General features: G+C 60.9%; 51 protein-coding genes, 1 tRNA gene and 3 pseudogenes. 21 read left to right on the top strand and 34 right to left on the bottom strand.

The genetic code is table 11. The features are described 5' to 3' along the window. Window positions 1–144 precede the first annotated feature (144 nt). Window positions 145–993: an ureidoglycolate lyase gene (locus tag GQ56_RS0119940; protein ID WP_031400295.1), complete on the top strand. Its 849-nt coding sequence runs from the start codon at window positions 145–147 to the stop codon at window positions 991–993. 132 nt (window positions 994–1,125) lie between these two features. Here the strand turns inward: GQ56_RS0119940 and GQ56_RS0119935 are convergent, their stop codons facing one another. Next, window positions 1,126–1,509: a VOC family protein gene (locus GQ56_RS0119935; protein WP_031400294.1), complete on the bottom strand. Its 384-nt coding sequence runs from the start codon at window positions 1,507–1,509 to the stop codon at window positions 1,126–1,128. 125 nt (window positions 1,510–1,634) lie between these two features. On the opposite strand from GQ56_RS0119935, the gene GQ56_RS0119930 reads away from it, so the two are divergent. Then, complete coding sequence (locus GQ56_RS0119930) at window positions 1,635–2,255, top strand: CGNR zinc finger domain-containing protein (protein ID WP_407638595.1); 621 nt, start codon at window positions 1,635–1,637, stop codon at window positions 2,253–2,255. Between the two features lie 46 nt (window positions 2,256–2,301). On the opposite strand, the gene prpR is transcribed toward GQ56_RS0119930, so the two are convergent. Then, window positions 2,302–4,284: a propionate catabolism operon regulatory protein PrpR gene (prpR, locus tag GQ56_RS0119925; RefSeq protein WP_031400292.1), complete on the bottom strand. Its 1,983-nt coding sequence runs from the start codon at window positions 4,282–4,284 to the stop codon at window positions 2,302–2,304. 170 nt (window positions 4,285–4,454) lie between these two features. On the opposite strand from prpR, the gene prpB reads away from it, so the two are divergent. The 5 genes from prpB (at window position 4,455) to GQ56_RS0119900 (ending at window position 11,905) form a co-directional block, all read left to right on the top strand. Continuing rightward, entirely contained in the window at window positions 4,455–5,348 is an 894-nt protein-coding gene (prpB, locus tag GQ56_RS0119920; RefSeq protein WP_031400291.1) for a methylisocitrate lyase, read from the top strand. 114 nt (window positions 5,349–5,462) lie between these two features. Then, window positions 5,463–6,635 carry a bifunctional 2-methylcitrate synthase/citrate synthase gene (gene prpC / locus GQ56_RS0119915; protein WP_031400290.1) on the top strand — a complete coding sequence of 391 codons (1,173 nt, stop codon included), beginning with the start codon at window positions 5,463–5,465 and terminating at the stop codon, window positions 6,633–6,635. Window positions 6,636–6,713: 78 nt separating this feature from the next. Continuing rightward, window positions 6,714–9,308, top strand: coding sequence for a Fe/S-dependent 2-methylisocitrate dehydratase AcnD (acnD, locus tag GQ56_RS0119910; protein WP_031400289.1), 2,595 nt, complete (start codon window positions 6,714–6,716; stop codon window positions 9,306–9,308). A 194-nt stretch (window positions 9,309–9,502) separates the two neighbouring features. Beyond that, window positions 9,503–10,693, top strand: coding sequence for a 2-methylaconitate cis-trans isomerase PrpF (prpF, locus tag GQ56_RS0119905; RefSeq protein ID WP_031400288.1), 1,191 nt, complete (start codon window positions 9,503–9,505; stop codon window positions 10,691–10,693). A 159-nt stretch (window positions 10,694–10,852) separates the two neighbouring features. Next, entirely contained in the window at window positions 10,853–11,905 is a 1,053-nt protein-coding gene (locus tag GQ56_RS0119900) for a CaiB/BaiF CoA transferase family protein (RefSeq protein WP_031400287.1), read from the top strand. A 184-nt stretch (window positions 11,906–12,089) separates the two neighbouring features. Here GQ56_RS0119900 and GQ56_RS0119895 read toward each other — a convergent pair whose 3' ends face one another. Continuing rightward, entirely contained in the window at window positions 12,090–12,533 is a 444-nt protein-coding gene (locus GQ56_RS0119895) for a PaaI family thioesterase (protein WP_031400286.1), read from the bottom strand. A 305-nt stretch (window positions 12,534–12,838) separates the two neighbouring features. On the opposite strand from GQ56_RS0119895, the gene GQ56_RS0119890 reads away from it, so the two are divergent. Then, window positions 12,839–14,392, top strand: a complete 1,554-nt coding sequence (locus GQ56_RS0119890; RefSeq protein ID WP_031400285.1) for a methyl-accepting chemotaxis protein — start codon at window positions 12,839–12,841, stop codon at window positions 14,390–14,392. Window positions 14,393–14,421: 29 nt separating this feature from the next. Here GQ56_RS0119890 and GQ56_RS0119885 read toward each other — a convergent pair whose 3' ends face one another. Further along, entirely contained in the window at window positions 14,422–15,531 is a 1,110-nt protein-coding gene (locus GQ56_RS0119885) for an AGE family epimerase/isomerase (protein ID WP_031400284.1), read from the bottom strand. A 114-nt stretch (window positions 15,532–15,645) separates the two neighbouring features. On the opposite strand from GQ56_RS0119885, the gene GQ56_RS0119880 reads away from it, so the two are divergent. The 8 genes from GQ56_RS0119880 to GQ56_RS39425 all read left to right on the top strand — a co-directional run bounded on the left by GQ56_RS0119880 (window position 15,646) and on the right by GQ56_RS39425 (window position 21,908). Continuing rightward, window positions 15,646–16,344: an MgtC/SapB family protein gene (locus GQ56_RS0119880; protein ID WP_031400283.1), complete on the top strand. Its 699-nt coding sequence runs from the start codon at window positions 15,646–15,648 to the stop codon at window positions 16,342–16,344. 406 nt (window positions 16,345–16,750) lie between these two features. Continuing rightward, window positions 16,751–17,662: a hypothetical protein gene (locus GQ56_RS0119875; RefSeq protein WP_152601797.1), complete on the top strand. Its 912-nt coding sequence runs from the start codon at window positions 16,751–16,753 to the stop codon at window positions 17,660–17,662. A gap of 223 nt (window positions 17,663–17,885) precedes the next feature. Beyond that, window positions 17,886–18,176: a helix-turn-helix transcriptional regulator gene (locus GQ56_RS0119870; RefSeq protein WP_235212720.1), complete on the top strand. Its 291-nt coding sequence runs from the start codon at window positions 17,886–17,888 to the stop codon at window positions 18,174–18,176. Between the two features lie 12 nt (window positions 18,177–18,188). Beyond that, on the top strand, window positions 18,189–18,323 hold the full coding sequence (locus GQ56_RS46930) for a hypothetical protein (RefSeq protein ID WP_265183116.1): 135 nt from the start codon (window positions 18,189–18,191) through the stop codon (window positions 18,321–18,323). A gap of 126 nt (window positions 18,324–18,449) precedes the next feature. Further along, window positions 18,450–18,809 carry a hypothetical protein gene (locus GQ56_RS0119860; RefSeq protein WP_031400280.1) on the top strand — a complete coding sequence of 120 codons (360 nt, stop codon included), beginning with the start codon at window positions 18,450–18,452 and terminating at the stop codon, window positions 18,807–18,809. Between the two features lie 10 nt (window positions 18,810–18,819). Beyond that, window positions 18,820–19,185, top strand: coding sequence for a hypothetical protein (locus tag GQ56_RS39430; RefSeq protein ID WP_043301507.1), 366 nt, complete (start codon window positions 18,820–18,822; stop codon window positions 19,183–19,185). Continuing rightward, window positions 19,185–20,570: a DUF3987 domain-containing protein gene (locus tag GQ56_RS0119850; RefSeq protein ID WP_043301506.1), complete on the top strand. Its 1,386-nt coding sequence runs from the start codon at window positions 19,185–19,187 to the stop codon at window positions 20,568–20,570. The genes GQ56_RS39430 and GQ56_RS0119850 overlap by 1 nt, the downstream gene beginning before the upstream one ends. A gap of 108 nt (window positions 20,571–20,678) precedes the next feature. After that, entirely contained in the window at window positions 20,679–21,908 is a 1,230-nt protein-coding gene (locus GQ56_RS39425; protein WP_235212719.1) for an inovirus Gp2 family protein, read from the top strand. A 325-nt stretch (window positions 21,909–22,233) separates the two neighbouring features. Here the strand turns inward: GQ56_RS39425 and GQ56_RS41535 are convergent, their stop codons facing one another. Continuing rightward, window positions 22,234–22,944, bottom strand: a complete 711-nt coding sequence (locus GQ56_RS41535) for a MobA/MobL family protein (protein ID WP_075122974.1) — start codon at window positions 22,942–22,944, stop codon at window positions 22,234–22,236. A gap of 347 nt (window positions 22,945–23,291) precedes the next feature. Between GQ56_RS41535 and GQ56_RS0119835 the strand changes: the two genes are divergently transcribed. Then, on the top strand, window positions 23,292–24,245 hold the full coding sequence (locus GQ56_RS0119835; protein ID WP_031400275.1) for a hypothetical protein: 954 nt from the start codon (window positions 23,292–23,294) through the stop codon (window positions 24,243–24,245). A gap of 245 nt (window positions 24,246–24,490) precedes the next feature. On the opposite strand, the gene GQ56_RS41530 is transcribed toward GQ56_RS0119835, so the two are convergent. The 13 genes from GQ56_RS41530 to GQ56_RS0119790 form a co-directional block, all read right to left on the bottom strand. Further along, complete coding sequence (locus tag GQ56_RS41530; protein WP_075122973.1) at window positions 24,491–24,994, bottom strand: DUF6933 domain-containing protein; 504 nt, start codon at window positions 24,992–24,994, stop codon at window positions 24,491–24,493. 28 nt (window positions 24,995–25,022) lie between these two features. After that, complete coding sequence (locus GQ56_RS0119830) at window positions 25,023–25,349, bottom strand: H-NS histone family protein (RefSeq protein ID WP_031400274.1); 327 nt, start codon at window positions 25,347–25,349, stop codon at window positions 25,023–25,025. Between the two features lie 75 nt (window positions 25,350–25,424). Further along, a tRNA-Ile gene (locus GQ56_RS0119825) sits at window positions 25,425–25,498 on the bottom strand. Window positions 25,499–25,711: 213 nt separating this feature from the next. Beyond that, window positions 25,712–27,121 (bottom strand): hypothetical protein, encoded by a 1,410-nt coding sequence (locus GQ56_RS44450; protein WP_152601795.1) that lies wholly within the window; start codon window positions 27,119–27,121, stop codon window positions 25,712–25,714. Then, a complete protein-coding gene (locus GQ56_RS41525; RefSeq protein WP_075122972.1) occupies window positions 27,118–28,281 on the bottom strand; it encodes a UvrD-helicase domain-containing protein in 1,164 nt (387 codons plus the stop codon). Before GQ56_RS41525 ends, GQ56_RS44450 begins: the two co-directional genes overlap by 4 nt. A gap of 15 nt (window positions 28,282–28,296) precedes the next feature. Beyond that, entirely contained in the window at window positions 28,297–29,715 is a 1,419-nt protein-coding gene (locus GQ56_RS0119820; RefSeq protein ID WP_031400273.1) for a protein kinase domain-containing protein, read from the bottom strand. A 567-nt stretch (window positions 29,716–30,282) separates the two neighbouring features. Further along, window positions 30,283–30,408: a hypothetical protein gene (locus GQ56_RS46925; RefSeq protein ID WP_265183115.1), complete on the bottom strand. Its 126-nt coding sequence runs from the start codon at window positions 30,406–30,408 to the stop codon at window positions 30,283–30,285. 2 nt (window positions 30,409–30,410) lie between these two features. Then, on the bottom strand, window positions 30,411–31,145 hold the full coding sequence (locus tag GQ56_RS0119810; RefSeq protein ID WP_152601794.1) for a hypothetical protein: 735 nt from the start codon (window positions 31,143–31,145) through the stop codon (window positions 30,411–30,413). 52 nt (window positions 31,146–31,197) lie between these two features. Further along, window positions 31,198–31,836 (bottom strand): SLATT domain-containing protein, encoded by a 639-nt coding sequence (locus GQ56_RS0119805; protein WP_152601793.1) that lies wholly within the window; start codon window positions 31,834–31,836, stop codon window positions 31,198–31,200. Window positions 31,837–32,043: 207 nt separating this feature from the next. Beyond that, entirely contained in the window at window positions 32,044–33,444 is a 1,401-nt protein-coding gene (locus GQ56_RS0119800; protein WP_081894929.1) for a reverse transcriptase domain-containing protein, read from the bottom strand. A 284-nt stretch (window positions 33,445–33,728) separates the two neighbouring features. Beyond that, window positions 33,729–34,289, bottom strand: a complete 561-nt coding sequence (locus GQ56_RS41520) for a YkgJ family cysteine cluster protein (protein ID WP_075122971.1) — start codon at window positions 34,287–34,289, stop codon at window positions 33,729–33,731. 86 nt (window positions 34,290–34,375) lie between these two features. Beyond that, window positions 34,376–34,846, bottom strand: a complete 471-nt coding sequence (locus GQ56_RS39420; RefSeq protein ID WP_152601792.1) for a hypothetical protein — start codon at window positions 34,844–34,846, stop codon at window positions 34,376–34,378. A 219-nt stretch (window positions 34,847–35,065) separates the two neighbouring features. Next, window positions 35,066–36,259 carry a toxin-antitoxin system YwqK family antitoxin gene (locus GQ56_RS0119790; protein WP_052007276.1) on the bottom strand — a complete coding sequence of 398 codons (1,194 nt, stop codon included), beginning with the start codon at window positions 36,257–36,259 and terminating at the stop codon, window positions 35,066–35,068. Window positions 36,260–36,337: 78 nt separating this feature from the next. Here GQ56_RS0119790 and GQ56_RS0119785 point away from each other — a divergent pair, with 78 nt between their 5' ends. Then, window positions 36,338–36,721: a helix-turn-helix domain-containing protein gene (locus tag GQ56_RS0119785; RefSeq protein WP_321029198.1), complete on the top strand. Its 384-nt coding sequence runs from the start codon at window positions 36,338–36,340 to the stop codon at window positions 36,719–36,721. A gap of 211 nt (window positions 36,722–36,932) precedes the next feature. On the opposite strand, the gene GQ56_RS46920 is transcribed toward GQ56_RS0119785, so the two are convergent. The 11 genes and pseudogenes from GQ56_RS46920 to GQ56_RS47220 all read right to left on the bottom strand — a co-directional run. Then, window positions 36,933–37,067 carry a hypothetical protein gene (locus tag GQ56_RS46920; RefSeq protein ID WP_265183117.1) on the bottom strand — a complete coding sequence of 45 codons (135 nt, stop codon included), beginning with the start codon at window positions 37,065–37,067 and terminating at the stop codon, window positions 36,933–36,935. A gap of 28 nt (window positions 37,068–37,095) precedes the next feature. Then, a complete protein-coding gene (locus GQ56_RS0119775) occupies window positions 37,096–37,398 on the bottom strand; it encodes a hypothetical protein (protein ID WP_031400266.1) in 303 nt (100 codons plus the stop codon). Window positions 37,399–37,501: 103 nt separating this feature from the next. Continuing rightward, complete coding sequence (locus GQ56_RS0119770) at window positions 37,502–38,308, bottom strand: DUF4942 domain-containing protein (RefSeq protein ID WP_031400265.1); 807 nt, start codon at window positions 38,306–38,308, stop codon at window positions 37,502–37,504. A gap of 63 nt (window positions 38,309–38,371) precedes the next feature. Then, on the bottom strand, window positions 38,372–39,499 hold the full coding sequence (locus GQ56_RS0119765) for a hypothetical protein (RefSeq protein WP_031400264.1): 1,128 nt from the start codon (window positions 39,497–39,499) through the stop codon (window positions 38,372–38,374). Beyond that, the gene (locus tag GQ56_RS0119760) at window positions 39,496–40,401 is read right to left on the bottom strand and encodes a recombination directionality factor (RefSeq protein WP_031400263.1); all 906 of its coding nucleotides are present in this window, start codon (window positions 40,399–40,401) and stop codon (window positions 39,496–39,498) included. Before GQ56_RS0119760 ends, GQ56_RS0119765 begins: the two co-directional genes overlap by 4 nt. 58 nt (window positions 40,402–40,459) lie before the next feature. Continuing rightward, complete coding sequence (locus tag GQ56_RS0119755; protein ID WP_031400262.1) at window positions 40,460–40,687, bottom strand: hypothetical protein; 228 nt, start codon at window positions 40,685–40,687, stop codon at window positions 40,460–40,462. A gap of 13 nt (window positions 40,688–40,700) precedes the next feature. Then, entirely contained in the window at window positions 40,701–41,696 is a 996-nt protein-coding gene (locus tag GQ56_RS0119750) for a YqaJ viral recombinase family nuclease (protein ID WP_031400261.1), read from the bottom strand. An 86-nt stretch (window positions 41,697–41,782) separates the two neighbouring features. Then, entirely contained in the window at window positions 41,783–41,983 is a 201-nt protein-coding gene (locus GQ56_RS45905; protein WP_031400260.1) for a hypothetical protein, read from the bottom strand. After that, a complete protein-coding gene (locus tag GQ56_RS0119740) occupies window positions 41,980–42,945 on the bottom strand; it encodes a DUF932 domain-containing protein (RefSeq protein ID WP_031400259.1) in 966 nt (321 codons plus the stop codon). The genes GQ56_RS45905 and GQ56_RS0119740 overlap by 4 nt, the downstream gene beginning before the upstream one ends. Before the next feature lie 100 nt (window positions 42,946–43,045). Next, window positions 43,046–43,765, bottom strand: a complete 720-nt coding sequence (locus tag GQ56_RS46555) for a hypothetical protein (RefSeq protein WP_235212718.1) — start codon at window positions 43,763–43,765, stop codon at window positions 43,046–43,048. 473 nt (window positions 43,766–44,238) lie between these two features. After that, window positions 44,239–44,453 (bottom strand): annotated as a pseudogene (locus tag GQ56_RS47220) (IS3-like element ISBcen23 family transposase); the annotation flags it as partial. Window positions 44,454–44,510: 57 nt separating this feature from the next. Between GQ56_RS47220 and GQ56_RS0119730 the strand changes: the two are divergent. Beyond that, window positions 44,511–45,782, top strand: coding sequence for an IS256 family transposase (locus tag GQ56_RS0119730; RefSeq protein ID WP_152601804.1), 1,272 nt, complete (start codon window positions 44,511–44,513; stop codon window positions 45,780–45,782). Window positions 45,783–45,865: 83 nt separating this feature from the next. Here the strand turns inward: GQ56_RS0119730 and GQ56_RS0119725 are convergent. The 3 genes and pseudogenes from GQ56_RS0119725 to GQ56_RS0119715 form a co-directional block, all read right to left on the bottom strand. Further along, window positions 45,866–45,985: pseudogene (locus GQ56_RS0119725) on the bottom strand (transposase); the annotation flags it as partial. A gap of 67 nt (window positions 45,986–46,052) precedes the next feature. Then, window positions 46,053–47,438, bottom strand: coding sequence for an amino acid permease (locus GQ56_RS0119720; protein ID WP_031400255.1), 1,386 nt, complete (start codon window positions 47,436–47,438; stop codon window positions 46,053–46,055). A 302-nt stretch (window positions 47,439–47,740) separates the two neighbouring features. Continuing rightward, window positions 47,741–48,772, bottom strand: coding sequence for a 1-aminocyclopropane-1-carboxylate deaminase/D-cysteine desulfhydrase (locus tag GQ56_RS0119715; RefSeq protein WP_031400254.1), 1,032 nt, complete (start codon window positions 48,770–48,772; stop codon window positions 47,741–47,743). Window positions 48,773–49,749: 977 nt separating this feature from the next. On the opposite strand from GQ56_RS0119715, the gene GQ56_RS0119710 reads away from it, so the two are divergent. Together GQ56_RS0119710 and GQ56_RS0119705 are read left to right on the top strand one after the other, a co-directional pair. Beyond that, complete coding sequence (locus GQ56_RS0119710; protein WP_031400253.1) at window positions 49,750–54,621, top strand: AAA domain-containing protein; 4,872 nt, start codon at window positions 49,750–49,752, stop codon at window positions 54,619–54,621. Continuing rightward, a complete protein-coding gene (locus tag GQ56_RS0119705) occupies window positions 54,614–56,167 on the top strand; it encodes a hypothetical protein (RefSeq protein ID WP_031400252.1) in 1,554 nt (517 codons plus the stop codon). Before GQ56_RS0119710 ends, GQ56_RS0119705 begins: the two co-directional genes overlap by 8 nt. 143 nt (window positions 56,168–56,310) lie before the next feature. Here the strand turns inward: GQ56_RS0119705 and GQ56_RS41505 are convergent, their stop codons facing one another. Both GQ56_RS41505 and GQ56_RS44440 read right to left on the bottom strand, forming a co-directional pair. After that, entirely contained in the window at window positions 56,311–56,748 is a 438-nt protein-coding gene (locus tag GQ56_RS41505; RefSeq protein WP_265183114.1) for a tyrosine-type recombinase/integrase, read from the bottom strand. Next, window positions 56,745–56,867 (bottom strand): annotated as a pseudogene (locus GQ56_RS44440) (IS3 family transposase); the annotation flags it as partial. The gene GQ56_RS41505 and the pseudogene GQ56_RS44440, both read right to left, overlap by 4 nt.

Raw genomic sequence — 56,867 nt, 5'->3', positions numbered from 1 at the left:
CGCCCGCGCGAGTCTCGCGCGTCGGACGGCATGCCGGAGGCGGCCCCGACGCGCGTAATCGACGATCGACTCTCAGCCCGGCGTGCGGTCGCGAAATGCCGCGCGCCGGTATCCTGTCAAATTCGACAACAGAGGTTGAGCACGATGAAACTGCTTCGCTATGGTCCGACCGGCCAGGAAAAGCCCGGAATCCTCGACGCGGACGGCCGGATTCGCGACCTGTCCGCGCATGTGCCGGATCTGTCCGGCGACGTGCTGTCCGACGCGGGCCTCGCGCGGCTGCGCGCGATCGATGCGGCCACCTTGCCGCTCGTGTCCGGCGAGCCGCGCATCGGCGCGTGTGTCGGGCTGGTCGGCAAGTTCATCGGCATCGGCCTGAACTACGCGGACCATGCGGCGGAGGCCGGCATGGCGGTGCCGAAGGAGCCGGTCGTGTTCGGCAAATGGACGAGTTCGATCTGCGGCCCGAACGACGACATCGAGATCCCGAAGGGTTCGGTCAAGACGGACTGGGAAGTCGAGCTGGGCGTCGTGATCGGCGCGACGTGCAAGGACGTCGACGAAGTGCGCGCGCTCGATTACGTGGCGGGCTACTGCGTCGTCAACGACGTATCCGAGCGCGAGTGGCAGATCGAGCGCGGCGGCCAGTGGGACAAGGGCAAGGGCTTCGACACGTTCGGCCCGGTCGGTCCGTGGCTCGTCACGCGCGACGAGGTGCCCGATCCGCAGCGTCTCGACCTGTGGCTCGAAGTCGACGGTCACCGTTATCAGAACGGCAACACGCGCACGATGGTGTTCACCGTTGCACAGCTGATCGCCTATCTGTCGCGTTGCATGACGCTGCAGCCGGGCGACGTGATCACGACCGGCACGCCGCCGGGCGTCGGCATGGGCGTCAAGCCCTCCCCGGTGTTCCTGAAGGCCGGCCAGACGGTGCGCCTCGGTGTCGAAGGGCTCGGCGAGCAACGCCAGCTCACGCGCGCCGCACGATAACCGCACGGGCGGGACTGCCGTCGAACGACCGCTGCCGGCGGTCGTCGGAGGCCGGACATCGACGATTCGAACGTAAAGGCCCGATTCCGCGTTGCGCGGAATCGGGCCTTTCGCATGGGTACGCGGGCGCGATCACACGATGTTGTCGAGTTCGCAGTGCGCTTCCAGCCGATACCCGTCGGGATCGACGACGAATGCCGCGTAGTAGCCGGGGCCGTAGCGGTCGCGCTTGCCGGGCCCGCCGTTGTCCTGGCCGCCGTGCTCGAGCGCGGCGCGGTAGAACGCGTCGACCTCGACAGGCGACGCGGCCTTGAACGACAGGTGCAGCCCCGAGTCGGGATCGGCGACGACGGGGCGCGTCGCATGCTGCAGCCACAGTTGCGGCTCCGTCCTGCCGTATCCGATGGCGCCGTCGTCGCTATACAGCCGCTTGTAGCCGAGCGCGCCGAGCGTGCTGTCGTAGAACGCGCGGCTGCGGCCGACGTGTGCCACGCCGAACGAGAGGTGATCGATCATCAGTTGGCTCCTTGAATCGAGAAGGGACTTCCGTGCAGCAAACCTGTTTTTAACCACCATGCTGGTTATGTTAGGAAGCGTCCCCGGGCTTGTCAACCAGCATGATGGTTAGATACGATCCGGACATGAGCCATATGCACCCTTCCGTCACGATGGACTGCCTGATTCCGGCGCCGCCCGAAACCCTGAGCATCGATTTCGCGAACACGCTGTACTGGCGCGGCAGCGACTCGCCGACCGAAACCCTCGGGACGATGGACGATCTGCTGGCGTGGTGCCGGGAGCAGGCCGGCGTGCCGGCCAGCCTGGCGCAAACGTGCGGCACGCGTAGCGTGGAGGAGGGGGCGCCGGCGGCGCTTGCGCGCGCGCTCGCGTTGCGCGACGCGCTGTATCGGCTCTTTCATGCACAGGCCGAGCAGCGTGAGCCGCAGGCCGAGGATCTCGCGCTGCTCGGCGGCTTTCTCGCGGAAGCGGCGCCGCGCATCGCGCTGGCGCGCGTCGACGGCGGCTACGCGTGGCGGATCGCGGAGGGCCGCGCGACGCTGGCCCGGCTGCTGAGCCCGGTATTGTGGTCGGCGATCGACCTGCTGGGCGGCGCGCGGCTCGCGAAGGTCAAGCGTTGCGCGAACGATGCGTGCCAGTGGCTGTTCATCGACGACAGCAAGAACGGCAGCCGTCGCTGGTGCTCGATGTCGTCGTGCGGCAATCGCGCGAAGGCGTACCGCCACTATCACAAGGCCGACTGACGAGCGTGTTCGGGCGCGCGCGGCGGCGCGTCGAATCCGGGCGAGCCTATTTCGCCGACAGCTTCCGCCACAGCGTCGTCTTGCTGATGCCGAGCATCGCGCATGCGCGGTCGCGGTCGCCGCCGCACGCGTCGAGTGCCGCGCGGATTTCGTCCGCTTCCGCACGGCGGCGGCGCGCGTGCAGCGTCTGCGCGTCGTCGGCGTCGGCCGTGTCGGGCGGCGCGACGAACAGCTCGGGCGCGATCGCCCGCAGCGCGTCGGGATCGAGCGTGCCGCATGCGCCGGCGGGATCGCCTTCGTCGGCTTCCTCGGCCAGTTCCACCGCGATCCGTTCGATCACGTTCTGCAGTTCGCGCACGTTGCCGGGCCACCGGTAGCGTGCCAGCGTTGCCTGGGTCGCGCCGAGCACGCGCGCGGCGTCGCCGGCGTCGCGCAGGCGGTCGGCCAGGCGGGGTTCGCGCCGCGCGGCCTGCACGAGCAGCGTGGCCGCGAGCGCCGGGATGTCGGCCGCGCGCTCGCGCAGCGGCGGCAGGCCGACGTTCAGGATGTTGAGCCGGTAATAGAGATCCGCGCGGAACGTGCCGGCCTCGACGGCCGCGAGCAGCGGACGGTGCGTCGCGGCGACCACGCGCACGTCGATGCGGATCGGCTCGGTCGAGCCGAGACGGATCACCTCGCGCTCCTGCAGCACGCGCAACAGCCGGCTCTGCAGCGACGGCGGCATCTCGCCGATCTCGTCGAGAAACAGCGTGCCGCGGTGCGCGGCCTCGAACAGGCCGGTCTTGCCGCCGCGCCGCGCGCCGGTGAACGCGCCTTCTTCATAGCCGAACAGCTCGCTTTCGAGCAGCGCTTCCGGAAACGCGCCGCAGTTGACCGCGACGAACGGGTAGCCGCGCCGCGCGGACAGCGCGTGCAGGCTTTGCGCGATCATTTCCTTGCCGGTGCCGCTTTCGCCGAGCACCAGGACGGTCGCGTCCGATTTCGCATAGCGGCGCACGAGATCGCGCACGCGCGCCATCGGCGCGGAGGCGCCGATCACGTCGTCGAGCGCGTAGCGCGCGGCGAACTGCTGCGTGGTCGGCTGCGAACGCAATGCGCGGTCGAGCCGTTCGACCGCGCGAGATTCCTGGAACGTCAGCACGCTGCCCGACGTGACGCCGCGATCGACGAGCGGCCCGCGATGCACGACGTAGCGCACGCCGCGCACGGTCGCGAGCGCATCGCCGTCCTCGCCGCGCAGCGTGCGCAACTCCGGGCGCAGGTCGACGAGCGCGCGGCCGACGGCCGCCGCGGGTTCGACCCCGAGCGCCGACGCGAGCCGCTCGTTGATCGCCTCGACGCGGCCGCGCGCGTCGAGCGCGACCACGCCGTCGCGCAGGTGCTGCAGCAGGTTGTCGAGCCGCTGGCGGCGGAACGCCTCGGCGTGCGTCGCATAGGCGACTTCGAGCGCCGTATCGACGGCCTTGCGTACCGATGCGTGCGAATACAGGAACACCGCGCCCATGCCGGCGCTGGCCGCGAGATCGGTGACGAGGCCGGGGCCGACGATCGTCTCGATGCCGCGGTCGTGCAGGTCGTGCACGCAGGCTTCCGCTTCCTGCGCGGACTGATATGACGCAAACTGCACGTCGAGGCCGTATGCGGCGACGAAGCGGCGCACTTCGGGCGGCGTTTCCCCGGCGCTGACGAGCGCGATCCGCGATGCGTCGCGCCGCGCGCGCGCGAGCGCCTGCATCACGTCGAAGCCGGTGGGCGACACCACCACCACCGGCACTTGCGCGCGCGTTTTCAGGAAGCCGCCGTTCGAGCCGGCCGCGACGATCACGTCGGGCCGCGCGGTGCCGGCCTCGGCGATCGCGCTGAGCGCATCCTCATAGGCGCGCGTGACGATGCGCACGTCGGCGCGTTCGTCGAATTCGCCGGCGATCTCGCGAAAGAGATCGCGCAGGCGGCTGATACCCATCGCCCAGATGCGCGGGCGCACCGCGCGATCGGCCGGGCCGACGGGCTTGGTCGAGGAGAGGTCCATGACGGTGGATTATGCGCGTGCGATTTCATTTTTGAAACATGAGATTGCCGATTTGAAATCTCCGGGCGCAACGTCGCCCGTGCCGGTTGCTTAAGAATCAGTGGGTTAGCGGAGTTCAGCGAGCTGGCCCGGTCCTTGCTGTTATCGGGCATTCCATCAGGAGGCCGTTCATGAGCAATACGCATCTTCAGAGCGCCGGCGCGAAATTCCGCGCGGCAGTCGCGGCGGAACAGCCGCTGCAGGTGGTCGGCGCGATCACCGCGTACGCGGCCAAGATGGCGCAGGCCGTCGGCTTCAAGGCCGTGTACCTGTCGGGCGGCGGCGTCGCCGCGAACTCGCTCGGGATCCCCGATCTCGGCATCAGCACGATGGAAGACGTGCTGATCGACGCGAACCGGATCACCAACGCGACCGACCTGCCGCTGCTGGTCGACATCGATACGGGCTGGGGCGGCGCGTTCAACATCGCGCGCACGGTGCGCTCGTTCATCAAGGCCGGCGTCGCGGCCGTGCACCTGGAGGACCAGGTCGGCCAGAAGCGCTGCGGCCACCGTCCGGGCAAGGAAGTCGTGCCGACCGAGGAAATGGTCGACCGCGTGAAGGCGGCGGTCGATGCGCGTACCGACGACCAGTTCGTGATCATGGCGCGCACCGATGCCGCCGCCGCCGAGGGGATCGATTCGGCGATCGAGCGCGCGGTGGCCTATGTCGAGGCCGGCGCGGACATGATCTTCCCGGAAGCGATGAAGACGCTCGACGACTATCGCCGCTTCAAGGCGGCCGTGAAGGTGCCGATCCTCGCGAACCTGACCGAGTTCGGCTCGACGCCGCTGTTCACGCTCGACGAACTGCGCGAGGCGAACGTCGATATCGCGCTGTATTGCTGCGGCGCATATCGCGCGATGAACAAGGCCGCGCTGAATTTCTACGAAACGCTGCGCCGCGACGGCACGCAGAAGGCGGCCGTGCCGACGATGCAGACGCGCGCCGAGCTGTACGACTTCCTCGGCTATCACGAATACGAGCGCAAGCTCGACGAGCTGTTCGCGCAGGGCAAGAAGTAACGCGCCCGCGCGCCGGGACACGATTCCGGAACGCTTTGCATCGGTTGGGCCCGGCGCCGCGGCGCCGGTTGGAACGACCGCTGATACCCCCGATACACATTGGAGAACGGAAACATGAGCGAGACGAAAGACGCAGCAGCACCGGCCGCCGCAGGCGCATTCAAGCCGAAGAAGTCGGTGGCGCTGTCGGGCGTGACGGCCGGCAATACGGCGCTGTGCACGGTCGGCAAGACCGGCAACGACCTGCACTATCGCGGCTACGACATTCTCGACGTCGCCGAATCGTGCGAATTCGAGGAAATCGCGCACCTGCTCGTGCACGGCACGCTGCCGAACCTGACCGAACTGGCCGCGTACAAGACCAAGCTGCGCGCGCTGCGCGGCCTGCCGAACGCGCTGAAGGCGGCGCTCGAGCAAATCCCGGCGTCCGCGCACCCGATGGACGTGATGCGCACCGGCGTGTCGGTGCTCGGCACCGTGCTGCCGGAGAAGGACGACCACAACCTGCCGGGCGCGCGCGACATCGCCGACCGCCTGATGGCATCGCTCGGCTCGATGCTGCTGTACTGGTATCACTTCTCGCACAACGGCAAGCGCATCGAGACGGAAACCGACGACGACTCGATCGGCGGCCACTTCCTGCACCTGCTGCACGGCAAGACGCCGTCGAAGTCGTGGGTCGAGGCGATGCACACGTCGCTGATCCTGTACGCGGAGCACGAATTCAACGCGTCGACGTTCACCGGCCGCGTGATCGCGGGCACGGGCTCGGACATCTACTCGGCGATCACCGGCGCGATCGGCGCGCTGCGCGGGCCGAAGCACGGCGGTGCGAACGAAGTCGCGTATGAAATCCAGAGCCGCTACAGCTCGCCGGACGACGCCGAAGCCGATATCCGCCGCCGCGTCGAAAACAAGGAAGTCGTGATCGGCTTCGGCCACCCGGTCTACACGATCTCCGATCCGCGCAACAAGGTGATCAAGGGCGTCGCGCACAAGCTGTCGAAGGAAGCGGGCGACCTGAAGCTGTACAACATCGCCGAGCGCCTCGAATCGGTGATGTGGGAAGCGAAGAAGATGTTCCCGAACCTCGACTGGTTCAGCGCGGTGTCGTATCACATGATGGGCGTGCCGACCGCGATGTTCACGCCGCTGTTCGTGATCTCGCGCACGTCCGGCTGGAGCGCGCACATCATCGAGCAGCGCATCGACAACAAGATCATCCGCCCGAGCGCGAACTACACCGGTCCGGAAGACCTGCAGTTCGTGCCGATCGAGAAGCGCTGATCGCCAACCGTGCACGCCGGCTGCCCGCATGACGGGGGGCCGGCGTGCGCCGGACGCCATACCCGAGTTCCCCACATCATGAATACCGCCAACCGCAAACCCCTGCCCGGCACGTCGCTGGACTATTTCGACGCGCGCGCCGCGGTCGACGCGATCGCGCCCGGCGCCTACGACACGCTGCCGTACACGTCGCGCGTGCTCGCCGAAAACCTCGTGCGCCGCTGCGATCCGGCGATCCTTGCCGATTCGCTGAAGCAGATCGTCGAGCGCAAGCGTGAGCGCGATTTCCCGTGGTTCCCGGCGCGCGTCGTGTGCCACGACATCCTCGGCCAGACGGCGCTCGTCGATCTCGCAGGCCTGCGCGACGCGATCGCCGACGCCGGCGGCGACCCGGCGAAGGTGAACCCGGTCGTGCCGGTGCAACTGATCGTCGACCACTCGCTCGCCGTCGAATGCGGCGGCTTCGATCCGGACGCGTTCGCGAAGAACCGCGCGATCGAGGATCGCCGCAACGAGGATCGCTTCCACTTCATCGAGTGGACGAAGAAGGCGTTCGAGAACGTCGACGTGATCCCGCCGGGCAACGGCATCATGCACCAGATCAACCTCGAGAAGATGTCGCCGGTGATCCAGGCGCACGACGGCGTCGCGTATCCGGACACCTGCGTCGGCACCGACAGCCACACGCCGCACGTCGACGCGCTCGGCGTGATCGCGATCGGCGTCGGCGGGCTCGAGGCGGAGAACGTGATGCTCGGCCGCGCGTCGTGGATGCGCCTGCCGGACATCGTCGGCGTCGAGCTGACCGGCAAGCGCCAGCCCGGCATCACCGCGACTGACGTCGTGCTCGCGCTGACCGAATTCCTGCGCAAGGAAAAGGTGGTCGGCGCCTATCTCGAATTCCGCGGCGCCGGCGCGGCGAGCCTCACGCTCGGCGATCGCGCGACGATCTCGAACATGGCGCCCGAATACGGCGCGACGGCGGCGATGTTCTTCATCGACGGCCAGACGACCGACTACCTGCGTCTCACCGGCCGCAGCGACGAGCAGGTGAAGCTCGTCGAGACCTACGCGAAGGCGGCGGGCCTGTGGGCCGACACGCTCGCCAATGCGCAGTACGAGCGCACGCTGACGTTCGACCTGTCGAGCGTCGTGCGCAACATGGCCGGCCCGTCGAACCCGCACAAGCGGCTGCCGACGTCCGATCTCGCCGCGCGCGGGATCGCCGGCCAGTGGGAAGAGAAGGCGGGCGAGATGCCCGACGGCGCGGTGATCATCGCCGCGATCACGAGCTGCACGAACACCAGCAACCCGCGCAACGTGATCGCCGCCGCCTTGCTCGCGCGCAACGCGAACGCGCGCGGCCTCACGCGCAAGCCGTGGGTGAAGAGTTCGCTCGCGCCTGGCTCGAAGGCGGTCGAGCTGTACCTGGAAGAAGCGAACCTGCTGCCCGAGCTCGAGAAGCTCGGCTTCGGCATCGTCGCGTTCGCGTGCACGACCTGCAACGGCATGTCGGGCGCGCTCGACCCGAAGATCCAGCAGGAGATCGTCGACCGCGACCTGTACGCGACGGCCGTGCTGTCCGGCAACCGCAACTTCGACGGCCGCATCCACCCGTATGCGAAGCAGGCGTTCCTCGCATCGCCGCCGCTGGTCGTCGCATACGCGATCGCCGGCACGATCCGCTTCGACATCGAGAAGGACGTGCTCGGCCACGACCCGGACGGCAAGCCCGTCACGCTGAAGGATATCTGGCCGACCGACGAGGAGATCGATGCGATCGTTGCGTCGAGCGTGAAGCCCGAGCAGTTCCGCAAGGTCTACGAGCCGATGTTCGCGCGCAGCGCCGACGCGGGCGAGCGCGCGGCGCCGCTGTACGACTGGCGCGCGCAGAGCACCTACATCCGCCGCCCGCCGTACTGGGAAGGCGCGCTGGCCGGCGAGCGCACGCTGCAGGGCATGCGCCCGCTCGCGGTGCTCGGCGACAACATCACGACCGACCACCTGTCGCCGTCGAACGCGATCCTGCTGGACAGCGCGGCCGGCGAGTACCTCGCGAAGATGGGCCTGCCGGAAGAAGACTTCAACTCGTACGCGACGCACCGGGGAGACCACCTGACCGCGCAGCGCGCGACCTTCGCGAACCCGACGCTGATCAACGAGATGGCGGTGGTCGATGGCGCGGTGAAGAAGGGCTCGCTCGCGCGCGTCGAGCCGGACGGCAAGGTCATGCGGATGTGGGAAGCGATCGAGACGTACATGAATCGCAAGCAGCCGCTGATCGTCGTCGCCGGCGCCGACTACGGCCAGGGCTCGTCGCGCGACTGGGCGGCGAAGGGCGTGCGGCTCGCGGGCGTCGAGGCGATCGCCGCCGAAGGGTTCGAGCGGATCCACCGCACGAACCTGATCGGGATGGGCGTGCTCCCGCTCGAGTTCAAGCCCGGCACCAACCGGACGACGCTCGGCATCGACGGCACCGAGACCTTCGACGTGATCGGCGAGCGCAGGCCGCGCGCCGACCTGACGCTCGTGATTCACCGCAGGAACGGCGAGCGTGTCGAGGTGCCGATGACGTGCCGGCTCGATACGGCCGAGGAAGTGTCGATCTACGAAGCGGGCGGCGTGCTGCAGCGTTTCGCGCAGGACTTCCTGGAATCGTCGCAGGCGGCGTGACGGGAAGGCGGTAAAGTCGGTTCGGCGCGCCGTCGGCGGTGCGCCGAACGAAGGGCCGGTTGTCGCGGCGGCGCAGGAGCGCCGGCCGCGCGGCAGGCCGGATTCGGTTTGCCGCGCATCGCTCCGGCGCGCGCGGCATCGGGCGGGAAGCCGGGCGGACGCACGGCTTCCCGCGGATCAGGGATACAACGGACATGGCTCATATTCCTCAAATCAGGGTTCCCGCGACCTACATCCGCGGCGGCACCAGCAAGGGCGTGTTCTTCCGGCTGCAGGATCTGCCCGACGCCGCGCAGGCGCCGGGCGCCGCGCGCGATGCGCTGCTGCTGCGCGTGATCGGCAGCCCCGATCCGTACGGCAAGCAGATCGACGGGATGGGCGGCGCGACGTCGTCCACCAGCAAGACGGTGATCGTGTCGAAGAGCGCGCGGCCCGGCCACGACGTCGATTACCTGTTCGGGCAGGTCGCGATCGACAAGGCGTTCGTCGACTGGACCGGCAACTGCGGGAACCTGTCGGCGGCGGTCGGCCCGTTCGCGATCAGCGGCGGCCTGGTCGATCCGGCGCGCGTGCCGCGTGACGGCGTGGCGATCGTGCGGATCTGGCAGGCGAACATCGGCAAGACGATCGTCGCGCACGTGCCGGTCACGAACGGCGCGGTGCAGGAGACGGGCGACTTCGAGCTGGACGGCGTCACGTTCCCGGCCGCCGAAGTGCAGCTCGAATTCATGGATCCGGCCGCCGAGGAAGAGGGCGCGGGCGGGTCGATGTTCCCGACCGGCAACCTCGTCGACGATCTCGCGGTGCCGGGCGTCGGCACGCTGAAGGCGACGATGATCAACGCGGGGATCCCGACGATCTTCGTCGAGGCCGAAGCGATCGGCTATACGGGCACCGAGCTGCAGGACGCGATCAACGGCGATGCGAAGGCGCTCGAGAAGTTCGAGACGATTCGCGCGCACGGCGCGCTGCGCATGGGCCTGATCGATACGCTCGACGAAATCGCGACGCGGCAGCACACGCCGAAGATCGCGTTCGTCGCGAAGCCGGCCGATTACGTCGCATCGAGCGGCAAGCGCGTGAACGCGGGCGATGTCGACCTGCTGGTGCGCGCGATGTCGATGGGCAAGCTGCATCACGCGATGATGGGCACGGCGGCGGTTGCGATCGGCACGGCCGCGGCGATCCCCGGCACGCTCGTCAACCTGGCGGCGGGCGGCGGCGAACGCAACGCGGTGCGTTTCGGGCATCCGTCGGGCACGCTGCGGGTCGGTGCGGAAGCGCGGCTCGAGAACGGCGAGTGGGTCGTCACGAAGGCGATCATGAGCCGCAGCGCGCGCGTGCTGATGGAAGGCTGGGTGCGCGTGCCGGGCGACGCGTTCTGACGCACGAACCGGGATGAGCGTTGCTCACCGCGATCCCTGCAAGGCGATTTCCGCCGCGCAGGGATTTTTTGTTTGCGGCGCGCGTGACGGACACGATCCGCGGCGCGAGGCACGGGGCCGGCGCATGTACCGACGCGCCGGCCCGGAAAGGAGAATCGCATGCCGCTCGACACGCCGCTTGCCGGCATCCATATCGTCGAATTCGAAGGCCTCGGCCCCGGCCCGCTCGCGGGCTGGATGCTCGCCGGGATGGGCGCGCGGGTTACGCTGATCGCGCGTCCGTCCGGCCGCACCAGTGCGCCGGACGCGCTGCGGGCCCGCGACGGCGATCTGCTGCGCGAAGGCAAGGCGATCGTCGAACTCGACCTGAAATCGCCGGCCGGCCGCGAGGCCGCGCTCGACCTGATCGCACGGGCCGATGCGCTCGTCGAAGGGCTGCGGCCCGGCGTGATGGAGCGGCTCGGCCTCGGGCCCGACGACTGCGCGCGCCGTAACCCGGCGCTCGTGTACGGGCGGATGACCGGCTGGGGCCAGCACGGCCCGCTCGCGGCGGCGGCGGGGCACGACCTGAACTACGTCGCGCTGACGGGGCTGCTGTCGCTGTCCGCGCCGCGCGACGGCCGGCCGGGGTTGCCGCCCACTGTCGTCGGCGATGCGGGCGGCGCGCTCGGGCTCGCGTTCGGGATCGTCTGCGCGCTGTTCGACGTGCGCGGCGGCGGGCCGGGGCGCGTGGTCGACGGCGCGATCGTCGACATCGTGTCGATGCTCGGTTCGCTTGCATTGTGGGCGCGTGCGAACGGCCAGCTCGACGGCGCGCAGCCGAGCCTGTTCCACGACGCGCCGTTCTACGACGTGTATCGCTGCGCGGACGGCGAATGCGTGACGATCGGCGCGCTCGAACCGCCGTTCTACGCGCTGCTGGTCGAACGGCTCGGGCTGACCGACGTCGATCCGGCGTCGCAGTACGACCGCGCGCGCTGGCCCGCGCTGAAGGCGCGTTTCGCCGAGGTGTTCGCGCGGCAGCCGTCCGCGCACTGGCGTGCGTTGCTGGAGGGCACCGACGCGTGTTTCGCGCCGTTGCTGAGCGTGGCCGACGCGGTCGCGCATCCGCACAACGTCGCGCGCGGAATCTATCGAACTGATGAGAGCGGGAACGTGCGGGCGCGGGTGGCGCCGCGTTTTTTGCCGTTGACGGGCGATGGGGCCGGGTAGCGCGCCGAACCCGGCGGTTCGGGAGCGAACCGGGTGCTGCCCGCAGGGTATTGGCCGCCGTGGGGCGTCGCGAGCGCGATGCCGTCCGTCCATCTTGCCGCGATGAAACGCCGGCGCGGTGCGCGCAGCGGCTTCGGCTTCGGTGTTTCGCGGCCGATCCCGGCGAACCGGCCGGCGCCGCCCGTCAGGCCGTCTCTTCCGGCCCGTCCGGCATCTTGCCGTCGCCGACGCGGTTGATCGTGCCTTGCGCGATCGCGACGAGCCGCTCGTGATCGCCGTCGATGACGAACACATGACACTGGCAGGTGGCCTGGTGCCGGCCCGCGTAGACGAGCTTCGCGCGGGCGACGAGCGTGCCGTTCACGGCCGGCCGCAGGTAGTTGATCTTGTATTCGGCGGTAATCACGCGCGGGCCGAGCACGAGTGCGCCGGCAAACGTCAGCGCATTGTCCGCGAGATAGCTGATGACGCCGCCGTGCACGAAGCCGTGCTGCTGCCGAAGTTCTTCGCGCACGGGCAGGCACAGCGACACCTCGTTGTCGCCGATGTGCATCAGCTCGGTGCCCAGCAGCATGCTGAACGGTTGCGCACGCAATGCGCCGCGCGCGTGGTCCGTGATGTCCGTCATCGACTTTCCTCGAAATGAGTGCCCGCTTGCGCTGAACTCTAGGAAGGGGGCTGCGGATAAGCAAGGAAATTCGTCCATGTTTCGTGTGAGTTCCGGCGCGATGCGGTGCGATTGTTGCGTCGAATGCGGGAGTTGTCGTCGTTTGCGGGCGATTCGGCGAGAATGCCGGGGCTGCGCCTCGCCGGCGGCTTCCAATCGGCCGCACCTCGCCGGCCGCACCTCGCCGGCCGCACCTAAAGTCCGACGCAGAAATGCCGCTAATGCCGGGGCATTGCCACATCGTCCGCTTTCCAGGAATCTCCCCCATGTTTGGAAAAATCAAGCTCGCGTCGGGTCTGCTCGGCGTGTTGACCGTGTTCTGCCTTTTCCTGTTCGCGATCGAAGCGCTCGGCTTCCGGGCGCTCGCGTCGACGCGCAGCGGGGTCGACGATCTGTCGAATGTCGCGATCGCGCAGGTCGGGGCGGCCAGCCAGGCAACCCAGCAACTGCTCGACGCCCGCATCAACCTGTCGCGCGCCGGCACGCGGATGGTGCGCGGCGGCCCGAAGCCGGAGGACATCATCCGCCACGCCGGCGCCTCGCTCGCGGAGGCGGACAAGGCGTTCGCCGTGCTGACGGCGGCACAGCCGGTCGACGACACGAACCGCGCGCGCGTCGCGGCGCTGGCCGAACGCTACCGCGCGCTGCGCGGCGCGCTGGGCGAACTCGTGCAGTTCCTCGACGCCGATAACATCCAGGCCTTCCTCGACCAGCCGACCCAGAGCATCCAGGACGCCTATATCGCCGAGCTGCATCGCTTCACCGACTATGGCGGCGCATCGAGCCGCGCGGCGCTCGACACGATCGACGGCGGCATGTTCTGGTTCAAGTCGGTCGGCATCGTGCTGCTGGTGGCGATGCTCGTGGCGAGCGCGGCGATCTACGCGGCGGCGCGGCGCGCCGTCGTCGCGCCTCTGGAGGAAGCCGGCCTCCATTTCGAGCGGATCGCGCAGGGCCGGCTCGACGAAGTCGTGCGGCCGGGCGGCGTGTTCGAGATCGACCGGATGCTGCGCGGCCTCGCCGTGATGCAGTCGAGCGTCGCGGACACCGTGCGCACGGTGCGCCAGGCGTCCGACGCGATTCACCTCGGCGCGGGCGAGATCGCGGGCGGCAACGCCGACCTGTCGGCGCGCACGGGCACGCAGGCGGCCTCTCTCGAGGAAACGGCCGCGAGCATGGAGGAGCTGACCGCGACCGTCCGGCAGAACACCGACAGCGCGCGTGCGGCGAGCGCGCTGGCAGACGCGGCGCTCGAGGCGACGAGCCACGGCGGCGGCGTGGTCGACAGCGTGATCGACCGGATGCGCGGCATCGCGCAGAGCTCGGGGCGGATCGCGGAAATCATCTCGGTGATCGACGGCATCGCGTTCCAGACCAACATCCTCGCGCTGAACGCGGCGGTCGAGGCGGCCCGTGCGGGCGAACAGGGGCGCGGCTTCGCGGTCGTCGCGGGCGAAGTGCGCTCGCTCGCGCAGCGCAGCGCGCAATCGGCGAAGGAGATCAAGGCGCTGATCGAGGATTCGGTCTCGCAGATCAACGGCGGCGCGGAGCTGGTCGACCGCGCCGGCGAGGCGATGCGCTCGGTCTCGGTGTCGATCACGCGGGTCGTGCAGACGATGTCCGAGATCACGTCGGCGTCGGTCGAGCAAAGCGTCGGGATCGAGCAGGTGAACCAGGCCGTCACGCAGATGGATCAGCTGACCCAGCAGAACGCGGCGCTGGTCGAGGAGGTCGCGGCGGCGGCGGCCTCGCTGAACGACCAGACCGCGCACCTGATGCAGGCGGTGTCGGTGTTCGAACTGGGCGACGGCCGCGGCTGACGCGCGGCGCCGTCGCGGGCCGGGCCGGGTTACGCGCCGGCCGGCAGCGCCGCGTAGGCGGTCGCGAGGTGGTAGGGCGTCGTCGACGGCATGTCGGCGCGCGACACCTGCCCGCTCGCCGTCTTGCACTCGAACCAGCCGCGCGGATGCAGGAAGCGCGCGGCGAACCGCCCGATCTGCTGCGCGAGCGGCGCGGAGGCCGGCGTGCCGCCGTGCGTCGCGAGCGCGCGCAGGTATTCGGTCTGCGCCCAGATCCGCTGCGTGCCGTCGATGCACGCGCCCTGCGCATCGAGCGCGGCGCACACGCCGCCTGTCTGCGCATCGACCCCATATTGCTCCGCGAACGTGAACGCGCGCGACAGCGCGGCGGGGAGCCCGGTCTGCGCGAGCCGCGGGCCGGCCGCATCGACCAGATAGAACCACTCGAACTGATGGCCGGGCTCGAAACGGTTGTCGGCCGCCCCGATCGGCAGCTCGGCCACGCAGCCGGTTGCCGTGTCGACGAAGGTGCGCTCGACGGCCTGCGCGGTGCGCCCGAGCGCGTCGTCGAATGCGGCATCTCCGAATGCGTCGGCGGCTGCGAGCCACGCTTCGGTCAGGTGCATCAGCGGATTCTGCAGCGCGCCGCTGCCGGATGACGAGAAATCGGCGTGACGCGCCGCATCGAGCAGCGCGTCGCCGGGACGCGTCGCGAAGCGGTCCTGGATCAGCGCCGCGGTCTCTTCGGCTGCCGTGCGCGCGGCGGCGTCTCCCGATGCCGCATACCAGGCGGCGCATGCGAACACGATGAACGCGTGCGTATACAGATCCTTGGTCGTATCGAGCGGCGCGCCTTGCGCGTCGACGCTGTAGACCCAGCCGCCGTGGCGTGCGTCGCGAAAGCGCCGGTTCAGCGCATCGAACAGCGTGGCCGCGTGGGCCGTGTCGCCGGCCTGCGCGAACACGAACAGTTGCCGTGCGCAGGCCATGGTGCGATAACGGGTCACGGGCAGCGGCGCGTGGGTGGCCGGATCGACGGACTCGAACGGCAGTCGCAATGTCTGGTCGAACCCGGAACCCCGCCAGATCGGCAAGACGACGTGCGCGAAGTGGTGGCGCAGCTGGGCGGCCTGGGCGGAAGCGGAGTCGGAAACGGACATGACGGGGTTGAGCGCTGGGTTCGAAACGTGTCGGCGCGGCCCGGAGAATCGGCGCGGCCGGGGCCAAGGATAAAACATTCCGCGCGGCCGGCACCAGTAAAGGAGATAAATCGGATGCTGAGCAACCTGGAACTCGTGATGCGGCTCGTTCTCGCGGCGGCGCTCGGCAGCGTCATCGGCTTCGAGCGCGAGCGTCTGTCGTGGGCGGCCGGCCTGCGCACGCACATGCTCGTCTGCGTCGGCTCGACGCTGATCATGATCGTGTCGGCGTTCGGTTTCGCCGACGTGCTGGGCAGCAACGACCACATCGTGCTCGATCCGTCGCGGATCGCCGCGCAGGTCGTGTCGGGCATCGGCTTCCTCGGCGCGGGCTCGATCCTCCTGCGCGGCGAGATCGTGCGCGGGCTGACCACCGCCGCGAGCCTGTGGTCGGTCGCGGCGATCGGTCTCGCGGTGGGCGGCGGACTCTACGTCGCGTCGATTTCGGCGACGATCATCATCCTGATCATCCTGGCCGGCATCAAGCCGCTGGAGCGGCGCTACTTCACGGTGCGCCAGCGGCGCCAGCTGGCGCTGACGGTGGTGAGCGGCGCGCTGACGTTCGATTCGCTGCACGCGGCGCTCGGCCCGGACAGCGCGCGCGTGAAGCAGTTCATCGTGCAGCGGGCCGACGATACGGGCGAGCACGACGAGGTGCGCATCGCGCTCGCACGGGTGTCGGAGCTCGAATACCGGGCGATCTGCGACAAGCTGCGCGCGCTGCGGGGCGTCACGCGTTTCGAGGAGGGGCGCGGGCTGTCGGGCGACGAATAGGCTGAACCGGCTGCGGGGCGTGCGACAATGGCCGGCCAGATTCCGTTCGACATCCGGTTCCGCGTTCGCGGGCCTCGCCATCCGATTTCCATGACCTCTGCCAAACTATTTCGATAAGGTCAATCAAATCAATAGGTTGGGGGTGGGGTGGATTTTTGGCCCCTCGGCCAGCCCATCATCGGCGCTTGGCTTGGCTGGGACAACATGTCCGCGCGGCGTTCTGTGGCGAGTCATTCTGTATCGTTTTACCAAGAGACGCAATACGACAGGGGCAAACGGGAAGTGCCGTCTCGCGCGTCGAACCCCTTCTCGGATTTTGGGCTTAGCCTGCAGTTCCTGCGATGCCAACGTATTTCTCTTGACTCTATACTCGTCAGATGTTTTCAAGCTGAGATTGGGGGGCGGGATGCAGGCGCAAGTTAAATTGCCGGTGGGTCTGGCGATTGAGGTTTTCGATCTTTGTTCTGCGATTGCGCAGGCGGTTTGGCCGACCGAGGGTTTGAAAGGAATTGATTGCATTGACGGAGGTTTTATCCGAGCCTCTTCTATCGCGGAAGGCAATGCAGTGTTAGAGCCATCGGCATCCGCCTTGCCGACGGAAATGGATGCCGGTCCGGAGGTATCTCGATTCCCGCGAGCAACAGCCGAGGGTTGGATGGCGAAACACTGGCTCGCCGCACCGCCAATTGACGCTGGACTTGCTGATGTCGAATTGCCGATTGCTTTGACGGAGGACGATCGGCGCTGGCTTGAAGGCGTTTTGCCTCACCTGCCATCGCTTCACTACCCAATTTCCGATGGGGTGCGCGCCGCGTTCTTGTCAGCCTACCGCAACCTGAAAGAGCGGCGGGCCTGGGAGCCATGCTTGCTGACGGAGAAGGATGTCTCACGACACAAATTGAAGCAGGATGCTGTCTTTGTGGACCATCGAAATGCCTTGGAGCGAATGTTCGAGACCGGGACGCTCAGCCTGTTTAATCGACGGCATGCCCCAGCTTCGGGCTTTTCCGTACGTGGCCTAATTTCACGCACGGCGGCCATTGCCTATCTGGAGCAGCACGGGTTCGTGTGCCGAGATCCGGAGTCGGAAAAAACTCCGGACCAGCCTGGTCAATCGGATGCTGAGTGGCGCCCGGGTCAGCGAAAGATCAGTCTTGAGCGGGAGCAAGAGGTCTTCATCTACTACATGGGGCAGAAGGCGGCCAATGTACGTGGTCCGAGAAAGGCGACGGCAGAGCACTATGGCGTCACCAGAAAAACGATTTACAACATTTGTGAGAGGGTCGAGGAAAGGCGGAAGAACGGGCGTCTCGATTAGCTGTTGACGGCCCCGGACATCGGTAATACCGATCCATTACCGACCTAGTTCCGACCTACGTGTCGGAAAGCCTTGTCAGACAAGGCTAGACCGCAACCGACAAGTTTTCCTTGCTCGGAAATGCATTTCCGACCGCAAGATTCGTCACTCCCGGCGCTTGCCGGATTCCTGCGGACGAGGGCAGACAAGCCCTTGTCAGCTCCAACCAGTGACGGAGAAACCCATGAATAGAGCTGTCAATGATGTCGCCCTGCGGCATTTCTCGACGAGTTGCCATGTCGCGCTTGCCAATCCGGTCCCCATGGGCCGCCCACCTGACAAGGCTCTGCGCATCCTTCGTATCAAGCAACTGATCGAACGGACAGGCTTGTCGCGTGCGACGTTGTACGTGCTGATGTCGAGCGATCCCACCTTTCCGAAGAAAATCAAGCTGACGGCACGTTCGATTGGATTTCTCGAATCGGACGTCGATACTTGGATCGAAGCTCGCGCACAATTGTGCGGAGCGATATAAGAGGAGCGAGCGATGAATCCGAATACGCCGCGCCAGCCTCAAACGATCACAATCGAAAGCAAAGTGGATGCGGAATGCTTCATCGAATCGATCGACACATTGCAACCGGGTAAGCGGCGGGCGGGAGACAGCGACAACGGCATGTAGGCATTGGCGGTCAAGTCAATGTCGGCGCTTGGCTGATCGAGACGAAACCGCTCCTAGGAAAGTTGTGACGTAGTCGAAGTCAACGGGAATTCGACCTACGTCAATTTACAAAATTAAGGAATCCAAATGAAAATTTCGAAGGGCACGATGATGCCGACAGACGATGTAGAACCTTTCGCCCGCAAACTTAAGGCGAGGGGAGTGCCGCGCGGGCGAATCGAGGCGATGTACCTTGCGCAAGCGTTGCATGACTACGTCTCTAGCACCGGCAGAGAAGTGGTCAGTATCGAGACCGTTCTGAAATTCGCGCGGAACTATGGCCTGACGACCATGGCGGTGCTCCGCGCTGTGATCGTACTGCGCTCCTACGGTCAAATCGGAACGTGCGGAATCAATGGCAAGCTTGACTCGGTCTCAGCCAATCCGGCGCTTTTCTGGTCGGCGATGTGCGTCCGTGTCGTGGCAGATCAACAGATCATGGTGTGAGGGGGCGACTATGGCAAAGCAAAATTCTCCCGAAACCGCGAAGGTCGACCTTGAATCGCTCAAGAAGGCCGTCCGCGCGCTGGAGTCACCCAAGGCCAAGCGTGGCCGCGAGCGCGGCGCGTTGTTTTCGGAACTCTATCCGGACATCTGCGAGCAGCTGAAGGCGGACGTTTCGAAGACCGCGATTATCAAGAAGCTGAATGATCATGGTGTGTCGATCAGCAACGTGATCTTCGACGAACTCCTGGAAGCCGAAGCTATGCGCCGGGGCGAGCCGGTACCGGGCAAGGATGCCGGGGCGAACGCCGACAACTTGCCGATTCTCGAATCGCCGAACGCGTCGCAAGCGAGCACGAAAGAAGAGGTGATCACGTAATGAGCCCCCTCGCCAGACCGAATGGCGGGGGCTTTATGCCCTCGCAAAACGTTCTCACGACGCAACCCCAGAGCTTCCATCGTCCTAACCCGTGGCAAGCGATTAATGCCCTCACGCCCACTCTGTTTCGAGCCGCGGGAGAGCATCGCGCCATCTACGGAGCGGTGCCGGAGGCCATTCTGGTTAACTCGCTCTCTAACGTGTCCTTTGCGGCGTCCGGGAATGCCCGCATATGTGGCCACAACGGCAAAGCAGTGCCACTGGCTCTGTACCTGCGATTTGCTGGGCCGCCGTTGAGCGGTAAGACGGAAGCCCGCGACCGATTTATCGCTCCTGTCATTGAAGCAATGAAGGGCTGGAAGAACCCGTGGCGATTCGGCAACGTGACGCCGGCCGCGTTGCTTCGCAAGATGCGGAGTGGCTCGGTTCTTTCCATGCTGGAGTCGGCTGAAGGGGGAGCGCATCTTGGTGACGGGATTAGCGGCCTGCTAAGCCGTTCGTTTCCGGAGTTGAACGATCTGCACGACGGGAACGTTCCTCCATTCAATCGCGTCGACGATGACGAGGTGATTGAGAATGCTCTGGAAAGCGCGATTTTTGTAATGTGCGTGAACGTCCAGAACGATAAGAATCGCACATGGCTCGACAAGCACGCTCGGGGCGCGATTGGGGCCGGCTACCATTATCGGTTGCTGATGTTGGAGGCCGAAGATGTCGCGGTGGCGGGAGCGGGAAAGCAGCAGCCGGAAATGGCACTTCTGGATTACGATCAGCGCATTGTCGAGTTGCTCGCGAGCGCAAGGCTCAACCTTGAAGCGACGCCGGCGAACCACCTTCCTGTGCTAGACGTCATGCCGAGTGCTGAACAGGTTCTCCAGCAGGCGCAAGAAGGCTTCTTTTCGATGGCAAGTTCCGTCCTCTCGCCGAATGAAGCGCGTGTGTTCGCTGTTCGTCTGACCGCGAATGCACGGCGGATTGCTGGCTGCATGCATGTATTCGAACGCTATGAGGGGGCTGTATCGGATGACACGATGGCAAGGGCGGCGACGATCGCGGAGTGCTTCGGAGGGCATTGGCTTGCAACGACGTTTCCGCCTCAGCAGATGTCCGATGCCGAGCAACGTGCGCAGCGTTTTCTGGCGTGGCTATACAACCTGAGGGACAAGAACGGGAAGCCGATTCTTGTCCACCGCAAATCCGACCTCGAAGTGCAGGCTCCGAATTTCGGTTGGACCAAGGCGGAGATGGCCGAAGTGACCAAGATAATCTGTGGGCATGGTCTGGCTCAGGTCGTTCAGCGCACCGAAAACGGCCGTCGCGTCATCAACGTCGAGTTGATGGAGCATCCCGCAGCGTTTCAGCACACCTCGTGGGGACTCATCTAGTCCCTTCCGAACGCCCGTTCACGATCCCGTGGCGGGCATTCCCTTCTGTTCGCTGTGCAGTATGACTGTGCGACTCCAATAACGGCCCATAGGTGTCGAAATTCTCCAATGAACAAGCCAAATCTATCCAACAACATCGATCCGCAGATCCTCGACGGATTGGCCCAGCACATTAAACGCAGCATGAGTTTCCGGGTGACTCCGGGCGGCGGTGCCGAGATTTGTGACGGTCCGGGGATCGGCCTTCTGGTATCGCTTGATCGCTTCGTTTGGACGGCATTGGCAACAGAGCTTTCACCATTTCATGTCCAGGGCGAGACGTACCTGAAAAAGGTATGTGAATGGGATGCCAATGGCCAACAGCATGAAGTCCTGTTGCCGACGACCGTAGTGGCAACTCGCCCCAATCCGTCATTCAGTGGGTCGAACCACCTAGCGACACTGCTGTTTTCTATCAAGGATAGCCTTGCGACGCATCCAACGGAAAAACACCTGCTCTATCCACCGCACCTCCGATTGCTGCGCGACCTGTTTTTAGAGCATCCAATCAGCCGCTCTCTGCTACGTACTCCCAAGGCGCTTGTCGATGACACCGGTCTCAGCGTGGCGAAGAACTGTAACGATTTTGTAGATCGCTTCCGTCAAGCCATGCGCGACAGCAAGTTGTTGCGCCGAGAGCGATTCAACTGGAATCTTGGTAGTCTGGAGAACCTGACGAGGTTGCATGCATATCTGGATGGCCTGTTTGCGCCGCCGCGCTCCAGTTTGACCGTTTTACACCTTCGGCTGCTGTGTGATCCAGCGGTCGAAGGGGATCATCGTTCTGACCTTCAGGTACTCCGGGATTGCCGCGCCAAACTCTTTGATCGCATGCGAAGAAATCTGGCGCTCTTCTCATCCAAGCCCGGGTTCGTTTGGGCCATTTTGCCGTCAGCGGACGGTCAGTTCCATCTTCATTTGACGCTGCTATTCGACACAGCCACAGTGCGCAAACTGCTCGATGACAAACGGGTGGAAGCAGATCTGGACGGTATGGCTCTGAAAGACCATGCAGACCTGATCGGAACGTATTGGGTGGAGGGGGTGACCGAAGGGCGAGGCAGCTATTACCGAGCCGACGGCACGGGGAATTTGTATGATCAGGACTGGATACACGGCGAGGTCCGCGCCGACGACACCGAACGACGCGACAGGCTCAAGAGAGCGCTCGGCTATCTGGCGATGCGCCGTGCCCTGGTTCGCTTGAGCAACGAACCCGCAGGCGAGTATTTCGGCATGCGTGAGCGCAAAGCGCGGTCACCGCGTCGACCGCCGAGAGGTGAAGCTAAGGCGGGATAGGCGTAAGCAGGGCAGGCAAAATCTGTATCCAAAACGCCTAACCTATTGATTCTATTAAGGCACTGATTTCGTCGATTCTAGGCGGAATGGTCGCCTCGCCCGAGGCGTTGCCGCGGGCGGGCACCATTGCGACGCGAACTTCCGAGAATTTCACGAGCAAAATCCTCAGAAAAATCACAAGAAAATTTGTGAAAAATTGATCCGGTTGTGCTTGTCCCGAGCGCTCGGAGTGATCCGTTGCTGAGCGTTGAGGATCAGCTCGTAGATCTGATGTGATTCGCGTATCGTGGGCGGAAGTCCGATGTGCCGGTTGCTGGTGGGTTTGTCACCGCTTTTCTCGTGCTGTGACGTACCGTTCCTTGTCCGTGCTCGACATGTTCCTGACCCGTGCTGGCCCGAGATGATGTTCCGGTGCTCGACTGATGCCTTGCTGTGCAAGCGTACGATGATCGACCCGCGCGGTGTGGCCGTGTTTCTTGAGGGCTTCATTCTGAATGTCGGCCCACCGTTCGCGTGTCGCAATCAGCTCTTCTCGAACGATGTGCGCGGGCTTTCCCCCACTGTCCTTCCTGCATCCACCTCGTGCCGGGTAGTGCGGGTTGTAGCGTCGGAACATCTGGTCAAGCGTGCGATCAATTCCGTCCGATACTCGATCGGAGAGCAGCACGTGTGCATGCGGATTGCTTGTTCCGCTGATCGCGCCACTCGGTCGATGGATCGCATACTCGTAGGGTTTGTCGCCGACTATATCGTTGATAAACTGATGCAGAACTTCTTTTTGCTGTTCAAGCGTCAGCTCACCCGGCAAAGCAAGTTCGAACTCTCGACATGCGGAGCCATTAGCGCGTTCGTACTTGTCTGCGTTTCTCCAAAGTGAATAAGGGTTACCGTTTGCTGCTTCCGGCAAATTGCCATGCCCTGTTGCAACCAGATCTTCAATGCGATCGTTGTATTTTCCTTGGCGTGTGATGTACTTCGACCGATCTGCTGCCTTGCCTTTTCCGTGGCTTTTGATCGCCATGTGATAGCTTGCCATTCCCGTTCTCCGTCGATTGGGTTCAGTGAGATGAGGGAAAAGAGACGTCGAGGTGCAGTTTGGAGAGAAAGGGTATGTGCGCGTACTAAATCTCCCAATGATTCACGTGTGTAATCGCCATCGGTTGATCCTATCTACACCCTGCTGCTACTCGCTTCTACTCTTGATCTTCCTGCTATTGCCTCACAAGATATGGAGTGCAAGAGAAAACTATGCCATCCCATATTTATATTAGGCTCGACAACTGAGCAAATAGGATGATGTCTGTATCGAGTGGTGAAGAGTTCCCTGTTGGGATCTCCATTAAAGAGTTAAACTTGTACTGTCTCAATGACACGAGGTGATCAATGGGTATCAAGATGTCGACGGCATTTGATGCCGACGGTAACGAATGGCAAGCTGACGACTATGTGAAAGGCAAGGGCCGTGAGCCGTTGCTGTGTCGGCACTGTCCGACTGGGGTGACGCACCAAAGCGCCTACAGTTGCGAGCGGCATAACAAATCGGTCAAGGTTCCGGCATATTTCCGGTTGCTGAAGAATGGTGAGCACGCTGACAACTGCCCGCATGCGGTTGAGAACAACATCAAGAAGCTGGTGACGGAGTCGGACGGACTCATCGAAAGCCTGCGTCAAGGCAAATACCGTCTCCGGCTGATGATGATTGCTGACGCGCTTAAACCGGCACAGAAACCTGCAACATCGAATTCTGGCGGAAGATCGCGTGCGGGAGGAACGACGTATCAACGCAAGTCGGGAAAGTTGCCGGCTTACATCAATTCCGCAAAGAAGGTACTGTTACTTCGCGCAGCCTGCGATGACGACGAAAGCATGGCTCAGTACTTGGAGCTGGTATTCGAAGGCAACACGGTAGTCCCTTGGTCTTCGTTCTACTTCGAGGCCGAGCGATACTTGGAGGCGTATCGGGCGGTGTCGCTTCAGACCGTCAAGCATCCGATCGCACTGCACGGTGTTGTTAAATCAAAGCGGAGCCCGATCATTGATGGTCGACCGACGAATGTGATCAATCTCCACATCCCGAAATACGCTGTGGATGCCGACGATGCGGAACATGGAATCAGTGTCGAGCCCAGCATCTGGACTGACAATGCCGATTGGTTCGAAGGCATCGAGGAGGATTCCGAGGTCGTCGTGCTTGGCGTATGGAAGACGAAGCCTGGAAAGCGCGAGCAGGCGGGTGAGCAAGGGAAGTATCGTTTTTCGGACTTCACGAAACACAAGCTGAACCTGACTCTCTCGCTGAAGGCGCAGATTGCTCCAGTGGCTCGGCCGGGCAAATAGCTTGAACACACCGATGTAAGAACGGCAAGCGACCGTCGATGTGTTCAGTAACGCTCTTGTGCCGTCGAGAGATGATTACCGTCCTTATGCTGAGGAGCAACCCCGAAATTGTTCGTCAGCGTGCTCGTAACTCTTCGTGGCCGGTGGAGGTGTTCCGGCCAACTTTTTGTAAGAAGCTGCCGGTGAGCAGACACTCGAATATGCGCAACGAGCCGCAGACTCGACGTTATCAGCAATCGGCCTGCCTATCGGGCCGGCGTTGTGCTTTGTGCGAGTGCACGTACCCGTTGTGCCGGACTGTCGTAGCGTAGTGGCTTACACGGCACGTCAGCGAGCTTCATGGAGAGGCGACGAAGATCCGGTGGCGCATCTTGCTCTTCTTTCCAGACGCGTGCCAGAAATGCGAATTCGTTGAGCATTCCAACTACGCTCCGGTTGGCGGTCTTGACGATCTCACATTCGTGCATGTGCTGCATCTCGGCATCGATTTTCGCGGCGTCCCATCCATGCGCCCGCAACACGGTCGCCAGTGCTTCCGGAAAACGAGCAGGCAGGGTTGCTGCTGGCACGAGTGGTATGAGGACTGGCAAGAGCGTGCGTTCGTTGACGCAAAGGACCACTTGAGGGCGCCAGAACAGCACTGTGGCGTACCAATGGCCCAATGTGGACGCCGGCGTGCTCTCCGGGACGGAGGTCGGCTGGTGCCCTAGGCGATCGCGTAGCTTACGGGTACAGTGAAGGTGAAACATCGTGTCGAGAAGTCGAGTTGCTGTGGCGTCAGCGTTCTTCTGGCCACCAGGGCTTTGGGGCTTCTCGGATGAGATAGTCGTCGAGGTTCTTGCCGACGAGCCACTTGGGACGCGGGCCTTTGCCGGACCACGACTGCCCCGTATCCGGATCGTAGTACTTGGCTGGTGCCTTCTTTCGTTTTGCCTTGACGAAGCCGGCGGCGCGCAGCAGTTCGATCTCCGTGATGCCGTACTCTTTAACGTCTTCGGCGATCTGTTTGAGTTTGGTTTGCTTTTCTTGCTGCTTGGATTCTTCAACAATCAGATTCAGCTGACCGAGCTGCTTCTGCAACTCGCGAATGGTAGGGCTGTTCATGTGGAGATGTCTCGAGCAAATAACTGCCGCTTGGAGTGACGCTGGGCAGTTGAGTTCGCGTTATCGTTCGTTTTTTGGGCCCGGCCGAACTCGAACCGGCGACCAATCGATTATGAGTCGACTGCTTTAACCAACTGAGCTACGAGCCCGAGAAGTAGAGGGCGGCGACTGTGCCGCTACGCTGAGCGTGCGATTGTATCCGAACTCATGGCGTCAGACGAAGTGAGCGCGCGCTGGCGCATGAATGGAGTTGGCCGGAAGGTCAAACTTCAGACGGCCGTTGCTGATGCACCGGGTGGCTTTAACCATCCAGTGCATCCCGACAAGGCACGACGATGCTCGGCGATTGCCAGCCGAGCCTTTTAGCTTGAGGATTTCCCTTTCTTGCCCTTAGTGGAGCGTCCACGCGCGATGTCGTCGCTGTCGAACAACTCCATGCTCTGCTGACTGGGCACATATGCCCCTTCGAGCAAATGGCGGGCCCGGTTAGCTAGCGTCACAAACTGCGACAGCGCTGCCTGAAGATCCTTCTCGCGAGCATTATCGTTGGGTAGCCTAGCATCCGAGTCCAGCGTAGAACCTGTCGCCAAACGAAATTGACATGCCGCACCCGGAACGGTTTCGATCGAAATGACCCGAGGCGATAGCTTCGGGAGCGAATTGAAGGCATCTGGTCCATCGAAGGTCGAGGCCATCCATGAATACTCAATCCAACATAGGTCGAATCCTGTAGACTCCGACCAGTCGAAGCGCGACCGCACTTGTCGCTCTATGCCTTTGGCAGCTTTGGACCACCCGGTATCCCAGGCTGATGGACCTGCGAGTCCGGCAATCAGCCCGTACCACGCTAATGCGGCAGGAAATCGCTTGCTAATGCGATTCAATAGGAATACATGGGACGTGCTCCGACCTACTAAGAATGCGGCTGCTGCGAGCAGGACAGAGGGTAGTCCGTTGTTGGCACCGTGTAACTCTGTATTTGTCAATTCAGCAGAAAGACGTTGAAAAGCCAGAACCCGTTCTTCAATAGAATCGCTTGAGAGCCCCGGGATGTTCTGTAGACTCAATGACGTTGAAAATAAGGCGGCGCGGTCGGAGTCGCGCATAAACCTCAACGCAGCATCGAGGACCAGATTAGCGGTCTCCTCGGCGGAAACGGGCGTTCCAAATTGACCTCCAGCCATCGCCCAGATGGGCATCAAATCGCTGACCGTAACTGCGCGCCGAACGAAACGTCGGTCTGCTTCGACCTGCCGCAGCCGGTCGGCACAAATCTTGGTCGCCTCGTCCGTTCCATGTGTGCAGGCTGCCCGTGCGATTGCCATGGAGAAACATGCCCCAGCGCGCGAAAGAGGAACAGCTGCCAGTTCGACGTCGGTTTCACCATGCGCCAAAACTTCACCCAAAATGACAGACGCCCAAATATCCTCTCGTGAATCGCGAACATCTCGCGGGGAGCTATTGAAAATCGCCCAATCTTGACTGGTGACTACCCGCGCGTACTGGCTCAGCGGTGCTGTCTCGGGAGCATATGTTCTAAGCCACGCAAGCGCTTCAATGGCCGACTCGTCTTCAAGCACTAAGAGAACAGGCGGATTGTAGTCGGCTCTCATCCGCGAATCGGAATACCCAACGGCTATCCGCGACTCTCGTAGGTCATAGGGTTCAATCGAGAATTGCGCAGGGCCGTTCCAACGATGGAGTGCACCCAATAGCGCCTCGGGAACAATATCCCGTGGGTACATTTGCCAACGAATGAAGTGTTCATTCATGCTGCATCACCTGGCAGTAAATCTTCAAGGTCAAAATGCGTTGGTTCAGAGAATGCATTTTCGAGAGGTTTGTTTGTTTCGCCTGTACGATAAGCATTCAGTGCGGTCTTTGCTCGCGTTATTGCCGTAAACCCAAGTCGGGAACGATTCAATGGAAAATCGGCAAGCTCCTCGGTGGCGTACATATGCACAGCCCGAAATTCAGTTCCCTTTGCGCCATGCATAGTTAAAACATGAATCGGGCGCCCACCCATGAAAGTTGAATCGGCATCCACACCATGAACTGCCACTTTATCTGCAAGGTCGGTCGAATTGAATTTTTTACGTAACTCGGTTCGGGTATCCTTTTTTCCACAAAAAATCCCGATTGTGTCGCCAGCAAAAGCATCAAGCTGGATGCGTATTATTTCGAGCATCTTCGCGAACTGTTCATCCCTACTTTTCAAGAGATGCATTTTCGCACTGGATTCCCCTTGTTCCTTTGGGTTATAGTTTGACGTAGCTTCTAGGCTATTGGCACCCGATGCGGGTGGCAACAAACGATCCGCGACGCGCGCTATGCGCTGGCCAATGCGAAAATGGCGTTTTAAAGTGTGTTGCTGCAAATTCAATTTGTCGGCGATGGTCAATCCATCTCGATTATAAATTCCTTGGCGACTATCGCCGCAAATGCAAACATTATCGCTTAAACCCAAAAGGGCCTCCAGCTCTTCTGATGTTAAATCCTGCGCCTCATCTACGAATATCGCGCTAAAGAGCTTGGGGGCTGGGATGTGGAGGTTTGCTTCTTTTATCAATCCCAATACTTCGGCACGAGACTGGTCGTCAAAATCGATGTTCTTTTGCAATGCTGGACGGCCCAAATACTGAAAAATATGGTCTGATGCCCACGAGTGGTAAGTTTTAACTTGGTCGGGAGATATTAGGCCAGCGGCCCCGATGCCTGTCCGAATGAAATCGGCCAGCGCACGAGTATAGGTAACAATAAGGACATTCTTCTCGCCAGTACCCGCAAGAAACTCTGCGCGAAGTAATAAGAGATTTGTCTTTCCTGATCCGGGCGGCCCAACCAGTGAGTGTTTGCCATATGGAGGAAGCTTGATGAACGCCTTCTGGTCGTCGTCAAGCTCTTTTACTGACCTAAACCAACCTTTGTTCATTTTTGCTCCCCGGGTTTACGCAATTAGGTCGGCATCGTGGAGTGTGCTTGCATCCGCTGCGCTCTCTAGTCGGTCAAGGGCAGAACCTGCCACTTGTGCCACCGCGCAGGCAGCCGTCGCGGCCCCCTCTGCTTCGTTTTCTCCGATAGAAGCTACGGTGACCAACCGCGCGCTAGTTTGAACTTTACCAACGGCCTGCGCCGCTTGCACCAACTTTGCCCGAAGCGACACGTTGACGGTTCTTTCATAAAGCTGTTGCTGCCAATCGAAATGTAGCTCGCACTCGACTGTCCACTCGGAGCTTACAGCTAAAATTAACTGAGCAACCTGCACATCTCCGGGGGCCGAGGGGCGGAGCGTGAGAGGCATATCGGTTCCGCATACCTGCAAGAGTTCGGTCCGGACCATTTCGCAGAAGCGACGGAAGAATTCGCCTCTATCGAAGTCGAGCCGCGAGGCGTTGGCCGCGCTTAATTGGCCGCCCACATTCACCTTGCCTTTCGCAAGCCTGGCGCGCAATGTGGCTAGGGGGTCCTTCGTATCCCCTAAATTGAAATCCTCCCAACCTACCAGTTGGAGCCGGGATTCCAAATCTTTCACGAGGCAACGCGACGCAAGCGATTTGAGGCTTGCCAATCGTGCAGCATTGCCGTCGACGAATACAGGCACCTTTGTGAGTACCGCTCGCGCGACAAGCCATCTGTTTTCGAGGCCCATCTCGTACTGGAATAGAGGCTGCTTTGCTATGAGGTCGTGCAGTACGGCGCCAAGCTGGTAGAAGTTCAGCCCCTTCCATAGCTTCGGCGACGGCTCATCCAGTCGGAACAGGTATTCTGGCGAACTGTACTGCGCGGTGGCAAGAAACGGTCGAGTGCTTCCATGATCCGTTATCGCGCCATCCGGGGCGTCGTTCTGCTCAATCTCTCGCACGACTCCAAGGTCGAGCAGTTTAAGTGCCGTAAAATCTGCTGAAACGTGAATGTTTTCCGGTTTGATGTCACGATGAACCATCCCGAGCGCGTCCAAAAACTTAACTGCGTCAACAAGCTGGGTGAATAGAGGGATGATTGCTTCATCAGGCACTGTACCGAGAGTTTCAGTGAGTGGCGGCCAGTCCAGGTACTCCATCTCTACGAAAGCCGTACCTTCGGCTTCGATAACGTCCAATGTTTGGATTAGCGAAGGGCAAGTATGTCCTATTAGCTTTCGTTGCAAATCTAAACGCTTTCGCTCGGCCGATCCCGAGACTCCGTCAAGGAACTTCGGGTTAAATCCTTTGAACACGGACCGGCCCGCTGGCGACGGGACTAAAAATACTGCTGCTGACCCACCTGATGCTAGGTATTTCGCATCACCGTATCCCGCTTTACCCGCGAGATGTCTGCGAAGTCGTTCGGCCACGTCGGCGACGATTTTTTCGTCGAGTGCTGGCATGATAGTTTCCCCGTAGAGGCGACGTCTGTATTCTTTTTACCGTGTTGCAACTACTGAAGAGTGTTGTGAACCATTATAGCCATGCTCAACGAGGAAAAGTCTGTTGTTCCGTTTGCCGCGCTTGCTCTTGGTGCTCCTTGGACATCTCGTCGCTTGGCAGCGGAGATTGACAAACAGCCTGTACGCGGCACGAGCCAGCATGATATTGGGACCAAGGCAACTAAATGTCTTCCAATATTCCGTGGCAATGAGAGGAAACGAGTAGACCATGCAGGCTGACGCGAACGTGACCCGGAAGCGCCCGTAGACTGTTTGGGGAACAAGTACCTTACGGGAAAAACTTCAGCTCGGAGTTGCACAGTGCAGATGTCCGTAGCCCAGAACCGGCGACAAGAGCTGGTTGACGATGACCTGAATGCAAACGAAATATCGCTTGTCGACCACTTCAACGAATACAGGCAAATGCTCTCGTAGATTCGTCTCGATGAGTTCAGCAACGAACGCTGGTTTGCTCACTAGCCCTTTTGATTTGAGCTCACCAGACGGCAGCCTTGCCGACTAGGCGTATCAATCGCTGCTCGTCTTCAACGCCGACGCAGCCAGTGAGAAGTACGGCTGGTCAAGAAAATCGTCTGCAGCGCCGATCTTGACGAGGTCGCCACTGTGACCGCTTTCATCGAGGTAAAACGACATGATTATTTTGGCTCCGTGTCCGCTTCGGGAGTCGTTTTCGGCTCTGGCCGGGAAATGTAGGAGGCAAGGCTGAGCAAGACCAGGCTAAGCGTTGAGAAAACCTGGGGAAAGACGAGAAGCGCTCGAAATCCGTGCCCGTCCACGAAGCCATATCCGACGTTGGTGAGCGTGCCGACAGATAGCGAGAGCGTAAGAGCCTTGAGCACGGTCTCGTAGTGCGGCACGCAGAGGAGATAGACTGGCACAGCAAGCACGAACAGTTCGACGTAACTACGCAGTGCGAGCGAAAGACGTGCATGCTTGTCGAGGCCGCTCCGGTTGTCAGGGGGCGTCATGACGTCGCGTCCAAATGCGTAGCCGATCTCGGTGGTGCGCGAAATGTAGCGCACTACGACGAGGTCAGCGACGAACGAGCAGCCGAATGTCCCGTGCGCCGCAAGCGTCGTAAGGAGGCCCAGAATTAGAAGTATCATACTGACCAACACGTTGAGCCAATTGCTTCGCGTAATCAGGGTTCTTCTGGCCGACACCGCGTTGGTGCCGGCGAAATGTTGAATGCGGCTCTTGAAATAATGCGAGAGCCAGAATCCCGGGCTAATCACAATGGCCCATTCGCATCCCGTTTGCCACGGCGGTTGAAAGGTGGGACGCTCCATTTCAGCACAGTAGCTTGCGCGCCTGACCACATATTCGAGCAGCCAGTACAAAGCGAGCGCGAAAGGAAGAGCATTTATCATCGATGGGCCTGCGACGCTGGTACGACGTAGCTTCGGACGGTGAGTTGCGCGCTCATCGCGCGTACTGGGCCCAGTTTTCGTAGCATAGGTAGGCGATCGTAAGCCACAGCAAAAGAAAATACCAGACGCTCGACAGAAGCCACCAAGTGTGTCGGCAACGATACTGCCACCCGGTCACGCGGGGAGTTCCGTCTTTTTTCGCAAACTCCGGTGCCATGCGCTTCTCACCGATGAAGAGGAGATAATCCTTGGGTGCGTGGTTCGTGACGCAGCGAGCCTTGATGGATTCATAGCCCTCGTTGAACTCGGCCAAATCTGCTTCAGTCAACAGCCGGCCGGCATCGTGTGCCGAGACTCGTAGATCAATGCGCTTTGTAAGCGCTGTGAGTTCTTCCGCGTTGCGGTGCAAGGCCTCGGCCAAAAGGGCGTTGCCTTTCCCCGCTTCCAGAAGGCTGATGGCGAGAAGGAACGCGCCGAGGGTAACGCCCAGTACAGTGCCGTATTTGTCGGCAGGCGAGTCTGCGGTAAAGTAGATTTTCTGAACGACGGCCAAACCGATTGTCACCACCGAGAACATGGCAAGGCTGACGGTCGAAAACGAGTCTCGAAGCGATAGACGTCTGGACGCGTTGTATCGGGCACCTGCAGTGATCCAGATGGTCGTTTTTAGTCGTTCTAGTGTATCTCTCATTGGCGCCTCGTCAGGAAGGGCGCGACACCTGGAGGATCAGGCAATATCCACTCGCCCGACAACGCATACAGCAGCGTCCGCACGAGGTTCCCGGGGAAACGGGAATCGGCATGAAGCCGAAAATGGAGCACTTCCGCTCGTGGCCCTGGGCCCGAGGTACCACCTAACGGCGGTAGGTGTCGCGCGCAAAAAGTATAGCCGACTTCCCTAGTATGCGAAGCCTTCATCGGCATGCATGGCGGCCAACGCTCGAGCGAGGTAACTCTGGTAACGATTGGCAATCTGCTGGTCGGTCAGCATTTCTGTCGGAGCAACCCGGCCGCGCTCGACTAGAAACTGCAGCATTCGCACCGGCGTGTCGTTCGTGTCGTAGTTGCGCACGTAGCTGCCGTTGGGTCGATACTTGATTTCGAAAAAGGCTCGGGCGAACCGCTTCAATCCGGGCGGGCTTCGGCGATCGAATTCAGGCAGGCGCTCAAACATGGCGCTTACCGCGTTGTCGAGACGATGAAGAAGCGTCAGGTCGTTGATCTGGCTGAAAAATGCGATCCAGCCGAAGCGCTGGTTTTCGCTGATTGCGCCTGTGATCCGATCGTTGAGCTCGAGAAGAAAAATCTCTTTAAGGCGTTCAATGTTGAGGTAGGCGTGTTTTTCGAGACGCCGATCCTTGTTGTGAGAAAAGCTACTGAACTGCGCGGAAAGTGACTGCAGAAGCCGCTCCACAGTGGACTCACGAACCGTAATCGTTGGCGAGTTGAACAGATAGCCAAGATAGCCGAACGGCTCTTCCAGCGCCGCAAAATGGGCCTTGCCTGAGCCTGCCGCGTGCAGGCTCAGTCCTCGTCGTTGCAGGCGCGCCTTGAGCGATGCCTTTGCTTTTTCAACGTCGTTGCGCGCGCCGTAGATCAGAATGTCGTCAACGTAGCGAAAGTAACTTACGTTGAAAGAGCGACGCATTTCCGCGTCTACCGAGTGCAAGTAGATCGCAGCGAGAAGATTCGAAATCGACAGACCCTGAGGAACGCCGCGCTCAAGTCCTCCAGTGCTTCGCCGGGTGCGGGAAGAATTTTTGGTGACAGTCGGTGTGGCAATTGCCCTTCGAATCAGATCTAGCACCGCAGGAACCGTAATCCGTTTTTCCAGTACTTTGACCATGCGTTCGCGGGGAATCGCATCGTAGAAATTCTTAATGTCTCCGCCGTAGACAAACGTCTCGTTCGGTGCGCGTAGCGGAATGTCGGCCGCTATCTGTCGCACATACCCGTTTGCAATGTTTGCTGGAATGCATTCCGGGAAAACGGTCTTCAGGAACGCATTGAGCTGATGCAAGACAACTCGGTCCCTGATGGTTGGAATTCCAACCACGCGTGGGGCTTTACCTCGTCCCTTGAGCTTCAACGCTTCGAGGTACGGCGAGAAGCGAAACGAGCCGTTCACACACTTGTAGCTGGCGACTGTGAGAGCCACAACAGACCGTTGCGCAAACTGAAATCCGCTCAACCGGTCGATGCCTTTGCTACGTGCTCTGGCGAACCGCGACGTGAAGACCTCTGAGAATGCCGCCGGCGAGAAAAGAGCGGAAAAGATTTCGGTCTGACTCGCGTCCACATGTGCTCCGTTAATCGCAGATTCTCATTACCACCAGATTCGAAGGATTGTATCTGAAGCTGTCGAATGCGACGACGAGCACACACGAATGCCTGAGGCATCGTCAATTCGAAGTCCAGTGTGAGCGGTACGTCATGCCGCGATGACAGCACTAGCGTGGGTGAGCGGGCATGGCCTCGGCCAAGCAGCGAAGGTCTCGTATAGGGCAGCCGAAAAAGGTTCGTGCTAACGATGCGGAATCCGCCGACGCCGAAAAGTCGTGAGCCCGAAGCTGCTCGAATTCGTCAGTCAAAGAAATCGCGAATATCTCGCCAGTTATTTCGATTGTTCAGTTGCATGAGCAAGCTTGCCAATCCAGATAGCATGGGATTGCCGCGAGAGTCGTATGTCACGTGCGTGGTGGTGTTCTCGTCGCAATAGCGTGGATCATCGAGCGCGAAGTGTGTCCGGCAAGCGAACGGCCTGAATTCATAGATGCCACATGCGCCATCGGTTTGCAAGAATGGGCAGGGCGTTTTGGACTCGCCATAGCCAGAGCTTCGCCTCGAGCCCGCTTTCATCTTTACACCGACATTTCGTTCGATATATTGCGCTTCAACTTCGACGATCCCGACGTCGATGTGGCAACAATGATTGCAGCCTTTCTGGCATACCGCTACGGACGAAACGGCCGCCGCCAGGACGTCCGCCGCGTGATAGATACGCCTCACCTTCACGAGTCGACTCGCGTTCCCGTTGACGGCAAATTCGAAATCTCGACGCGCTTCGTCCATCGACGCCATAGACGTGTCGGGAATCGCGAGCGCTTTGGCTTCTTCAATCGTTCTAAATTGGATGGGCGTCATATTGGAACTCACAGGGATCAGATTCGCGAACCGCGTGTGAATTCGTATCACGGTGCCATCGCGCCGTCAACTTGTCACGGTCACGCTTAAATCGGTGGGCTTGTCGTGCCGCCCTGCGAATCGCGGTGCGTATGATCGTGAACGCTCTTACCGTCGGCGACGACGTCGCGCTGTACGATGAGTGCCCAGCCATGCTGGCCGCACCGCCGTTCGGAGCCTTTACCTTGTGTGACTGCGCCATCGAGCGCGATGGCGGGCGCGGCTTTGGTCAGTTCGCCGCCGGCCATCATGCCGATGTCGTTCGACGCCTGAATCGCGATCGACGGTGCGGAGAGCCAAATGCGTTTCGGCGACACGATGTTGATGCCGTCCGGCAGCAGCGCGACGTACTGCTGCGGCACGCCTGACAGCACCGTCGACACGTAGACTGAATCGGACAGATCGTGCTTGCGCAAGCTGCCGGACGCGGCGGGCGCGAGATTCGCACGCGCCGACGATGTATCGCGATCGCAGACCGCGACGAATCCGACGTCGACGACCTGCGGATCGAGAATCATCGCATTCGCGCCACCGGCGAGCCGCAGGTACGGAATCCCGTGAATGGTGTCGTGTGCGCTCACGTTGCCCGGGCCGTCGAGCTGGCCGACAAGCGGTTGCACGTTGGTATGCGACAACGCGACTTGATGGACGACATCAAAAAATCAATAAAAGAAAAGCATGGAAAAGAAGGGATGCGCTCGAAGCGCATCCCCAATATGCCCGCTCACGACGATGTGTCACGACGGACGTTTGCCTTTCTTACACCACGACTGCCATTCGTTGAGTTGGTCGGTTGTCACGATGGCATCGTCACCATTCTCGCGATGAAAGGCTGCCGTCCAAATCGATACGCAAATGTCGCTATCCGATGAGCTGGTCGTCGCTGCCGACTCAGATCGTCGTGTCGAGTTCGCGCTGCCCCCGGATTCTTCCTTGCATTCGGCTTCCCACTGGTTTCGTTGTTCGCTATTGACGTTTTCGCGAAGGTCGCCTGAGCGATAGAAAGCGGTGTATCGCCGATCAAGACATGCGGTGACAGCGGGAGCCGGCAGCGATTCTTGTCCGTTCTGATAATCCTTCTCGTAGACAAGCTTGCCGTCAGCATTCCAGCGTTTGACGGTGCCGTTCAACAGCCCATTTGTGTACTCCGCACGACCGGTAAGTTTCCCAGTCATCGGATCGTAGGTTTCCTCGGTACCTTCGGGTTTGCCGTTGACGAATATTGCTCGGTAGGTGATCTGTTTGCCGTCCGCCGCATAGCGCGTGAAAGGGCCATTGACCTGTCCGTTGACATACGTCGCAATCAAGATGCGGTTTCCGGTGTTTTCGTCGAACCCTTCTTCTTGACCTTCGGGAGCGCCCTTGGTCCAGTTCGAGGCGTGAACCAGTCGATGCGTGGTCGGGCTGTAGATTTCCTGTCGCCCATCCGGTTCGCCGTTCTTGAACGTGATGGTGGCGAGCTTCTGGCTCGCACCGTCTGGCGTGTACATGGTCAGCTTGCCATCAGGACGGCCGCCTTTGAATGTCATTTCCAGCCGAACGTTATCGGTGTTCGCCGCTTTGCAGGCGGTCGTGCCGTCCGGAATCCCATTGTCCACGTGCGTATCGCAGTAGACCGGAACCGGAATGCGCGGATCGGTCGGGAAGTTGTCGATACCGATCGCTCGAACGTAGTCGTACGTGAGCGATGGCAAGACGCGCTCGATACTCGTGGCGACTTTGTGGAAGCCTGATTGAGATTCCAGGAGAACGCCGCTCGGCACTGTGGTCAGCGCTCCAGAGTACGGTTTATTCGCGTCTTCGGCATAGACCTTGCCGTTGACGATCTTGGCGTTGCGGTAGTCGAGCACGTCACCCTTACAGCCTGCGAGGCACAGGAGGGGGAGCGCTGCGGAAATCATCAATATGTGTTTGTGCATGTGGATGTTCATGTCAAAGATTTGGTGCAGTTAGGTGGTCGATGTCCAAAACCTGGGTGACGCTTTGGTATACCGACGCAACCGACTTGGATGGACAATACTACCAAAACGGTAGTATTTGGGGCGAGCGAAACAAAGACGATCTTTGCTTTCAAGATATTGAAGGCAAAGATGTCTACTCTTGCTCAACGGCTTAAGGAGGCTCGGCAACGTTCCGGTTTGTCGCAGGAACGCTTGGGAATCGAGGCAGGGCTAGATCCGATGTCAGCCAGCACGCGGATGAATCGGTACGAGTTGGGTAAACGCGTTCCGGATCTGGAGCTAGTTTCCCGTTTGGCGGTGGTTTTGCAGGTGCCTGCGGCGTACTTCTATGCTGCGGATGACGCGGAAGCCGATCTTCTGCTGAAATTCCATCGTTTGACCAAGACACAAAAGAAATCGGTTGTGGAATTCGTCAACGAGATCGTTCGGTAGTTTTTTGTCGTTTGACGGCGTGTCACTGATGCCGACCGGCAAGCGCCGAGTAAATGCGGCGACGTCATGGCTGCCGTTCGACTGCTTCTCACCGCTGAGCCGTCATAGCAAATCAAACCCTCCCGTTGGCCGCGACGGGTTGATGTGCGCTGGTCGCGCGTCGCAGGGCGGTGGCCGGCCGTGTTTGTTAAGGGTTATTCGATGCCTGCCCTCATTCACCGGGGCGTGAGCCTGCTGCGGCGCGTGCGGGCAAGCGCTCCAGCGGACTGGTGACTTCGCGCAGCAGGTCGGTCGCCACCTGCACGTAAAGCGCGGTGGTCTCGAGCTTCTTGTGGCCGAGCCGCATGCCTGGGGGAAATTATGGGATCAGCATGTCAATACTCCTCGGGTAACAGAACTGTTGTCACGGTTCGATCAGCTTCCGTGATGATCCAGACCTGGACTTGGTTGGGTAGCGTGTAGCAGGAGGGAATCCGTGCTCCGTTGGCGGCGGCGATTTCGTTTTGTTGGCGGTCAGCTTCGCAGAGGTCACCCCAGTCGTGTCGGGCGTGCCGGTTGACGAGGTGATAGACAGAGACGTCGGCGGCTTGGAGCGCGTGCAACGCAGCGGGCGTGGCAATGAGCTTGCCGAGCGGCAGTTGTGGGGCCGACAGCAACGGCGGGCAGGAATGATTCATGGTGGGGGCTAGTAAATTTAGAGCGAACACGGGCCTCCGGATGAACCGGATACCGATTTCGTTGACTGAGGGGGGCAGACGAGACGCAGGACGCGTCGCGGAACTAGCGGACTTCGGATGCCAGGGCGTTCGGGTAGTGCTTCGCGAGGATCTTGTTCATTTTCTCGACCAGATCAGCGCGTTTGAAGGTCAAATGGCCGTTGCCATTCTTGAACCAGCGTAAATGGAAGTAGTCGTGTTCGGCCTCACTGGACCTGGCTTGCCGGGTGTCGGAGACGAGGTAGTACGCCCCGTTACGGTGATCCGGCTCCGGTTTGCCGTCGAGGATGCAGAACACGCGGATCAGATCGTCGAGCTCGTTGGTGACGTGGAAATTCGGCGAGCCGGAGGTGAGCAGGCGTCGCACGATGATGCGGCGCCCGAACTTGAACGGCTGATTCGTCTTGTAGTTCCACGACAGACGCTTGAAGCATTGGAGCACGCCGCGTTCGAACATGTCGCCGCGTGCGCCGTAGAGCTGCGCGAAGGTCGCTTCGATGTTGGCGGCCGTCAGTTCAGGCACATCGCCTTCGGCAATCTGGTTATCCCACTGCTTCCGAGCTTCTGCATCCATGAAGCTGCGCAGCCCCGATTCCGAGAGCAGGTAGCTCCAGCCTCGCACGTCGATGAGACGCACGATGGCGGCCTCGGCTTCGTCGCGCGTGGCATGTTCTCCGGTGACGGAGGGGCGGCCACGACAGCCGTAGCTCTCATCGAGCACGAGACGGGGAAACCCGAGATGTGCAGCCTTGGCGAGCGCCTGAGCTTCGCCGAGCAGATCGAGGGCGGCGCGCACGCGGTCGACGACAGCAACGCGCTGGTTGGCGAGGTTCACGATACTGATACTGGGAACGAGTTCGGTGGTATCCATGTGGCATGACGAGAATGAAGTGAAATGAAGGCGATAAGAGAAAGCCGGGCGCGAAACCCGGCTCTATGCCGTCGAGGTGTGTTCGGCGAGTTGACGACGTAGTTCGGCCGCACGCGATTGCGAACAGCCTAGGTGACGGCGTATGTCGGCAACGGTGGGTCTGACGAGCCCGGCTGCGACATCCTGAACAAGCTGCGACAGGTGGTCGCCGGTGGGAGGTACGGTCGGTAACGGCGTGATCGGGTCGTCGCGCGGTGCGTGACTGTCAGTCGTGCTGTCGTGACTGGGCGTCACGGAATTGCGACTAACGGTCTGAGCGTCGTGACTGGTCGCGACCGGCATGACTGCCGGCCGAGTCATGCCGGTCGGCTCCGTGACTGCCGTGACTACGGGTTCAGTCACGTTCGGCACATCCGTGACTGGCTTGACGACGGGCCGAGTCACGGCGGGCGTCACCGTGACTGCTGCCGGGGTAACCTCAGTCACGACGGGTAACGGCTTCGGTAACGGCGACCGAAGCGCGACGGACCATAACAAACAGGCCACGCCTTCGAGTACGGCGGCGAACCCAAGGCCGGTCAGCAGGTCAACCCGAGCGGTAGTCGTGCCGAGTAACGCGGCGAGTCGTGCCGTGCCCGGATCGGCGAGTAGCGAGTCACGCCGTTCCGTGACTCGATCCGCTGCGACTTGCCGGCGCCGGATGTCGTCGGCTTCGGCGTTCAGCGCATCGATCTTGGCCGCGAGCGTGACCCGCCGACCTTCCAGCGTCACGCAGTTACCGTTGCAGTAACGGGCGTTGGCTGTCGCAAGCTGCGCAGTCACGGCGGCGCGTTCCGCCATGACTGCGGTGAGACTCCGACCGGGCGACGGAGTGGACGTCACCAGTACCGTCGACGCCCGCAGCTCACCGGCGTGCTGTTGGGCGAGCGCGAAAAACACCGCATGCCCGTAGCAAGCTGTCACGAGGCATGCGCCCCATAGAACGCTACCCGTGACGCGAACTGGAATCGGTGCATCCCGAATCAGTGCCGGTAACAGGTGCGCGCTTGTGACGAGCACCGTGCCAATCGCGATCCAGATGAGCCGTTCCGGTAACGTACCGCCGCGCTGCCAGCCCGCCAGGATCGACAGGCTGAGCGCGGTCACAGTTGCCAGCGCCGCCAGAGCGAACACCCAGTATCGAACACTCATGCTGCCTTGCCGCCGAGCAAGACGGCGTTGCGTTCGAGTTTCTGGCGAAGCGTAGTGGGGGTGTCGTCGGGGGCACCGTCGCCAGCGTCCGATGGCGGTGCATCCTGCGGATAAAATTCCTCTGCCACGGCAGCACGCTCGTCCGGACTATCCTCGAACGCACCGTTGGCGAAGCCGAGCCGAGCAGCTGCATCGAGCGCGGCTTGATCGAAGCCGGCTTCCCGGCGGCGCGTGTCCAGTTCCTTTGCCTCGATCAACGCTTGTTCGAGCTTGCTTCCCGAACGCACACTGAGGTCGACGTAGTAGATCGCTGATCTGTAGCTCTGTGTCGTAGACTTTCCACGGATACGCAGTTCGAGCGGCAAACACGCGAGCAGATTGCCGGACACCGCGCGGAAGTAATGCAGGCGTGCGGCGAGCGTGCGAATCGAGTTATAGGACGTGGTGCGGAAGATGAACGAACCCATCTCGTCATCGTCGCCGATGATCACGTTCAGTCGCCCGTAGGGTTTGCAATTGCCCTGACGACCGAACACGCAGCCGTCCGGTGACGGGCAGGGAAGGGTTTCGATACCTGCATCGGTGACACGTCGGCACGTCTCGCCATTGCCGACACACACGGGGCGTCCGGTATCTCGATCAAACAACGAATATTCCGACCGCAGGTTCAGGTCCGGATCGTTGAACAGCACGCGAACCGGAATCGCGCGCAGCTTACCGGCCGTCGCCTTGCGCAGCGATTCGTTCAGCGGATGCAGCATCCATTCGCCGCGTTGTTGCACCTGCGTCGTGAGCGTGAATTGGTCGTCCTTCTCAGGCAGACGCTTGCCGTTCTTCTCGACAATTTTCCCAATCGCGATGCGTCCGACAATCGGTGGGGTGATGCTCAGTCCCTTCAGCATGATGTGGTCCTCTAAAAATGAAAGGGGGAGGGGAGCGGCGAGCGTCGAATCGCGCTGACTACCGCGTGAAGTGCGCTTCGAGCTTCGTGTGGATTTCCTGAGCGACGCCATGCCAGGCGCGGGCGCTGATCATAGGGTTGACTTGCAGTTCGCTGAGCGGCGTTTGAGCGACCCGCGCCGCGTGCTGGCTCAACGCGACCATGACGAACGCTTGCGCGAGCGCGCCGTAGCGGGAGAACGTCATGATTTCCGTGAGGCATTCGAGATTCGTTGTCGGTTTCGGCATGAGGAGCCTCCGATCAGGTGGAAACGAGGAAGCGCCGGGAACCCGGCTTCGAGGTGGCGTACTGCTGTTCGAGCGATGGGTGATCGGCCAGCAGCCGGCCGAGGTCGACCGATGACGAATCCTTGCTGCGCTTGAACGACACGGAGCCGGTTTCGAATACGGCCCGGGTTGCGTCCCCCATCGCTTGCTGGATCGTCTGCTTGAACTGCGCTTCGAGCGCTTGCCGTGTTTCGATCTCGGCCCGCACGGCGACTAGATCGGCGAACACGGAGGACAGCATCCGGTCGTCACTGAAGTCGATCGTTTCGCCGTTGCCGGGATAGAGATGGCGTAGTGCACGATCAGCCGACTCGGAGCCGTCCGCGGGCGGCGGCGTATCCGTCTCTACGAAGCGCCAGAAACGCGCCTCCAGGTCGATGAGCCGCCCGATCAATGCGTCGTCCCGCTCGATCCGGTGGACTTCCAGCGCCTGCCCGCACAACAGCACGGCGACATGCGCTGCTGTTTTGCCGGTGACGGCCAACTGATGCTGAACTTGCAGCTGTACATACTCAGGAGGGCCGTCCCGCCAGAGTCGGGCACCGTATTCACCGGCGGTCTTGCACTCCAGGATCTGGACATCGCGCACACCGACGACCTCGCGATCGATGTTCGCTAACATCCACGGAATCGATCTATGACGGAGCACGGCATTGACCTTGCGCACGCGATTTCCGGTTGCGGCGGTGTAGGCCGCGGCGACGATGGGCTCCAACAGCGTGCCCCAATACGTCGGGGACGTCGTATCGTTCGGATCGGGCCGGGGCATGCCTTCCGCACGTCCGGTTTTGTGCAGAAATAACTCCAGCGCGCTCATGTACGGATTCAGCCCGACGGCTGCTGCGGCGTCGGACCCGCCGATGCCGGTACGACGCACAGCCAGCCAGTCGTCACGCGAAAGATCGTTGGTCTTGACGAGCTTCAATGCCGGCTTTCGCGTGCGCGGCGGTTCAGGGTGAGGAGTGTTCATGCAGTCTCCAGAAACAAGAAAGCCCGGCAGACGAATCTGACCGGGCTGAAGATGGGGAAATACGGGGGCAATATGGAACTGCAGAGCTACGTTGAGTGTGCGCGCCGGAATGCGTCCTGCAGCGCGTCTTGGCCGAAGGTCACGAGCTTGCCGTTGCCGAGGTGGACCGTCGTCCCCTGAGGTTTGATTTGCAGGATCGTGGCGTACCGGCCGCCGAACCGTAACCCAGCGCCGCGCGGGATCTGGATGCGCATGTCGACGGCCAGAGGCGGTACGCGCTTGGTCATGCGACAAGCTTCATTGCCTCGTCCCAGGCGCGCTGCTTGAGCGTCGCACCTGCGCCGAACCAGGCGGCGTCGAGTCGGTGATCGTCGGTCCGTGCACGGCGATGGTGATCGACGTATTCCGTCACCGCATTCAGCAATCCCCACGCGGTGCCGGAGGCCGATGCCAGATCTGCACCTTTGCCACGACCGGCATAAAGCTGGCCGACCGCCTTGATCGCGCGTTCGTTGACGGCGACGGTCTCGCGATCGGGGAGGTTGGCTGTCGAGTACGTCAGCACGCGTCGCAGAAACGCTTCAGCCGTGGCGTCGGTGATCTTACGTTCTGCTAGCGCTTTGGTCCGCACCATGAATGCATCCCACGACGACACGGCGATGCCGAGCTGGCGCTTCACTGCGGCCGCGTCGAACTGCGAGCGGTGCGGGACTTTCACGACGCCCGTGCTGTCGCCCAGTGCGATTTGTAGCGTGTTGTTGCAAACCACACGAACCGACGTGAACTGGGCCGTCGTGGCGAGCGTGCCGTCGCAGGCAGTTGCCAACAGCAGATACCCCCCAATTTTGTCCTTGCCCTTGAGCAAGCCGGAATGCCCGGTCTTGGCGAGCGCCCAGAGTTTGCGGCCTTCTTTGAGCACGCCCGCCGTCTCGAGTTCGAAGCCGCCGATCTCGGTCAGGTCGCGGTAGAACTCCAGAATTTCGCGAGGTTGAACGACCTGATAGCGCGACGAAACCACAGACAGCGGCGCTTTGTTGTCCGAGCGGTACAGCACTTTCTGTTCGGGATACGCGTGAATTGCGCCGATGCCAGTGGAGCCTGTCACGAACCGGACTTCGGACGACTCGATCGTCCAGTTCATGCCAGCGCGATCGGCCCAGACTTCGATCGGTTGATTGGGGGTAAGACGGTTACCGAGACCGTGCCACGGCTCCTGGCCGACATAGGCCATCGTTTGTACGAGATGCATGTGGTAATCCTTGTAGAAAAATAGACGAGGGCATACAGCCCGGCATCAGCCGGTCGGGAGGAAAGTTCGGGAATATGGAAACGTAGTGGCGAATGGCCGTTCAGCTTTGTATGGCGCTGAAGGCGTGCCCACAGGCGAGGCAGTGGTGATTGTCGAGAACGTTGTCATCAATTGCGCCGCCGACAGCGGACCCAGCAGCGCAGCCCGCGGCGCTGCCGAGGAGGCCGGCGATCACGGCGCCAGCGAGGCCGCCGAAGAGCGTACCGACTGGGCCAGCGATTGAGCCGACGACAGCGCCGGTCTCGGCACCTGCGAGTGCCGCGGCCATGCCGCCCGTGGCGCCTGCAACGCTGCCGATGGTGCTGCCAGCCTTGCGGGCGCGATTACGTGTGCCTATACGCGATGACAGGCAACGCGGACAGCGAATCGTCGGTCCGGATGACGAGGCGGTGGGCTTGAGCGACTCCGATGCAGACGGTCCGGTCGTCAACAACTCGATCGCGTTGTGTAGATCGTGCCGAACGTCGGATGTGTGGGAGGCACGATTCGGCTCTTCTTGTCGGCCGACCGGCGGATAGATGTCGTTCAGCTCGGCATCGTCATACGGGGCGTGGAAAACGTGATCGGGATAGGGGGCACATGCTTCCCACTCGTCGATTTCATCAACTGCTGCGGGCGATGGAGTCGTGGGGGTGGGCGTGGGTGTAACGGGGAGAACTGAACGGTCTTTGGTGGCGAGCCAATAGAAACCAAATCCGAACATCGCAACGAGCACGAGTGCTAGGCCGACCAGTACGGCGGTATAGAGGGATGGATTCACAAATTCTCCTGAGCGAAGTGCGCCGGTGTGAAGGTGCAGCGGCGGAGCGACCGAGGTTGGCCGTGCTCAAGAGAGTGATATATGCGTGAAAGAAACTAGGATAAAGCCGAAGCGAGAGGTGCGTGCGCCGGGCGTTGATCGACGCCTGCCATTTCCTTGAATCGGTGAAGAACGTGGCAGGCTCGAACTCGTTGAGTTCGAGGCCGATCTGTAGCATGCCGAGATAGGCCAGATGCTAGGGCTCCATCGCGTATTTTCAGTGAGCGTGAGACTGGGCGATGAGCGTAGCTGCACAAAAAAGCGCAAGGCGACCGATGTTGGCGCTTGCGGCAATGACCTTCGGCGGAATTTTGTAGCCAGTCAGGCAGTAAGTCTCGTGTCGATACTATCGGGATCCAGCCAGGATCGACGGACCGTGGCGGGAGGGTGATAGCGATGTGCGCTATGGAACCGGCGCTCGTTGTAGAACTGCCGAGCGTATAGATTGCCACCCAGCGACTCAGCCCCAGATAGGAGTCGCGATAGCCCCCGCCGAGTCAGGACTTCCAGCGCGTCTCGCCGGCCCGTTGAGGTACTCATTACTTGAGCTGAATTCCATCAGGCCGTCGATGACCAGCAATTGCGCGGCGATCAAACGCTAGAGTCGCTCGCTCTCTGATTTCAGATCCTTGGGCCGGCGGGGGGGGGCGGGACCTATCCGTCATTTTGTGGGCGGGGCATATCATGAGGTGTGGCGGCCATGGATATGCCGATGAAGAAGAGACAAACCGTAGCGCGTCAGGCAGCGGCCCGAGGGCCGCTGCCTGAACTGCCCAAGGAACTGCTGGACCAGTTGGTCAAGGGTCCAATGTCGCCAGCCGAGGTTCAGGACTTGATGCTGGCGTTCAACAAGGCGGTCATCGAACGAGCGATGGGCGCCGAGATGAATCTGCATCTGGGCTACCCACCTGGCCAGCCCAAGCCGGCCGGCCAAGCCAACGAGCGCAACGGCGCCAGCGGCAAGACAGTCATCACCGATCGCGGCCCGGTTCGGGTCGAAGTCCCCCGCGATCGCGACGGCAGTTTCGAGCCGATCCTGATTCCCAAGCACGAACGCCGCTTTACCGGTTTCGACGAACGCATTATCGCGATGTACGCACGTGGCATGAGTGTGCGCGAGATTCAGGCCTTTCTGGCCGAGAGCTACGGCACCGAGGTCTCGCCCGACTTCATCAGCTCAGTCACCGACGAGGTCATGGCCGACGCGTTGACCTGGCAGAGCCGCCCGCTTGAGGTGATGTACCCGGTGGTGTTCTTCGATGCACTACGGGTCAAGATCCGTGACGACGGCGTGGTCAGCAACAAGGCCGTGTATCTTGCCTTGGGCATTCAGGCCGATGGCCAGCGCGACGTGCTGGGCCTCTGGATCGAGCAGACCGAGGGCGCCAAGTTCTGGCTCAAGGTATTCAACGAGCTCAAGACTCGCGGCTGTCAGGATATCCTGATCGCCGTCGTCGATGGCCTAAAAGGGTTGGCCGAGGCCATCGGCACCGCCTATCCCCGGACCACCGTTCAGACTTGCATCGTGCATCTGATCCGCACCAGTCTCGAGTACGCCAGCTACAAGGACCGCAAGGCGCTCGCCGCAGCACTGCGTCCGATCTACGCAGCCGCCAGCGAAGAGGCGGCAAGGCAGGCGCTGCAAGACTTCGCCGACGGTCCCTGGGGTGCGAAGTACCCGACTGTCGTGCAATCGTGGCAACGCGCTTGGGAACACGTCATACCGTTCTATGTGTTCCCGCCGGAGATTCGACGGGTCGTGTACACCACGAACGCCATAGAAAGTTTGAACATGCAGTTGCGCAAGATCATCAAGACCCGCGGTCACTTCCCGAATGACGAGGCGGCCATCAAGCTGCTCTGGCTGGCGCTGCGCAATGTCCTGGCCAAGACCGTGCGGTCCGCCTTCGACTGGAAATCAGCGATGAACCAGTTTGCTATCCTGTTCGGCGAGCGGTTTATGCAGGCGCGCGGATAACCTGTTGTTCAACCGCCTCGCCCACAAAAATGCGGACAGGTTCGGGGGGCGACGACATCCATGCCGCCGAACTTGTTGCATCAACGATAGAACGTCTGTTCCGAGATGTTGTGGCGCTTGCACAGATCCTTCATCGGCTCGTCCCGGCTCTCGGCCTCGTGCAAGATCCGAATGATCTGCTCGTTGGTAAATCGCTTCTTCAGCGAGTCCTCCTTGCCTCTAGTATAAAAGAGAACTCACTTGCCATATCGCCACAAGAACCGGCTCAGGTCAGCGCGCCGCCCCTTGGTTGGGCAACGTAAAGTCTGGCCGACGTTGCCTCAGCCGATAGCCCACTCCGAGAGCAGCGATCCATACAGGGATGAGGTAGACAGACAGCCGCAGAGACGGAGTGAGGTACATAATTAATAGAATGCATGCCATAAACCCCAGGCAGACGTAGTTGGTGAGCGGGTAGAGGGGACTTTTGAATTGGGTATTTTCACCTGACTCTTGCTTTGCTTTGCGGAATCTCAAATGAATTAAACTAATCATCGCCCAGTTAATTACGATGGCCGACACAACTAATCCCATGAGAACCTCAAAGGCTTTTCCCGGCATGAAGTAATTGATAACTACGCAGAACGCAGTTGCGATTGCTGAAACGCCAATCGCAAGAATCGGAATTCCATGGCGATTAACCTGAAGCAGTTTGCGCGGTGCATTACCTTGCTGCGCGAGACCAAACAACATGCGGCTATTGCAGTACACGCCACTATTATAGACCGACGGGGCTGCCGTTAGAACAATAGCGTTCAACACGTTCGCAATGAAATCGCTGTTCAGTGCATGGAAAATTAATACAAAAGGACTGCCGCCGGTTACCACCTTTTCCCAAGGATAGAGGGAAAGCAGGACTGCGAGCGCACCAACATAAAAGATTAAAATTCGATAAATGACTTGGTTGGTCGCTTGTGGGATGCTCTTTTTGGGATTATCAGCCTCCGCTGCAGTGATGCCGATGAGTTCCAGGCCACCAAACGAGAACATGATGACCGCCATGGACATAACGACACCGGACACACCGTTCGGGAAGAAGCCACCGTGTTGCCAAAGGTTAGAAATAGTGGCGTCGGGGCCAGCGTGGCCACTAACAAGCAACCAGGAGCCGAAACCGATCATCCCAAGAATGGCGGCTACCTTGATAATGGAGAACCAAAACTCTATCTCACCATACGATTTAACACTTGTCAGATTGATGGCATTGATAATCACAAAAAATAGAAGTGCGGATGCCCATGTTGGAACTGCAGGCCACCAGAAGTGAACATAGATTCCTACTGCAGATAGCTCAGCCATGCTCACGAGGATGTACATTACCCAGTAGTTCCAGCCAGCGACGAAGCCGGTGAACTGACCGCAGTACTTGTCCGCAAAGTAGCTAAATGAACCAGCAACCGGCTCGTCCACAACCATTTCTCCGAGTTGTCGCATAATGAAAAATGCGATGGCACCCGCGACCGCATAGCCAAGCAATATGGAGGGGCCAGCCATCTTGATGGTCTGGGCGATTCCGAGGAATAGCCCGGTTCCGATCGCACCGCCAAGTGCGATGAGTTGGATGTGTCGATTCTTTAGCCCACGTTTCAGGCTATCGTTCTCGTGTTTCGAAGTCATGTGTTGTCTCCACTCGTTCTATTGCCGCCCGGGATTTTGGCCGTAGGTCTTCGACCTATGCCGGACGGCTATATGTCGTATTGGGTACCAGCCATGCGATGAAAAAATTTGAGTTTGTCGTGGCTCAGAGTTGCGCGTAGCAACGTAGGAGACGACCTCGCGTTTAGCGAGGCCAAGTCTCCAATACGTACCCATTGCTCGATACGGTGTATTTTTGTGATGCGCTCAACGCTCGTGCGGGGCGCGGCTTCAATGCCTCAGGCAAACGCTTCCGTTACGTTGGAAGGCGGCCGCCCTAGGCTCTACAGGGGAACAACCGAAAGTCGCTTGATTTCGCTCCAGACCTTCCTCGAGTAGTGCGGATCGAAGAGCGCCTGGTATCCGCCCGTGTGCCAAAAGACAACAGGACCTTCCAGTTCCTTCTTTGCAGCCAGATCGATAAGAGCCGCCACGGCCTTCGCGCTGTACACAGGATCAACGAGTATGCCTTCCGTCGTGGCTAGCAGATCGATTGCCTCCATTACTCCTGGCGCGGGCAGACCATAGCCATCCCCAAGGTAGTTTTCGGTGAGGTTGATGTCGCTGCGAGTTAGTTCGACATCCGCACCAATTATTCGTGCACCGCCTTGGGCATACGCTAGGTATTGACCAGGAACATCATCGTAGACGTCCGCAGCGACCACGATTCCTCTTACCGTACTTTTGGACCCGTGAAGCGCGTTTCCTAGGACCAGACCCGAGTGTGTTCCGCCTGAGGAACTAGCATGCACGATGGTACCGATCTCACGCCCGTGTTCAGCCATTTGCGCGTGAAGCTCGGAGTACGCGATCGCAAATCCCAAAGAGCTTCGCTCCGAGGCGCAACCGATCGGGAGTCGATAGACCTTTTCGCCACGATTCGCGAGTTCAGTGGCAACCGCTTGAGCATGCTGCGCGAGTTCTGGCCAGGTGACGTCGCCGACGAATCGTAGATCTGCGCCGAAAAGACCATCAAGAAGCAAGTTGCCGACCGGTTCACGGGGTTCGTTGTGGCAAAGGACAAGTGTGCAACGTAGACCGATAGCAGCGGCAGCGGCAGCTACCGCACGAGTTGCATTGGAAAGACGCGACCCTTCCGCAACCAAGTGGTTAGCACCGTTCGCAATTGCGTGAGCAAGCTCGACTTCGAGCTTCCGGACCTTGTTTCCGGCAAGCCCAACCGTCCCGATGTCATCGCGCTTGCACCATACCTCGACGCCAAGCTTTGCGCTAAAGCGCTCCAAGTATTGCACGGGGGAGGTAAAGCCCCTGAGGTTAAGTCTTGGAAGGTTGGCGAGCGTATTTAAGGTATTCATCTAGCTCCTCAAGTGGTCTGAATTTAACAAGTGACTGGGGAGTCGGCAGCACAACGCAGAAACACGTACGTTTCGTTGTCAGCGTCCGGAGCGATACACCCCACAAGGCCGATTGTGGTGGTGGCCGACTGCATTGATATAATGAGTTTCGGCCAACCTATACGATGTTTCCGACAAGATGCCTGGCGCTGAAATTTCCTACCCGCTCGGGAAGTCCTTGCCACATTCGATGGTGTTCCGGACGATGCGGCTTAAAGAGGTGACGTCGTATCCCAATGAAAGCCACGACTGGGGTGAGTTTGTGTTCTCATTCAGCGGCGTTATTGAGCTCACTGTTGGAGCTCGCACCTATTTGACGCCGCCGCACTATGGGCTATGGCTGCCACCGCAGACTGAACATGGGGCCAGTACACGATCAGAGGCTTGCTATTGCGTCTTGGACATCGCCGCACACCTATGCGATAGGTTGCCTACGCAGGTGTGTACTTTGGCGGTTGGTCCCATCATTAAGGCAATTTTGGGCGATTTGATGGCGCGGCAAGTCGACTATGCTCGCGATCGCCTCGGGAACCGCATGATCCGTCACTGGCACCTTCGCTCTGAATCCTGATCTGCCGCAGGAAGCTGTGTCCGCATCGCTAGCGTTGGGTACAAGACCAATTTTGTCCGGTCGGGTTACAGGACAGCCCGTAACCCCTTATACACTTGAGTTTTCCGATGAGACGTGCTGAGCCCAGGCTTCCATAAGCGGCCGTCGTTGTTCCAGTAGATCAGTACGGTGACCACAATGGCCTCGCCTCATCACAAGCCCTGTTGTCAGTCTCCGTCCTGTGCGAATTCGCAGAATGTGACTAGACTCGCTTGGCTACCCTACGACGGCGTATGCTTTCATGTGAGCTCGGTGCCACAATTCGAGGTTCGGCGATCCGTCCGACGTAGACGGCTTGCAAATAAATCAGACTCTGGGGGTCTCAACAGTGCGAATCAACTATCTCAGCCCACGGGGTGTTCTAGAGGTCGAGCATGCCGCCTTGCGCGAACTCGAAGCGAAATTGCCTCGCGACTGGGGTGCCTATGCAGCATTCCGGTTGCTCGTCCGTGGCTCCAGACAGCCACTGGACATCGACCTGCTGCTGTTGACGAACAATCGAATCTTGGTGGTCGAACTGAAGAACTGGTCCGGTGACATTGAGTATTCGTCAGGTCAGTGGTTTCATCGCGGTGACCCTATGCCCTCGCCGGTAAATACCACGGACAACAAGGCCCGCGCTTTAAGGAAGTTCGTTCAAGAGAAGAACTCGTCCCTTAGGTTGCCCTTCGTCGAGTCGCTCGTAGTCCTGTGCCATCCCAAGTGCCGCTTGATCAACTTTCCGGACGAGCAGCGCCGCTTCATTGCGACGCTCCCTGATTTCGTGCATGCCGCGTCCGATGCTACACGCTACGCGAGACGCTTCCCTGACATCCCGCCGACGTGGACCTATCGGTCCGCGGACCCCCTGCCTCAGCGCCAGCGGTACAACGCCATTTTTTCTGCATCCAACCCGGCGGTGCTCAAACGCCGCACAGTTTTGCATGGCTTTGAGCAGATCGACGACCAAGCGGACTACATCCACCCACGCAAGATCTGGTCGGAGTTCCTAGCCGAGCACCAAGAGAGTCGAAGCTCAAAGGCGCTGCTGCGAAAGTGGAACTTCGAAGAGCTCGCCACTGGCGGCACCTCCACCGTCGAGCGTCAGACTATCGGTCTTCGCGAACTGCGGCTAAATGAAACGCTGCGCGTCCAAGCGCCCGAATTGCACGAGGACCTACTTGAGCCTATTGGTTCAGCGACGGCGGACGACATCACCACCAACTTCGTCGAGGCGTACCGTCTTCCGACCGGCATTGAACGCCTCTCCGAGCACCTAGCCCGCAACGGCGCCATGAACGAGCAAGACCGGCGCTCGTTGGCAAAAAGCATCCTAGCCCGCTTCTCGAAGCTACACGCTCTGGGGATTGCTCACCGCGACATCACCAAGCGCACGCTGTGGGTGCTCGAACCGTCCCGCGTGATCCTGTCCACGTTTGCTGCTGCACGCGTTCCTCAAGCCCAGACCGTCGGTGTCCATCGCGTCGAACTGGAGACCGGGTCCATCGAACTACCGGAGGACGAAGGCGTTGCCGCGCAGGTTCGCTCTGGAGATCCGTTCACCCGCGACGTCTTCCTGTTGGGTGTCTTGATCTACGAGATGCTAGAAGGCCGAGAACTGGAGCGCATTAATGCCGTGCCCGTCTACAACGACACCGTTACGCTCAGTTTCCCAGCGCTGATGCCTTGGTACGCCAAGGCCATGGAACTTGACCCAGAAGCGCGCTATCGCAATGCTTCCGATGCGCTCGACGCGTTAAACGCCTGCTTGGCCGTCGATGCGGGGCCGGACGTTTGCGCTGAAGACTTCCAGGGCTACGAGACCGAGGCTGGCCCGATGACCCTCATGGCCAAGCGCGTGATCTCGCCTGGCCCCACCAAGATGGTCTACGAATCGGAGAGGAGCGGCGACCGCGTCCTGGTGAAGTGCTGGCCGCAGCTCAAGTACGACCCGAAGTATCTGGCGCGCAACCTGCGACTGCTCTCCTTCCTACAGCGAGCGAGATCGTTGCGACAGTCTGGCTTCGACGCCACCCCTGAGGTGATGGACTTCGGCCTGAACACGTTCGGACTGGTGCTGGTCACGCGATGGACGGAAGGTCAAACGCTCACCGAGTGGTTGGCGACTGACCCAGGGGGAAGGCAACGTGCGCTCGTGGCGCATGCCCTGCTCAATGCCGTGCGACGGCTCCACATCTTGGGGCTCTCCCACGGTGACGTGAAAGCAGACAACATCGTCGTACCGCAGACCACAGAGGACGAAGCGCCTCGCGTCGTGCTAGTGGACATACCAGACCTGAGCGCCGATGGCGACGAAGGGGTCACGGTCGGCACGGTGCCGCCGACTCTGGAGAGTGCATCCCCACTGCACCGCGACGCGTTTGCCGTGTGCATGCTCATCCTGACGCTGTTGCCCGAAGACTTCGAGGCGACACGAAGCGACGTGGCTCGGGCCGTTGAATTGGTAGACGTACTGCCGCCGCTGGACCTACTAGCCGAAACGCTACAGGACGAGCTTCACCCAAAACCGCGCTCGGTCCCGACGCTCAAGGTTACCCTCAAGCGCCGCGGCCGTGGTGGTCCTCCGTCACTGGACCTCATCTCCAACAATGGCGAGTACTCGGTGCGCGCGACAAGACATGCGGAGACCGGACACCTGCGATTCAACATGGTCGGAACGCGGCAAGACCTCTACATCAAGTACGACCCAGAAGAAGACGTCGTACTTGACGCTGCAGTCAAGGCGATCGACCACATCGATTTTGTCAGTGCCCACCGGCGCAAGACATTCTCGCTAAATGCGGAGATACACGTCACCTTTGCAGAGGAGGCAGACGCCACTGCGCTGGCCGGTTTGCTGTATCAGCACTACATCGCGAACGCCCCGGATGAACCGGAAGGCGACGAGACGGTCGTCGTAGGACTCGGTGCCGACCCGTATGCCCGCCTATCCGAGAGCGTGCCCCAGCAGCAGGTGTCTGCCACGGCACTGTGGACCGCGTTGTCCGACACAGATGAGATGAACGTCACGAAGATCACCGTTCGGAACGGTGCGAGGCAATCACCGCCACAAAGCGATGAGTGGATCATCCACTTCGATTGCGAGGGCGGTGTGCTCGATTTTTCGGAGGACGAGGGCATCGAGCTGCTGGAGCGCGGGGTGGACGCCATGGACGGAAGCGACCGCTGGTACACCGTTGGATGGGTCTCACCCGACATCGGGCGTAACGTAATGCGGGTGCGTGCCAAGAGCATGCGTTTCTCGCCGAAGACGGGTGACGTCCTGCACGTGCGCGGCACCTTTGAAAAGGTGGCGTCCGAACGGCGAGTCGCGGCGATGAAGCGTGTGCTCGCGGGCGGTGGCCTCATCCCCTCACTGGTTGACTATTTCGATCCGGATACCGAACGGATGCCGAATCACGACGTCGCAGTCGATCTAGGCGACCTCGGCAGCTACGACTTGAACGACTCCCAGGAAGAAGCGCTTCGGACCGCTTTGTCCTATGGCCCAATCTCGCTACTGCAGGGGCCGCCCGGGACGGGGAAAACCAAGTTCATCGCATCGTTCGTCCACTTGCTGCTGTCGCGAGGACTTGCTCACAATATCCTGCTTGTCAGCCAATCGCATGAAGCTGTGAACAATGCGATGGACAAGGTGGCCGGTTCACTTCGGGCGTCGAGCATGGATGTGTCCATGGTACGCGTCGGCTTGCAATCGATGGTGTCGCCTGGACTCCGTAGCGTCCAGGAAGATTCGTTGCGCCAGCGCTACCGCGAGAGTTTTGACGCGGAGATCAAGGAACGAGTGCGAATGGTCGGCGTCGCCATGGGCCTTCCGGAAGGCTACGTGCGCGCCGCGACGGAGCTTCATGCTACCTTGGGCCCGTTACTTCAAAGCATCGACCGCCTCATACGCACAATCGACAAGGCAGATGGCGAGGATGCCTCGGCCGAGGAGCATCTGCGTCGGCTCAGCCAGGTGTTTGTCGAGGTCGCGGGGCGTCAGTTTGGCATTCATGCATCTGCCGACGATGAAGCGGCCAACCTCCGCGATCTCCTGGACGATAAACTAGAGGCGTTGGCTCATCTGCACGGCTCGCCGAGCCCGGCTAAGTGTGCTCGGCTGGAGCAGATCGCTCGCCTTTCCACGGAGTTTTCTCAGGTGCTGCGCAGCCCGCGCTCCAACTATACTGCTTTCCTCGCGCGCAGCTCCAGCGTTGTGGCGGGCACCTGCGTAGGCGTGGGCAAGCAGGCGCTGGGCATCACTGAAGTTCCTTATGACTGGGTCATCGTGGACGAAGCCGCACGCGCATCGCCGATGGAACTCGTTGTTGCTATGCAGGCGGGCAAGCGCGTGCTGCTGGTAGGCGATCATTTACAGTTGCCGCCGTCTTACCCCCGAGCTGTCGAAGATCGAGCGTCAGCTTTGCTCGGAATGCCGCGCAAGGACTTCCGGCGGGTAAACAACTTCCAACGCGCGTTTTCTTCGAGTTACGGCCGGTCGGTCGGCCGAACATTGCGCGTGCAGTACCGCATGGCAGAGCATATCAGCCAGCTCGTATCGCACTGCTTCTATGCAGACGCGCTCGAGGTCGGGCGCGCACCACCGGGCCAAGAGTACGAGAGGCTGCCATCGTTTCTCGCCTCGCAGGTCGTGTGGGTCGACACCCAAGACCAAGGACGCGAGGCGTTCCACCGCTCGGCCGGCACCCACGAAGGTGCACTCGTGAACAACCAAGAAGCCTTGGCGGTCGTGGAAGTGGTTCGGGCCATTCTGACGTCGTCGGGGTTCTTAGAGGAGGTCCAGTCGAAAGACGGCGACAATGAGCCCATCATCGGTATCATCGCCATGTACTCCGATCAGCGCGACCTGATCCGAAAGAAGCTCGAGCAGGCAGAATGGGCCTCCGGGCTTCGCGACTGCTTCACCGTGGGCACAGTGGATAGCTATCAGGGCAAGGAAAACCGCATCATCGTGCTCTCGGTGGTACGCAACGACACCAGCGAGCACGTTGGCTTCTTGAGTGATCCAGAGCGCATCAACGTAGCCATGTCCCGATCAAAGGACCGGCTGGTGATCGTCAGCTCGTCGGCCATGTGGCGGTCTCGGACGGCCACGCCGATGAAACGGGTGCTCGACGAAGTCGAGCGCCTCGCGGAGCAAAAACTGGCCAAGTTCGTGCCCTCCAAAGAACTGAAGCGGAGTCTGTCCAATGCGTGAGCGTTTTAACACCGTCGCAGTGGCGATTCCGGCGCAGCTGTTCAACGTCCGCTGCCATGTTTCCATCGACCGCCAAGTTCCAGTCATGACGGACTTTGCGGTGCGCTTGCTGCACCTGAGCGGTCCTCTGGAGGTCGGCGCACTGCGGGAGTACTTCGGCCTCTCCGCAAGCGAGCTGCGGGATCTGCTTGAACTCCTGAGGGAAGAAGGCCTCGTCGGCGAGGCAAACGGCCGCATCTCGCTGACTTCCTATGCCGAGTCACGCTTCACAGCGTCATTGGACGGACTGCCGCGCTTCACGAAGATCGCTGAGCGGCAAAGCCGCCCCGTTTTCGAGCTATTGAGCTATACGCCACTGCCCAAGGCACTGTCGGGCAGCTACTGGGACAACGCCCTGGAACTGAAGTGGAGCGCGGACGACCCAGCTGCGGGCAATACCATTGATCGTGCAGAAGCAGCGTTTCATAAACACTTTCTCGACATTGAACGCTTCGAACTAGAAGATGAAAATCGGCGTGCTTACGCTTGTTATAAGGTGGACGAGATCCGCGCCGGGCGCCCGTTCAGTGTTCCGCTTCCGGTGCACTTCGAAGTGGACGTCGAGGGTAACGTCGAATTTGAAATCGACGCGCAGCTCGAACTCCTGCCCGAGTCGCTGCGCTCTCTGGTGCGGACCCTTACCGCCGATCGGATCGCAACGCTCTCAACCCGCACCGACCACCTGCGCACCTTTGTCGAACGCTTCAACGATGAGCTGCTCGCTCGCTATATGCCAGCGCAATCGGCCGTTGAGGAGAAGACTGCATTTGTCAAACAGGACGGACGGATCGGGCTGCGCAAGGATCCCGCAATCGACTTTGGACGATACATCCACGAAGTGCATGGACAGGCAAACGGCGAGGTGTACGACTCCGGCAAGAGTCAAGCGCTCCTTGGTGCCCTCTACATGCCCAAATGCCGGTCTCGTCTTTTAATCGGACTGCGCAAAGCGCTCGCCGTAATCAAGAGGTCGGCAAACGAAGAACTGCCGATGGCTATCTTCTGGGTGATTCCAGACTCCGAATTATGGGGGCGCACGAGCTTGGTCCTAGACCTAGTCAACGGCATTCGAGGCGCCCTCAAGGAGGGTTTGGGTTCACCGTTGGAGGTCGTCGCCATTGCTCCCTGCCACCAGAACGAGAACAGGGATCGCCTCGTTAAGCGCGCACGCCATCTGCTTGATGCAGGTTTCAACCGCGTGTTCCTGAGTTCATACCAACCCAAGCAAGAGTGCTTCGAGGTCTTGCTCATCCCTGGCATCTTCGGCGCAGCAACGTACCAATGGGCGGTGCCGGGTGCCGACAGGTATAACGTGCCATTAGGATTTGTGACCCAATCCGCTCCAAAGCTGCAGAAGATGGCCGAATTCGCTCGGGCCGCCGTGGCGTCATCGCTCCACGGCTCAGGTTGGGGGAGCGGCAGCAGGACCGAGGAGCGCAAGTTTTGGTTCAGCGATGCGGTTGTGAGTGATTTCTCTTTCCTTGATCGCTACGTCGATGCGACATGAGCCCCTACTAACCGGCCGGCCAGGCTGCGATGCAGCGACCTTCGCTCCGAATCCTGATCTGCCGCAGGAAGTTGTGTCCGCGTCGCTAGCGTTGTGTACAAAACCAATTGTGCCGGTCGGGTTACAGGACAGCCTGTAACCCCTTATGCACTTGAGTTTTCCGATGAGGCGTGCTGAGCCCATGCTTCCATGAGCGGTCGTCGCTGTTCCAATAGGTCGGTACGGTGATAAGCGGCCTCAACCTGATTTTTCACGGTGTGAGCCAGTGCACGTTCAGCGAGATCTCGGGCATAGCCGTGTTCGCTGGCCCAATCCCGGAAACTGGAACGGAAGCCGTGAGCGGTCGCGACGCGGTCGGGCGTATCACTTTGTGCCTTAACGCGACGAAGAAATGCAGTCAGTGTCATGTCGTTCAGCACTTTCGCACGTGGCGATGGAAAGACTAGCGTTTCGTGCAGTTGATGTTGCTGAAGCCATTTGAGAAGGGCTAACACCTTCTCTGACAGCGGGATGCGATGCGCTTCCTTGGCCTTCATGCGTGAAGCCGGGATGTTCCAAACGCGTCCAACTGTAGTGGTCAACCAACCCCGGACACTGCGTTAAGTTTTTCTTCCGCAACAGCCGGCGCCAGTCCGTCATTGAACTGATGCGGCCGTATCCAGTTGTACCGATGCATCAGGTAGTGGCTGATATCCCGGTG

The organism is Burkholderia paludis (assembly GCF_000732615.1).
Classification (GTDB): Bacteria; Pseudomonadota; Gammaproteobacteria; order Burkholderiales; family Burkholderiaceae; genus Burkholderia; species Burkholderia paludis.
This window is presented reverse-complemented; position numbering and strand designations above follow the sequence as displayed.

Excerpts from the sequence above, each read along its gene's own strand:
- GQ56_RS0119940 (WP_031400295.1), top strand. The coding sequence starts at position 145 with ATGAAACTGCTTCGCTATGGTCCGACCGGCCAGGAAAAGCCCGGAATC.
- GQ56_RS0119935 (WP_031400294.1), bottom strand. The coding sequence starts at position 1,509 with ATGATCGATCACCTCTCGTTCGGCGTGGCACACGTCGGCCGCAGCCGC.
- GQ56_RS0119930 (WP_407638595.1), top strand. The coding sequence starts at position 1,635 with ATGAGCCATATGCACCCTTCCGTCACGATGGACTGCCTGATTCCGGCG.
- prpR (WP_031400292.1), bottom strand. The coding sequence starts at position 4,284 with ATGGACCTCTCCTCGACCAAGCCCGTCGGCCCGGCCGATCGCGCGGTG.
- prpB (WP_031400291.1), top strand. The coding sequence starts at position 4,455 with ATGAGCAATACGCATCTTCAGAGCGCCGGCGCGAAATTCCGCGCGGCA.
- prpC (WP_031400290.1), top strand. The coding sequence starts at position 5,463 with ATGAGCGAGACGAAAGACGCAGCAGCACCGGCCGCCGCAGGCGCATTC.
- acnD (WP_031400289.1), top strand. The coding sequence starts at position 6,714 with ATGAATACCGCCAACCGCAAACCCCTGCCCGGCACGTCGCTGGACTAT.
- prpF (WP_031400288.1), top strand. The coding sequence starts at position 9,503 with ATGGCTCATATTCCTCAAATCAGGGTTCCCGCGACCTACATCCGCGGC.
- GQ56_RS0119900 (WP_031400287.1), top strand. The coding sequence starts at position 10,853 with ATGCCGCTCGACACGCCGCTTGCCGGCATCCATATCGTCGAATTCGAA.
- GQ56_RS0119895 (WP_031400286.1), bottom strand. The coding sequence starts at position 12,533 with ATGACGGACATCACGGACCACGCGCGCGGCGCATTGCGTGCGCAACCG.
- GQ56_RS0119890 (WP_031400285.1), top strand. The coding sequence starts at position 12,839 with ATGTTTGGAAAAATCAAGCTCGCGTCGGGTCTGCTCGGCGTGTTGACC.
- GQ56_RS0119885 (WP_031400284.1), bottom strand. The coding sequence starts at position 15,531 with ATGTCCGTTTCCGACTCCGCTTCCGCCCAGGCCGCCCAGCTGCGCCAC.
- GQ56_RS0119880 (WP_031400283.1), top strand. The coding sequence starts at position 15,646 with ATGCTGAGCAACCTGGAACTCGTGATGCGGCTCGTTCTCGCGGCGGCG.
- GQ56_RS0119875 (WP_152601797.1), top strand. The coding sequence starts at position 16,751 with ATGCAGGCGCAAGTTAAATTGCCGGTGGGTCTGGCGATTGAGGTTTTC.
- GQ56_RS0119870 (WP_235212720.1), top strand. The coding sequence starts at position 17,886 with ATGAATAGAGCTGTCAATGATGTCGCCCTGCGGCATTTCTCGACGAGT.
- GQ56_RS46930 (WP_265183116.1), top strand. The coding sequence starts at position 18,189 with ATGAATCCGAATACGCCGCGCCAGCCTCAAACGATCACAATCGAAAGC.
- GQ56_RS0119860 (WP_031400280.1), top strand. The coding sequence starts at position 18,450 with ATGAAAATTTCGAAGGGCACGATGATGCCGACAGACGATGTAGAACCT.
- GQ56_RS39430 (WP_043301507.1), top strand. The coding sequence starts at position 18,820 with ATGGCAAAGCAAAATTCTCCCGAAACCGCGAAGGTCGACCTTGAATCG.
- GQ56_RS0119850 (WP_043301506.1), top strand. The coding sequence starts at position 19,185 with ATGAGCCCCCTCGCCAGACCGAATGGCGGGGGCTTTATGCCCTCGCAA.
- GQ56_RS39425 (WP_235212719.1), top strand. The coding sequence starts at position 20,679 with ATGAACAAGCCAAATCTATCCAACAACATCGATCCGCAGATCCTCGAC.
- GQ56_RS41535 (WP_075122974.1), bottom strand. The coding sequence starts at position 22,944 with ATGGCAAGCTATCACATGGCGATCAAAAGCCACGGAAAAGGCAAGGCA.
- GQ56_RS0119835 (WP_031400275.1), top strand. The coding sequence starts at position 23,292 with ATGGGTATCAAGATGTCGACGGCATTTGATGCCGACGGTAACGAATGG.
- GQ56_RS41530 (WP_075122973.1), bottom strand. The coding sequence starts at position 24,994 with ATGTTTCACCTTCACTGTACCCGTAAGCTACGCGATCGCCTAGGGCAC.
- GQ56_RS0119830 (WP_031400274.1), bottom strand. The coding sequence starts at position 25,349 with ATGAACAGCCCTACCATTCGCGAGTTGCAGAAGCAGCTCGGTCAGCTG.
- GQ56_RS44450 (WP_152601795.1), bottom strand. The coding sequence starts at position 27,121 with ATGAATGAACACTTCATTCGTTGGCAAATGTACCCACGGGATATTGTT.
- GQ56_RS41525 (WP_075122972.1), bottom strand. The coding sequence starts at position 28,281 with ATGAACAAAGGTTGGTTTAGGTCAGTAAAAGAGCTTGACGACGACCAG.
- GQ56_RS0119820 (WP_031400273.1), bottom strand. The coding sequence starts at position 29,715 with ATGCCAGCACTCGACGAAAAAATCGTCGCCGACGTGGCCGAACGACTT.
- GQ56_RS46925 (WP_265183115.1), bottom strand. The coding sequence starts at position 30,408 with ATGTCGTTTTACCTCGATGAAAGCGGTCACAGTGGCGACCTCGTCAAG.
- GQ56_RS0119810 (WP_152601794.1), bottom strand. The coding sequence starts at position 31,145 with ATGATAAATGCTCTTCCTTTCGCGCTCGCTTTGTACTGGCTGCTCGAA.
- GQ56_RS0119805 (WP_152601793.1), bottom strand. The coding sequence starts at position 31,836 with ATGAGAGATACACTAGAACGACTAAAAACGACCATCTGGATCACTGCA.
- GQ56_RS41520 (WP_075122971.1), bottom strand. The coding sequence starts at position 34,289 with ATGACGCCCATCCAATTTAGAACGATTGAAGAAGCCAAAGCGCTCGCG.
- GQ56_RS39420 (WP_152601792.1), bottom strand. The coding sequence starts at position 34,846 with ATGATTCTCGATCCGCAGGTCGTCGACGTCGGATTCGTCGCGGTCTGC.
- GQ56_RS0119790 (WP_052007276.1), bottom strand. The coding sequence starts at position 36,259 with ATGAACATCCACATGCACAAACACATATTGATGATTTCCGCAGCGCTC.
- GQ56_RS0119785 (WP_321029198.1), top strand. The coding sequence starts at position 36,338 with ATGGACAATACTACCAAAACGGTAGTATTTGGGGCGAGCGAAACAAAG.
- GQ56_RS46920 (WP_265183117.1), bottom strand. The coding sequence starts at position 37,067 with ATGCGGCTCGGCCACAAGAAGCTCGAGACCACCGCGCTTTACGTGCAG.
- GQ56_RS0119775 (WP_031400266.1), bottom strand. The coding sequence starts at position 37,398 with ATGAATCATTCCTGCCCGCCGTTGCTGTCGGCCCCACAACTGCCGCTC.
- GQ56_RS0119770 (WP_031400265.1), bottom strand. The coding sequence starts at position 38,308 with ATGGATACCACCGAACTCGTTCCCAGTATCAGTATCGTGAACCTCGCC.
- GQ56_RS0119765 (WP_031400264.1), bottom strand. The coding sequence starts at position 39,499 with ATGAGTGTTCGATACTGGGTGTTCGCTCTGGCGGCGCTGGCAACTGTG.
- GQ56_RS0119760 (WP_031400263.1), bottom strand. The coding sequence starts at position 40,401 with ATGCTGAAGGGACTGAGCATCACCCCACCGATTGTCGGACGCATCGCG.
- GQ56_RS0119755 (WP_031400262.1), bottom strand. The coding sequence starts at position 40,687 with ATGCCGAAACCGACAACGAATCTCGAATGCCTCACGGAAATCATGACG.
- GQ56_RS0119750 (WP_031400261.1), bottom strand. The coding sequence starts at position 41,696 with ATGAACACTCCTCACCCTGAACCGCCGCGCACGCGAAAGCCGGCATTG.
- GQ56_RS45905 (WP_031400260.1), bottom strand. The coding sequence starts at position 41,983 with ATGACCAAGCGCGTACCGCCTCTGGCCGTCGACATGCGCATCCAGATC.
- GQ56_RS0119740 (WP_031400259.1), bottom strand. The coding sequence starts at position 42,945 with ATGCATCTCGTACAAACGATGGCCTATGTCGGCCAGGAGCCGTGGCAC.
- GQ56_RS0119730 (WP_152601804.1), top strand. The coding sequence starts at position 44,511 with ATGCCGATGAAGAAGAGACAAACCGTAGCGCGTCAGGCAGCGGCCCGA.
- GQ56_RS0119720 (WP_031400255.1), bottom strand. The coding sequence starts at position 47,438 with ATGACTTCGAAACACGAGAACGATAGCCTGAAACGTGGGCTAAAGAAT.
- GQ56_RS0119715 (WP_031400254.1), bottom strand. The coding sequence starts at position 48,772 with ATGAATACCTTAAATACGCTCGCCAACCTTCCAAGACTTAACCTCAGG.
- GQ56_RS0119705 (WP_031400252.1), top strand. The coding sequence starts at position 54,614 with ATGCGTGAGCGTTTTAACACCGTCGCAGTGGCGATTCCGGCGCAGCTG.